The 53,035-nt window shown below is 51.3% G+C and carries 69 protein-coding genes (2 of these 69 only partly in view); 28 read left to right on the forward strand and 41 right to left on the reverse strand.

Annotation, left to right across the window (positions count from 1 at the left end):
- Positions 1-117 carry the start of an ABC transporter ATP-binding protein gene (locus KNO58_RS13340; RefSeq protein WP_214754671.1) on the reverse strand. It extends 567 nt beyond the left edge of the window, so 117 of the gene's 684 nt are visible here — the first part of the coding sequence; it begins with the start codon at positions 115-117; its stop codon lies beyond the left edge, outside the window.
- Positions 114-752: an efflux RND transporter periplasmic adaptor subunit gene (locus KNO58_RS13345; RefSeq protein ID WP_214754673.1), complete on the reverse strand. Its 639-nt coding sequence runs from the start codon at positions 750-752 to the stop codon at positions 114-116. Before KNO58_RS13345 ends, KNO58_RS13340 begins: the two co-directional genes overlap by 4 nt.
- 245 nt (positions 753-997) lie before the next feature.
- Between KNO58_RS13345 and KNO58_RS13350 the strand changes: the two genes are divergently transcribed.
- Positions 998-2,500, forward strand: a complete 1,503-nt coding sequence (locus tag KNO58_RS13350) for a phytoene desaturase family protein (RefSeq protein ID WP_214754675.1) — start codon at positions 998-1,000, stop codon at positions 2,498-2,500.
- A 253-nt stretch (positions 2,501-2,753) separates the two neighbouring features.
- On the opposite strand, the gene KNO58_RS13355 is transcribed toward KNO58_RS13350, so the two are convergent.
- From KNO58_RS13355 to KNO58_RS13375, 5 genes are read right to left on the reverse strand one after another with little or no spacing between them, the layout of a single operon-like run.
- Positions 2,754-3,146: a hypothetical protein gene (locus tag KNO58_RS13355; protein WP_214754677.1), complete on the reverse strand. Its 393-nt coding sequence runs from the start codon at positions 3,144-3,146 to the stop codon at positions 2,754-2,756.
- Positions 3,147-3,167: 21 nt separating this feature from the next.
- Positions 3,168-3,653: a hypothetical protein gene (locus KNO58_RS13360; protein WP_214754679.1), complete on the reverse strand. Its 486-nt coding sequence runs from the start codon at positions 3,651-3,653 to the stop codon at positions 3,168-3,170.
- A gap of 15 nt (positions 3,654-3,668) precedes the next feature.
- Positions 3,669-4,148: a hypothetical protein gene (locus tag KNO58_RS13365; RefSeq protein ID WP_214754681.1), complete on the reverse strand. Its 480-nt coding sequence runs from the start codon at positions 4,146-4,148 to the stop codon at positions 3,669-3,671.
- A 58-nt stretch (positions 4,149-4,206) separates the two neighbouring features.
- Positions 4,207-5,025, reverse strand: a complete 819-nt coding sequence (locus KNO58_RS13370; RefSeq protein ID WP_214754683.1) for an SMI1/KNR4 family protein — start codon at positions 5,023-5,025, stop codon at positions 4,207-4,209.
- Between the two features lie 16 nt (positions 5,026-5,041).
- On the reverse strand, positions 5,042-5,542 hold the full coding sequence (locus KNO58_RS13375) for a hypothetical protein (RefSeq protein WP_214754685.1): 501 nt from the start codon (positions 5,540-5,542) through the stop codon (positions 5,042-5,044).
- A 78-nt stretch (positions 5,543-5,620) separates the two neighbouring features.
- On the opposite strand from KNO58_RS13375, the gene KNO58_RS13380 reads away from it, so the two are divergent.
- Positions 5,621-5,824: a hypothetical protein gene (locus tag KNO58_RS13380; protein WP_214754686.1), complete on the forward strand. Its 204-nt coding sequence runs from the start codon at positions 5,621-5,623 to the stop codon at positions 5,822-5,824.
- Here KNO58_RS13380 and KNO58_RS13385 read toward each other — a convergent pair.
- The 9 genes from KNO58_RS13385 to KNO58_RS13425 all read right to left on the reverse strand — a co-directional run bounded on the left by KNO58_RS13385 (position 5,821) and on the right by KNO58_RS13425 (position 10,932).
- The gene (locus KNO58_RS13385; protein WP_214754688.1) at positions 5,821-6,294 is read right to left on the reverse strand and encodes a DMT family transporter; all 474 of its coding nucleotides are present in this window, start codon (positions 6,292-6,294) and stop codon (positions 5,821-5,823) included. The two genes, KNO58_RS13380 and KNO58_RS13385, sit on opposite strands and share 4 nt — an antisense overlap.
- A 12-nt stretch (positions 6,295-6,306) precedes the next feature.
- Positions 6,307-6,975 carry a Crp/Fnr family transcriptional regulator gene (locus KNO58_RS13390; protein WP_214754690.1) on the reverse strand — a complete coding sequence of 223 codons (669 nt, stop codon included), beginning with the start codon at positions 6,973-6,975 and terminating at the stop codon, positions 6,307-6,309.
- A 6-nt stretch (positions 6,976-6,981) separates the two neighbouring features.
- Complete coding sequence (locus tag KNO58_RS13395; RefSeq protein ID WP_214754692.1) at positions 6,982-7,407, reverse strand: DMT family transporter; 426 nt, start codon at positions 7,405-7,407, stop codon at positions 6,982-6,984.
- A gap of 15 nt (positions 7,408-7,422) precedes the next feature.
- Positions 7,423-8,361 carry a DMT family transporter gene (locus tag KNO58_RS13400; RefSeq protein ID WP_214754694.1) on the reverse strand — a complete coding sequence of 313 codons (939 nt, stop codon included), beginning with the start codon at positions 8,359-8,361 and terminating at the stop codon, positions 7,423-7,425.
- Positions 8,362-8,473: 112 nt separating this feature from the next.
- Positions 8,474-8,962 (reverse strand): hypothetical protein, encoded by a 489-nt coding sequence (locus KNO58_RS13405; RefSeq protein WP_214754695.1) that lies wholly within the window; start codon positions 8,960-8,962, stop codon positions 8,474-8,476.
- The gene (locus KNO58_RS13410) at positions 8,959-9,414 is read right to left on the reverse strand and encodes a hypothetical protein (RefSeq protein WP_214754697.1); all 456 of its coding nucleotides are present in this window, start codon (positions 9,412-9,414) and stop codon (positions 8,959-8,961) included. Before KNO58_RS13410 ends, KNO58_RS13405 begins: the two co-directional genes overlap by 4 nt.
- A gap of 81 nt (positions 9,415-9,495) precedes the next feature.
- The gene (locus tag KNO58_RS13415; protein ID WP_214754699.1) at positions 9,496-9,942 is read right to left on the reverse strand and encodes a hypothetical protein; all 447 of its coding nucleotides are present in this window, start codon (positions 9,940-9,942) and stop codon (positions 9,496-9,498) included.
- 13 nt (positions 9,943-9,955) lie between these two features.
- Positions 9,956-10,411, reverse strand: coding sequence for a hypothetical protein (locus tag KNO58_RS13420; protein ID WP_214754701.1), 456 nt, complete (start codon positions 10,409-10,411; stop codon positions 9,956-9,958).
- A 56-nt stretch (positions 10,412-10,467) separates the two neighbouring features.
- Positions 10,468-10,932, reverse strand: coding sequence for a hypothetical protein (locus KNO58_RS13425; RefSeq protein ID WP_214754703.1), 465 nt, complete (start codon positions 10,930-10,932; stop codon positions 10,468-10,470).
- 161 nt (positions 10,933-11,093) lie between these two features.
- On the opposite strand from KNO58_RS13425, the gene KNO58_RS13430 reads away from it, so the two are divergent.
- Together KNO58_RS13430 and KNO58_RS13435 are read left to right on the forward strand one after the other, a co-directional pair.
- Complete coding sequence (locus KNO58_RS13430) at positions 11,094-12,299, forward strand: MFS transporter (protein ID WP_214754705.1); 1,206 nt, start codon at positions 11,094-11,096, stop codon at positions 12,297-12,299.
- A 14-nt stretch (positions 12,300-12,313) separates the two neighbouring features.
- The gene (locus KNO58_RS13435) at positions 12,314-12,745 is read left to right on the forward strand and encodes a MarR family winged helix-turn-helix transcriptional regulator (RefSeq protein WP_251026258.1); all 432 of its coding nucleotides are present in this window, start codon (positions 12,314-12,316) and stop codon (positions 12,743-12,745) included.
- A gap of 43 nt (positions 12,746-12,788) precedes the next feature.
- On the opposite strand, the gene KNO58_RS13440 is transcribed toward KNO58_RS13435, so the two are convergent.
- Positions 12,789-13,829 carry a flavin monoamine oxidase family protein gene (locus KNO58_RS13440; protein ID WP_214754709.1) on the reverse strand — a complete coding sequence of 347 codons (1,041 nt, stop codon included), beginning with the start codon at positions 13,827-13,829 and terminating at the stop codon, positions 12,789-12,791.
- 425 nt (positions 13,830-14,254) lie between these two features.
- Here KNO58_RS13440 and KNO58_RS13445 point away from each other — a divergent pair, with 425 nt between their 5' ends.
- Together KNO58_RS13445 and KNO58_RS13450 are read left to right on the forward strand one after the other, a co-directional pair.
- Positions 14,255-14,482, forward strand: coding sequence for a hypothetical protein (locus tag KNO58_RS13445; protein WP_058765610.1), 228 nt, complete (start codon positions 14,255-14,257; stop codon positions 14,480-14,482).
- A gap of 18 nt (positions 14,483-14,500) precedes the next feature.
- The gene (locus tag KNO58_RS13450; RefSeq protein WP_214754711.1) at positions 14,501-14,779 is read left to right on the forward strand and encodes a hypothetical protein; all 279 of its coding nucleotides are present in this window, start codon (positions 14,501-14,503) and stop codon (positions 14,777-14,779) included.
- A gap of 53 nt (positions 14,780-14,832) precedes the next feature.
- Here the strand turns inward: KNO58_RS13450 and KNO58_RS13455 are convergent, their stop codons facing one another.
- A complete protein-coding gene (locus KNO58_RS13455; RefSeq protein ID WP_214754713.1) occupies positions 14,833-15,303 on the reverse strand; it encodes a hypothetical protein in 471 nt (156 codons plus the stop codon).
- 72 nt (positions 15,304-15,375) lie between these two features.
- Here KNO58_RS13455 and KNO58_RS13460 point away from each other — a divergent pair, with 72 nt between their 5' ends.
- Positions 15,376-15,807, forward strand: coding sequence for a DUF4279 domain-containing protein (locus KNO58_RS13460; protein ID WP_214754715.1), 432 nt, complete (start codon positions 15,376-15,378; stop codon positions 15,805-15,807).
- Between the two features lie 24 nt (positions 15,808-15,831).
- Here the strand turns inward: KNO58_RS13460 and KNO58_RS13465 are convergent, their stop codons facing one another.
- Positions 15,832-16,254 (reverse strand): Lrp/AsnC family transcriptional regulator, encoded by a 423-nt coding sequence (locus tag KNO58_RS13465; protein WP_214754717.1) that lies wholly within the window; start codon positions 16,252-16,254, stop codon positions 15,832-15,834.
- A gap of 146 nt (positions 16,255-16,400) precedes the next feature.
- On the opposite strand from KNO58_RS13465, the gene KNO58_RS13470 reads away from it, so the two are divergent.
- Positions 16,401-16,979: a cysteine hydrolase family protein gene (locus tag KNO58_RS13470; RefSeq protein ID WP_214754719.1), complete on the forward strand. Its 579-nt coding sequence runs from the start codon at positions 16,401-16,403 to the stop codon at positions 16,977-16,979.
- 39 nt (positions 16,980-17,018) lie between these two features.
- On the opposite strand, the gene KNO58_RS13475 is transcribed toward KNO58_RS13470, so the two are convergent.
- The 3 genes from KNO58_RS13475 to KNO58_RS13485 form a co-directional block, all read right to left on the reverse strand.
- Positions 17,019-18,215, reverse strand: a complete 1,197-nt coding sequence (locus tag KNO58_RS13475) for an MFS transporter (protein ID WP_214754721.1) — start codon at positions 18,213-18,215, stop codon at positions 17,019-17,021.
- Between the two features lie 142 nt (positions 18,216-18,357).
- Positions 18,358-18,666 carry a nucleotide pyrophosphohydrolase gene (locus KNO58_RS13480; RefSeq protein WP_214754722.1) on the reverse strand — a complete coding sequence of 103 codons (309 nt, stop codon included), beginning with the start codon at positions 18,664-18,666 and terminating at the stop codon, positions 18,358-18,360.
- Positions 18,663-20,342 (reverse strand): DUF2075 domain-containing protein, encoded by a 1,680-nt coding sequence (locus KNO58_RS13485; protein ID WP_251026259.1) that lies wholly within the window; start codon positions 20,340-20,342, stop codon positions 18,663-18,665. The genes KNO58_RS13480 and KNO58_RS13485 overlap by 4 nt, the downstream gene beginning before the upstream one ends.
- A 92-nt stretch (positions 20,343-20,434) precedes the next feature.
- Here KNO58_RS13485 and KNO58_RS15480 point away from each other — a divergent pair, with 92 nt between their 5' ends.
- From KNO58_RS15480 to KNO58_RS13500, 3 genes are all read left to right on the forward strand, one after another.
- Positions 20,435-21,421, forward strand: a complete 987-nt coding sequence (locus KNO58_RS15480; RefSeq protein ID WP_214754725.1) for a LytTR family transcriptional regulator DNA-binding domain-containing protein — start codon at positions 20,435-20,437, stop codon at positions 21,419-21,421.
- A gap of 130 nt (positions 21,422-21,551) precedes the next feature.
- Positions 21,552-22,400, forward strand: coding sequence for an ABC transporter ATP-binding protein (locus KNO58_RS13495; RefSeq protein WP_214754728.1), 849 nt, complete (start codon positions 21,552-21,554; stop codon positions 22,398-22,400).
- Entirely contained in the window at positions 22,397-23,104 is a 708-nt protein-coding gene (locus KNO58_RS13500) for an ABC transporter permease (protein ID WP_214754730.1), read from the forward strand. The genes KNO58_RS13495 and KNO58_RS13500 overlap by 4 nt, the downstream gene beginning before the upstream one ends.
- A gap of 48 nt (positions 23,105-23,152) precedes the next feature.
- Here KNO58_RS13500 and KNO58_RS13505 read toward each other — a convergent pair whose 3' ends face one another.
- From KNO58_RS13505 to groES, 3 genes are all read right to left on the reverse strand, one after another.
- Positions 23,153-23,719, reverse strand: a complete 567-nt coding sequence (locus KNO58_RS13505; protein WP_214754732.1) for a YdeI/OmpD-associated family protein — start codon at positions 23,717-23,719, stop codon at positions 23,153-23,155.
- A gap of 140 nt (positions 23,720-23,859) precedes the next feature.
- Entirely contained in the window at positions 23,860-25,500 is a 1,641-nt protein-coding gene (gene groL / locus KNO58_RS13510; RefSeq protein ID WP_058765593.1) for a chaperonin GroEL, read from the reverse strand.
- Positions 25,501-25,542: 42 nt separating this feature from the next.
- Positions 25,543-25,827, reverse strand: coding sequence for a co-chaperone GroES (gene groES, locus KNO58_RS13515; protein WP_021065365.1), 285 nt, complete (start codon positions 25,825-25,827; stop codon positions 25,543-25,545).
- Positions 25,828-26,040: 213 nt separating this feature from the next.
- Between groES and KNO58_RS13520 the strand changes: the two genes are divergently transcribed.
- Both KNO58_RS13520 and KNO58_RS13525 read left to right on the forward strand, forming a co-directional pair.
- On the forward strand, positions 26,041-26,736 hold the full coding sequence (locus KNO58_RS13520) for a CPBP family intramembrane glutamic endopeptidase (RefSeq protein ID WP_251026260.1): 696 nt from the start codon (positions 26,041-26,043) through the stop codon (positions 26,734-26,736).
- A 16-nt stretch (positions 26,737-26,752) separates the two neighbouring features.
- Entirely contained in the window at positions 26,753-26,962 is a 210-nt protein-coding gene (locus KNO58_RS13525; protein WP_021065367.1) for a YdiK family protein, read from the forward strand.
- Positions 26,963-26,993: 31 nt separating this feature from the next.
- Here the strand turns inward: KNO58_RS13525 and KNO58_RS13530 are convergent, their stop codons facing one another.
- Positions 26,994-27,377 (reverse strand): hypothetical protein, encoded by a 384-nt coding sequence (locus KNO58_RS13530; RefSeq protein WP_214754734.1) that lies wholly within the window; start codon positions 27,375-27,377, stop codon positions 26,994-26,996.
- Between the two features lie 11 nt (positions 27,378-27,388).
- Positions 27,389-29,014: an ABC transporter substrate-binding protein gene (locus KNO58_RS13535; protein ID WP_214754736.1), complete on the reverse strand. Its 1,626-nt coding sequence runs from the start codon at positions 29,012-29,014 to the stop codon at positions 27,389-27,391.
- A 103-nt stretch (positions 29,015-29,117) separates the two neighbouring features.
- Here KNO58_RS13535 and KNO58_RS13540 point away from each other — a divergent pair, with 103 nt between their 5' ends.
- Together KNO58_RS13540 and KNO58_RS13545 are read left to right on the forward strand one after the other, a co-directional pair.
- On the forward strand, positions 29,118-30,353 hold the full coding sequence (locus KNO58_RS13540) for an MDR family MFS transporter (RefSeq protein WP_214754738.1): 1,236 nt from the start codon (positions 29,118-29,120) through the stop codon (positions 30,351-30,353).
- 110 nt (positions 30,354-30,463) lie between these two features.
- A complete protein-coding gene (locus KNO58_RS13545; RefSeq protein WP_214754740.1) occupies positions 30,464-30,742 on the forward strand; it encodes a hypothetical protein in 279 nt (92 codons plus the stop codon).
- A gap of 33 nt (positions 30,743-30,775) precedes the next feature.
- Here KNO58_RS13545 and bsh read toward each other — a convergent pair whose 3' ends face one another.
- From bsh to KNO58_RS13560, 3 genes are all read right to left on the reverse strand, one after another.
- Positions 30,776-31,750 (reverse strand): choloylglycine hydrolase, encoded by a 975-nt coding sequence (bsh, locus tag KNO58_RS13550; RefSeq protein ID WP_214754742.1) that lies wholly within the window; start codon positions 31,748-31,750, stop codon positions 30,776-30,778.
- Positions 31,751-31,868: 118 nt separating this feature from the next.
- Entirely contained in the window at positions 31,869-32,273 is a 405-nt protein-coding gene (locus tag KNO58_RS13555) for a hypothetical protein (RefSeq protein ID WP_214754744.1), read from the reverse strand.
- Complete coding sequence (locus KNO58_RS13560; RefSeq protein WP_021065374.1) at positions 32,270-32,428, reverse strand: hypothetical protein; 159 nt, start codon at positions 32,426-32,428, stop codon at positions 32,270-32,272. Before KNO58_RS13560 ends, KNO58_RS13555 begins: the two co-directional genes overlap by 4 nt.
- Before the next feature lie 259 nt (positions 32,429-32,687).
- Here KNO58_RS13560 and tnpB point away from each other — a divergent pair, with 259 nt between their 5' ends.
- Together tnpB and KNO58_RS13570 are read left to right on the forward strand one after the other, a co-directional pair.
- Positions 32,688-33,860 (forward strand): IS200/IS605 family element RNA-guided endonuclease TnpB, encoded by a 1,173-nt coding sequence (gene tnpB, locus KNO58_RS13565; RefSeq protein WP_214754746.1) that lies wholly within the window; start codon positions 32,688-32,690, stop codon positions 33,858-33,860.
- A gap of 86 nt (positions 33,861-33,946) precedes the next feature.
- Positions 33,947-34,246 (forward strand): TM2 domain-containing protein, encoded by a 300-nt coding sequence (locus KNO58_RS13570; RefSeq protein WP_251026261.1) that lies wholly within the window; start codon positions 33,947-33,949, stop codon positions 34,244-34,246.
- Positions 34,247-34,286: 40 nt separating this feature from the next.
- Here the strand turns inward: KNO58_RS13570 and KNO58_RS13575 are convergent, their stop codons facing one another.
- The 5 genes from KNO58_RS13575 to KNO58_RS13595 form a co-directional block, all read right to left on the reverse strand.
- On the reverse strand, positions 34,287-34,871 hold the full coding sequence (locus tag KNO58_RS13575) for an NADPH-dependent F420 reductase (protein ID WP_214754750.1): 585 nt from the start codon (positions 34,869-34,871) through the stop codon (positions 34,287-34,289).
- Positions 34,872-34,887: 16 nt separating this feature from the next.
- Positions 34,888-35,361: a hypothetical protein gene (locus tag KNO58_RS13580; protein WP_034781420.1), complete on the reverse strand. Its 474-nt coding sequence runs from the start codon at positions 35,359-35,361 to the stop codon at positions 34,888-34,890.
- 90 nt (positions 35,362-35,451) lie between these two features.
- On the reverse strand, positions 35,452-36,264 hold the full coding sequence (locus tag KNO58_RS13585) for an ABC transporter ATP-binding protein (protein ID WP_214754752.1): 813 nt from the start codon (positions 36,262-36,264) through the stop codon (positions 35,452-35,454).
- Positions 36,261-37,307 (reverse strand): FecCD family ABC transporter permease, encoded by a 1,047-nt coding sequence (locus tag KNO58_RS13590; protein ID WP_214754754.1) that lies wholly within the window; start codon positions 37,305-37,307, stop codon positions 36,261-36,263. The genes KNO58_RS13585 and KNO58_RS13590 overlap by 4 nt, the downstream gene beginning before the upstream one ends.
- On the reverse strand, positions 37,304-38,284 hold the full coding sequence (locus KNO58_RS13595; RefSeq protein ID WP_214754756.1) for a FecCD family ABC transporter permease: 981 nt from the start codon (positions 38,282-38,284) through the stop codon (positions 37,304-37,306). The genes KNO58_RS13590 and KNO58_RS13595 overlap by 4 nt, the downstream gene beginning before the upstream one ends.
- A 125-nt stretch (positions 38,285-38,409) precedes the next feature.
- Here KNO58_RS13595 and KNO58_RS13600 point away from each other — a divergent pair, with 125 nt between their 5' ends.
- Positions 38,410-39,345, forward strand: coding sequence for an ABC transporter substrate-binding protein (locus tag KNO58_RS13600; protein WP_214754758.1), 936 nt, complete (start codon positions 38,410-38,412; stop codon positions 39,343-39,345).
- Positions 39,346-39,429: 84 nt separating this feature from the next.
- On the forward strand, positions 39,430-39,612 hold the full coding sequence (locus KNO58_RS13605) for a PspC domain-containing protein (protein ID WP_058765577.1): 183 nt from the start codon (positions 39,430-39,432) through the stop codon (positions 39,610-39,612).
- Positions 39,613-39,644: 32 nt separating this feature from the next.
- Here the strand turns inward: KNO58_RS13605 and KNO58_RS13610 are convergent, their stop codons facing one another.
- Both KNO58_RS13610 and KNO58_RS13615 read right to left on the reverse strand, forming a co-directional pair.
- Positions 39,645-40,991, reverse strand: a complete 1,347-nt coding sequence (locus KNO58_RS13610; RefSeq protein ID WP_214754760.1) for an FAD-dependent oxidoreductase — start codon at positions 40,989-40,991, stop codon at positions 39,645-39,647.
- Positions 40,992-41,183: 192 nt separating this feature from the next.
- Positions 41,184-41,477: a YesK family protein gene (locus KNO58_RS13615; RefSeq protein WP_214754762.1), complete on the reverse strand. Its 294-nt coding sequence runs from the start codon at positions 41,475-41,477 to the stop codon at positions 41,184-41,186.
- Positions 41,478-41,927: 450 nt separating this feature from the next.
- Here KNO58_RS13615 and KNO58_RS13620 point away from each other — a divergent pair, with 450 nt between their 5' ends.
- From KNO58_RS13620 to KNO58_RS13635, 4 genes are read left to right on the forward strand one after another with little or no spacing between them, the layout of a single operon-like run.
- Positions 41,928-42,767 (forward strand): SAM hydrolase/SAM-dependent halogenase family protein, encoded by an 840-nt coding sequence (locus KNO58_RS13620; RefSeq protein WP_214754764.1) that lies wholly within the window; start codon positions 41,928-41,930, stop codon positions 42,765-42,767.
- 13 nt (positions 42,768-42,780) lie between these two features.
- Positions 42,781-43,332 carry an ECF-type riboflavin transporter substrate-binding protein gene (locus KNO58_RS13625; RefSeq protein WP_214754766.1) on the forward strand — a complete coding sequence of 184 codons (552 nt, stop codon included), beginning with the start codon at positions 42,781-42,783 and terminating at the stop codon, positions 43,330-43,332.
- Between the two features lie 58 nt (positions 43,333-43,390).
- Positions 43,391-45,088, forward strand: a complete 1,698-nt coding sequence (locus KNO58_RS13630) for an ABC transporter ATP-binding protein (protein ID WP_251026262.1) — start codon at positions 43,391-43,393, stop codon at positions 45,086-45,088.
- A complete protein-coding gene (locus KNO58_RS13635; protein WP_214754770.1) occupies positions 45,079-45,903 on the forward strand; it encodes an energy-coupling factor transporter transmembrane component T family protein in 825 nt (274 codons plus the stop codon). Before KNO58_RS13630 ends, KNO58_RS13635 begins: the two co-directional genes overlap by 10 nt.
- 67 nt (positions 45,904-45,970) lie before the next feature.
- On the opposite strand, the gene tatC is transcribed toward KNO58_RS13635, so the two are convergent.
- Genes tatC through KNO58_RS13650 form a run of 3 tightly spaced genes read right to left on the reverse strand, consistent with a single transcriptional unit; the run spans position 45,971 to position 47,636 of the window.
- A complete protein-coding gene (gene tatC / locus KNO58_RS13640; protein ID WP_214754772.1) occupies positions 45,971-46,759 on the reverse strand; it encodes a twin-arginine translocase subunit TatC in 789 nt (262 codons plus the stop codon).
- Between the two features lie 2 nt (positions 46,760-46,761).
- The gene (locus tag KNO58_RS13645) at positions 46,762-46,980 is read right to left on the reverse strand and encodes a twin-arginine translocase TatA/TatE family subunit (protein ID WP_021065382.1); all 219 of its coding nucleotides are present in this window, start codon (positions 46,978-46,980) and stop codon (positions 46,762-46,764) included.
- Entirely contained in the window at positions 46,980-47,636 is a 657-nt protein-coding gene (locus tag KNO58_RS13650; protein ID WP_029596207.1) for a redox-sensing transcriptional repressor Rex, read from the reverse strand. Before KNO58_RS13650 ends, KNO58_RS13645 begins: the two co-directional genes overlap by 1 nt.
- Before the next feature lie 149 nt (positions 47,637-47,785).
- Here KNO58_RS13650 and KNO58_RS13655 point away from each other — a divergent pair, with 149 nt between their 5' ends.
- The 5 genes from KNO58_RS13655 to KNO58_RS13675 all read left to right on the forward strand — a co-directional run bounded on the left by KNO58_RS13655 (position 47,786) and on the right by KNO58_RS13675 (position 52,441).
- Positions 47,786-49,687, forward strand: coding sequence for an ABC-F family ATP-binding cassette domain-containing protein (locus KNO58_RS13655; RefSeq protein WP_214754774.1), 1,902 nt, complete (start codon positions 47,786-47,788; stop codon positions 49,685-49,687).
- Positions 49,684-50,091 (forward strand): hypothetical protein, encoded by a 408-nt coding sequence (locus KNO58_RS13660; protein ID WP_214754776.1) that lies wholly within the window; start codon positions 49,684-49,686, stop codon positions 50,089-50,091. The genes KNO58_RS13655 and KNO58_RS13660 overlap by 4 nt, the downstream gene beginning before the upstream one ends.
- Positions 50,092-50,233: 142 nt before the next feature.
- A complete protein-coding gene (locus KNO58_RS13665; RefSeq protein WP_214754778.1) occupies positions 50,234-50,896 on the forward strand; it encodes a type 1 glutamine amidotransferase domain-containing protein in 663 nt (220 codons plus the stop codon).
- 84 nt (positions 50,897-50,980) lie between these two features.
- Entirely contained in the window at positions 50,981-51,274 is a 294-nt protein-coding gene (locus KNO58_RS13670) for a putative quinol monooxygenase (protein ID WP_214754780.1), read from the forward strand.
- A gap of 3 nt (positions 51,275-51,277) precedes the next feature.
- On the forward strand, positions 51,278-52,441 hold the full coding sequence (locus KNO58_RS13675; protein WP_214754782.1) for an iron-containing alcohol dehydrogenase: 1,164 nt from the start codon (positions 51,278-51,280) through the stop codon (positions 52,439-52,441).
- A gap of 27 nt (positions 52,442-52,468) precedes the next feature.
- Here KNO58_RS13675 and KNO58_RS13680 read toward each other — a convergent pair whose 3' ends face one another.
- Positions 52,469-53,035: the 3' portion of a LysR family transcriptional regulator gene (locus tag KNO58_RS13680; protein WP_214754784.1), read on the reverse strand. The gene runs 297 nt beyond the window's last position; only the last 567 of its 864 coding nucleotides appear in the window; its start codon lies beyond the right edge, outside the window; its stop codon occupies positions 52,469-52,471.

Consider the following 53,035-nt stretch of genomic DNA (forward strand, 5'->3'; position numbering starts at 1 on the left):
AAGGATGGCGACGAACTCCCCTTCTTGAATCTCGAGGTCAATCCCACGTAAGACGGTCTGTTCATTGTCACCCGACCCGTATGTTTTCGTGAGCCTCTCTACTTCGATTAAAGTCATTGGGCACCTCCGATTCGTGGAGGCATCAAGCCGCCGCTCGCCGCTTCATCGAGCAACAAGACGCGGTCTGCGTCCAAACCATCTTTGATTTCGACACGGCTCCCGTCCGTGATGCCAAGTTCGACTTGTCGTTTGACCGGACCGTCGTCTCCTTCGACGTAGACATAGGCATCTTCCTCTTCGAACGTGATGCTGTCGAGCGAGAGCGTATCCACTTCCTCGGCGCGGGCAGCGACGACGGAGCCTTCGAGCGTCATCCCGTTCCGCATGCCGTCCATCTCAGGCAGGTCGACGTCCATCGCATACCGTGCCGATGCGCCCGGTGTCGTCATCGGTTCTGCCTCATCCGCAAGCGATTCGATGGTCGCATCCACCTCAAGGTCAAGGGCGCTCACATAAATCGTCAGCGGATCTCCTTCCTCGACTTTGCCGACATCTCGCTCATCGACGAACAACGTCCCTGTGCTTTCTTCGACGCTCGTCACTTGGCCCGCGAACGTGTACACATTCTCAATCGTCTCGACCGATACGGCTTCCGTCTTATAGTCGACCGACTGTGGCATCAACGCGACGCCTGCCCCTAACGTAATCGCTAATACCCCGATGCCGAGGCCCCATTTCCATTTCTGTTTCATCTGTGTATTCCTCCTTTTGGTGATGCCTTAAGGATAATCAGAAGATGTAAACAAAGTATAAACACGTCAGATGACGTCCTTTTGATCTAGGAATTTCGCGGTGCATTTATACATTCGAGCGCGATATGCGTGTTCATTCATCACAAAGCAGGGAATAAGAGACGTGATGGCAAACTGTTAGAGTAGACATCACGCGTTTCTACTTAACAATAAAAAATACATGGTGGAAGAAGGGCGAAACACATATGCAAAACGTGAACAAATCGGTGATTGTGATTGGCGGCGGGCTCGGCGGGATTTCCGCGGCCATCTCGCTCGCACAAAAAGGATACGACGTCTCCTTATACGAAAAGAACGACCATATCGGCGGTAAAGTGAACCGGCTCGAACAGGACGGCTTCGGCTTTGACCTCGGCCCGTCGATTTTAACGATGCCACAGATTTTTGAGAAGCTGTTCGCAGGCAGCGGCAAGCGGATGGAGGACTACGTGCCGATCAAACGGCTCGATCTCGAGTGGCGCTCGTTCTTCCCGGACGGCACCGTGCTCGATCTCTACCATGATTTGGACGTGATGGAGCGCGCCAACCCGACGTTGTCCCGAAAAGACATGTACGAGTATCGCGAGCTGTTGAAATATGCCGAGAGGATTTACAACACGACGGAGAAGGCGTACTTGAAAGAAGGGTTCGAATCGCCGCGCGAAGCGGTCGCGAAGAACGGTCTGTTCTCGACGTTGTTCGGCTTCGATTTGACGTCGACGATGTACGACGGCATCGCCAAACGGATCAGCAACCCGCATTTACGGACGATGCTGTCGTATTACGTGAAGTATGTTGGGTCGTCCCCGTACAGCGCGCCGGCCGTTCTGAACATGATGATTTACATGCAGCACGCCCAAGGCTGCTGGTACGTCGAAGGCGGGACACATAAACTGGCGGAAGGGCTGACGAAACTCGCGGAAGAGATTGGCGTCCAGCTCCATACCGGTCAAGGCGTCGTCCAGGCGCACACGCTGAACGGCCAACTGACGGCCATCGAGCTCGAGGATGGACGGCTCCGCTCGGCTGACTATTTCGTCTCCAATATGGAAGTCATCCCGTTCTATCAGAAGATGGTCGAGGCGGACGAACCGTTCGTCGATAAGCTCGTCGAGAAATATGAGCCGGCCAGTTCCGGCTTCGTGCTCCATCTCGGTGTGAACAAAGCGTATCCGGCGCTCGGTCACCACAACTTCTTCTTCTCGGAGAACTTGCATGAACAGATGGACAAGATCTTTGAGCAGCACGAACTGCCGGACGACCCGACGATTTACTTGGTGAACGTCAATAAGACCGACCCGACACAGGCACCGCCCGGGCACGAGAACATTAAAATCTTGCCGCACATCCCGTACATCCAAGACAACCCGTTCACACCAGAGGACTACGCCGCATTCGAAGAGCGCGTCCTCGATAAGCTCGAGCGCATGGGCTTGGACGGGTTGCGCGAACATACGGTGACACGCGACGTCTGGACGCCGCATGACATCGAGCGCACGTACGGCTCGGACCGGGGCGCGATTTACGGGACCGTCGCCGATAAAAAACGGAACGGCGGCTTTAAGCACAAGAAGCAGAGCGAGCTGTACGACAACCTCTATTTCGTCGGCGGTACGGTCAATCCCGGCGGCGGCATGCCGATGGTGACATTGAGCGGCCAACAAGTGAGCGACAAGATTGCGAAGCGCGACGGAGTCACGAATCGATGACCGACTCGTTTTGGGAACGACATCGTTTCAAATTCTATACGATTGGCATGGTCATCTGTGGAATCTTGGTGGGCATGTTTTCATGAAAAGAAGCATCTGACGTCGTGTCAGATGCTTCTTTTAGTTGCGTATTCTCGATTTTCCTACAATCAGCTTCAATACAACCAGGATTCCGCCTAACACGACAGCATAGGTCCCAAGCGACCAGAGCATGTCAAACACTCGCATATCCACCTTAATCTACTCACTCCATTTAAAAGTTATTTAGACTCAAGATCTCGTTCACTTCTTCGGTGTACATCGAATCGACTTCAAATACATCGGTTCCTTCCAATCCACGAGTGAAGAGCATCTTGTTATCATCTAGTACCCAGACGTTCACCGTCGCTTCCATCGTCGACTCGGACCGGTTGTTCACCGTGATGACGTAGTCGGGCAAACCTTTGACTGTTGATTCAGACAAAGGACTCGTCTCAATCAACTCAAGAAACCGTCCAATTTCTGCTTCGTCCGTGAGCGTATCGCCAGAATAGACGATGGTGCTTTCATCTGTATACGTCCCGACGACGAGTTCACGACCATTCGCATGACACGCATTCAAAAACAACAACCCGACAATTAGAAAGAAGATTAGTCTTCGTCTCATTCATCTGCACGTCCCTCCGTTTTACTTGAAACGATTATTGGACGCGTCGCGATGAGCCGTCCGCAGTTCGTGATTCGTCACGTGCTCCGAATCAATCAACTCGATTTTCCGATTCACCCACACTGACAAGAAGATGAATGGGATGAACAAGGCAATCAGCATGATTGCAAAGACGACGAGAGACCCTTCAATCGCCCAAGCGATAGCGATGAAGACCCCAAGCAAGATGACGTTCGCGAGCACGATACCGAACTCGAGGCGCACGAACTTTTGATACCGTGCCTCGTCATTGAACGTAAGAAGTAAATTCATCCGATGCCATGCCCGATACAGGCTCGGCAATTGGGTCGCCATGATGATGACGGCGAACGTCGCGAGAGTGATCTCTTGCGTGAAGATGAAGTAAAAGGCGATTCCTAAAATCGCGAACGTGAGCAAGAGCGCCGTCCGGTTTACCTTCCGGTCGTTCTCGACCATTTGTTTCAGTCGTTCATTTTTATTAACCATAGTTAGGTACTCCCATCATGATGACTTTCGTTTTTCGCGCTCGAGTTGCGCCTTACCAAGCTCCGTCGCGGTAACGTGCTCCGGGTCAATCGTTTTCAACTCACGGTCCATGCGAATCCCAAGCGCTAGGAACGTGATCAGACCCACGATAACGACGATGACGAGCGTGAGTAGCGTGATCCATCCGAGCATCGAACTCGCAATCAACAGCAAGAGAAACACGATGTTCCCGACGGCCAAGCCGAACTCGGACCGTACTTTCTGTTGGTAGCGAGTATCGTCGTTGAAGGTGAGCAACAACTTCATCCGATGCCATCCTTTATACAGCACGGGTAGCTGTCCGGCCAAGATGATCGGCAACAGCAAGAGGACGTCTGTCACCCAAAAATAGATGATGAACAGTGCGATGATTCCTATCGTCGGGTACAACATTTGTTTTTGTCGCTTTCGATCGTTCTCCATCATGCGTTCAAGTCTTACGTCATGATCAACCATCCAATCCCCCTAATCAAATCTCGTTACCTTCTTTTACGAAAGGAAACGGCAAATCGTTTCACTCAACTCGAATATCGTTATCGAGAATGTACATCGTCTCTTCGTAGCGTTGTTTACTATAGACATCGTCTTGCCTGTGGAGCGTCTCAAAAAATGCTTCGAACAGTTGTTGATCTAAGGGCTTCCGTCGAATAATGACTTCTTGAATGACGCTTGTCGCCGTCTCTCGCAACGTCTCGTCATCCATCCAGGTCAATAGCTCACGAACGAGCTCGTTCGCCTCAAGTGAATCCAATCCATTGAACCAAATAACCGCACCGTCCAGTTTTTCTTTCGGTTCTTCACTATAAAGCAGGCGTCGTGCATCGTCCAAGAGTGTTTTCCCTTGTTTCATTTCAGTGATTGGTTCTGGGAAAATTTCTGCAAACATTGCCATGTCGACCGTCGTGAGCGCTTCGCTAAATTGACTGAACGAATCGAACAAGACATCAATCTCTTCCGTATCCGTATCGATATAGGCGATCTTAGGCGTCGCGCCTTCACGGTAGTCGAATGCGAGGAAAAAGTGCCCGTCACCGGCGAACGCAATCAATCGTTCATCCTCGACACCCCATTCCGTTAATAAAGTTTTCGATTCGATCAGCCCTTTGTGACGCCCTACCCCAGCAATTGAATCAACGAGGGCGATGTCAGCTTGTCCATTCCAGGTAATCGGTAAGTCGCGATTTTCGACATATCCCCCGTTTTGGATACGAAGCGACTCAAGATAATCGTCCGGCAGCTTCACCCCGAGGCGCCCTTCCACTTCAGTCAATACGTCGTCCGTTAATGCGGGCAACCGATTCGGGTCGTCCGGTATGTCATTCCAAATGATCATTGCTCCCCTGCTTTCTTTAATCGCTATATTTCTTATCCCAACTGCGCTTCAAGCGCTCGCGTTTTGTAAAGCTAATCAAGCTATCCGCGACATGCTCGTGATCGATCCGAAGCAAGCGATAATCAAGCCATGTCTCAACCACTAACATACCTACAATCAACGTTGCCGACAGTCCGCTGAACACGGACAATGCAAAGAATCCGGATACGTGTCCAAACATCAGACCAAGCATACCCCATAACATCGCAATCGCGATGATGCCCTTCGCCTGAATCAATCGTTGGTAGGAGCGATGCTCATTGAATGTCAAAAGTGTACGTGTCTTCTGCCACGTGACAAAACTAAACGGGACAGCAGTCATGATCAAAAAGGAGAAGACTGCAAGTAGCTGCAACGACGCATTGGCGTAAATCCACCATCCCACTCCTACTCCAGCTGCGGCGGCCCATAACAAGTTAAATGCACCTTTTTTCGGGCGCTTCTGTAACTGCTCGATTCGTTCTTCTCGCGTCATCATAATTTGTTCCTCCTTGAAACCAATTCGGACCGTTTACCGTACATAGGAGTAGCATACCAATAATTAGGAGGTATTTCGATGGATATTCTCATTTTAGTCGTCCTGCTCGGTATCGCCGGATTCATCGTAACCCGTTCTTATACCATCTATCCGTCATCGTTCGGCGACCGTTCACCCGTTCAACCACGCGCCTCGCTCACGACAACATGCCCGCATTGCCAAACCGTCGTCAAACGGCAGGAACACGGGCAGACATGTCATATTTGTCGTAAATCCTTTTAACCGACTTGTTTTACTTTCTGATGGGCCGTCTCTTTCTTCCCACTCAATTGGAACAACAACACCCCACCGACAATCAACACGATGCCAAGCGCTGTCTTCCACGTGAACGGGATGGCTTCAAGCCCGAACCAGCCGAGCGTGTCCCACAGGAGCGCGAAGAGGATTTGTGACACCATGACAATCGAGATGGCGTGGCTCGGTCCAAGCTGTTGAACGCCTTGCGTCACACTCATGACGACGCCGACCCCGATGATGCCGCTGAACCAATACCACGTCTCCATCCCGGTGACCGCGAACAGACCCATTCCTTCACTGATCAGTCCGACGACTAGCGATGCCAGGAAACCAAGGGCGAGCACGAGCGTCGTCGTCGCCCACGCCCCGACCTGTTCTTTCACTTTGGCGTTGAACGTGTTCTGCACACAGACGAGCATGCCGCCCATGACCGCGAGCATCATTCCAAGTGCCATAACGTGTCCTCCTCATTCATAAATACTCTCCCCGGCGACAGCAATCAATCCGGTGCGATCAACGATTGCGATCGATCGACGATCCCGTTCAATCAAGCCCTGTTCGACGAAACGCTTGAGCGTTCGGTTGACGTGGCGATAGCTCGTCCCAATCAAATCGGCGATGTCGGTCAACTCATCGACGGTCGACCCGAGCGTCGTCTCTTCCGGTGTCATCGACAACAGATAGCTCGCGAGCCGCACATCGACCGGGTAAAACAAATTGAAACTCATCGACTGCGACTTCATCTCGAACTTCTTCGTGATCCCTTCGAGCAAATAGTGGAGCCACTTCACATCATCCTTGGCATGACGCGCGAGATCATCGAAACGGACGACGAGCATCTCGACCGGCGTGACCGCCTCGACCGTGTTCAAGAACGGCGTGCGGCGGACGTATTCGATGTCTCCAATCAAGTCGAGCGGATATTTGAACGACAAGACGAGCCGCTTCCCGGCCGCTGATGTGTGAGCCACCCGAATCTTTCCACTGACGAGAAAGTGGAGTTGCTCGGCCTTAGCGCCTTGGGTGCAAATCGCCTCCCCCGTCGCGTAACGGACGAGCTTGAGTTGAGGACGTACAGCTGATGGGAGTACCTCATCCAGCCCATACCGCTTCATGTAATGGTTAATCTGTTCCATCGCACGTCATCCTTTCAATACGAGAATCCCAACAATCATCATGACGACCCCGAGCAGTTGCGTCCGGTTCAAGTCACGGCGCAACATCCCGAAACAGCCGCGCCAGTCGATGACGAGCGCGAGGGTAAGCTGGGCAATCAAGAACAACGAAATGGTGAGGGTGACACCGAGCTCATGCACGGCCGTCATATTGCTGAACAAGATGAACGCAGCGAACGCGCCCCCTGACAGATAGAGCGGCTCGACACGGCGCATGTGAACGTACGTCCGGTCGCGAACGAGAAGCATGATCATAAGTGCGACGAGAAAACCCGTCAGTTGCGTCAACGTCGCAGCCTGCCACGTCCCGATACTCGAACTGATGCGAGCGTTAGCGACGCTCTGTAGCGTCAAAAAGAAGCCGCCACTGATGGCGAATAGTACTCCTCGCATGATGTCTCTCCTTCCTTATGACAAACGAATCAGCATGATCCCGATGACCATGACGAGTAAACTGACGAGTTGTATCCCAGTGACTGGGTTCTTGGCGGCCCCGAACCAACCGAAACGGTCGATGAGCAGGCTCCCGCACAGCAAGCCGACAATGACGATGACGACGGCGATGCCGGTCCCGACCATCGGCACAATCAACACGTTCCCACCGATGAACAGCGCCCCGATGATCCCACCGAGCCAAATCCACCACGGCTGACCACGTAACCCGTGCCATTCGACGCTCGGCCGCAAGACGAGCAAGATGAGCAGTAACGTGACCGTCCCGACAACGAACGAAACGAGGGCCCCTTTCAAAGCTGATTCGAGCACCGTGCCCAAATAGCCGTTGATGGCCGTCTGTGTCGCGCTCATCATCCCGGTCCCGATTCCGACGAGGCGCCAGGCGTTCAAATTGCTGGTTCCGGTCTGCGACGAGGCGACCAGTTTGCCGCGACGACGATTAATCCAGTCCGTGAGTGCGACCGTCCCGACGACGCCGAGCAACACGAGCAAAGCCCCGAATACACGCCACGGTGTGAGGACGTTGACGGTTGAATTGAACCAACCGAAGTGGTCAATCAAGAGTCCCATCAAAATCTGTCCGAAGATTGGCATGATGACGGTCTGGACACTACCGAGTCTTGGGAACAACAAGATGTTCCCCGTTAAAAAGATGACCCCTAACAAACCACCCGACCACATCCAAAGCGGTTCTCCTTGGAAAACGGATGATTCAATCCCGAACGACTGCCCGGTGAGCAGTAACGTAAGTGTTAAAAAAGTCGTCCCGATGGCGAACGACAGGAACGACGCGACAAATGGTGACCCGACGATGGTGCGCAGACGTGAGTTCACGCTCGTCTGCATCGGTAACAAAATCCCGATAACGAGTCCAATTACAATGGCTAACATAGTCTCTTCCTCGATTCTCTCTATATACTGTGTACGTGTTAAGCTTACTCCTCGAGCGCTCGAGCATAAAGGACCGATGTCCTGAAATGTGAAAAAAGACGAGTTCCGACTATCAGGAACTCGTCTTTTGATGTGTACGGCGCTCAGTTTTCGCTTCGTCGAACATCCGATTCGTGACGTGATGTTGATCAAATGTCAGAACGATTCGGTTGACCATGTATGGGAACAGCATACCGCCGATCACGCCACCCGACAAGATGGTCACTAGTGTCCAAATGTTAACGACGCCAGTATGATAACAAGCTAGCGCACAGAGAACGATGAGAAATGCGAACCACTGCACGACATAATCCGCATACACCCAGCGCCGATAGCGAGGATCTGGATTAAATGTCAGCAATAGTTTTGTCTTCCTCCATTCGACGCATAGTTGCGGCAAGTACAGCGCGAACACGATCAACGGTAAGTAAATCGATGTCTGATAAGAGATGAACGCGACGACGATGAGGTTGAAGAAGAGGCCCCAATAGCGCCAGTGCCACGTCGCATCGTCGTGTGCGAGCAATAAATCGATCCGTTCTTGTTTCGTCAACATCTTCATAGCAATCCACTCGCCGTTGCCAATTCAGAGCGGACCGGTTGGGCTGCATCTGCGCTTTGGACAGTTTCATTGAAGCGTTTATACAGAAGGGATAGCAGGACGGCAATCCCAATGACGAGAACCCATGTCCACCAAGGGGCCACCAGTTTATAACTCGCCACGCTACCGACGATGAAGACGTACCACCCGCCTAAAATCCGGTAGACGTTTTGCGTCGCCACTCGTGCGCCGTTTTCATCTGATAGACGAGCGAACGCCTCCCCTTCTTTCAGCAAATACACGATTGAACCGCTGGCGAACAAACCCATCAACCCTAAGCCAACCCACCAAATGTGATCCGCGAGCAACATGACAAACAATAGTCCAGGGACAGGGGCGAACAGCATGTCTCGTCGCCGCTTCCTTTGCTCACGATATCGGTTCATTTCGTCAATCCGTTGTTGTTTCGTCATACTGATTCATTCCTTTTCTACTCATTCATTCCGTTGAGGCAACGCTTCAATCCGGGCTTCTCTGTTCAACTAAATACCTACTCAGTCCTTGACGTTACTAAGTTTGATGTCGCGACGGATTGGGTGTTCCGGGTCTTCACGCGTTAATCGATTGTCGAGATTTCGTTGAATACGGTGAATTGCGAGAACGAAGCCGATTACTAAGACAGGTAAAAGCCACGTCACCCCGAGTCGTCCAGTCAAAAGGTACGTGAAAACAATGAGTAGGATCACTACAAAATCGTACACGTATTGCTTCGTGATGATTTGTTTCGCCTCGTTCTTGCTCGTCAAACTCTTCACGAAGCGGCTTTCATAACTAAGCACGGTGCCAATCAATACGAGACTGCTAGCAGCGCCCACGATGTACCAGTCGTTTCTTTGAATCGAAAACACACAAAGCAGCATTACGATCAACAAGAAACTGCGAGCCCAAGCCAACTGTTGATTCTTTTTATACATGACGTTGATGCGTTCTTGTTTGGTCATTCAGTTCCACTCCTTAAAAACTTTCTCGTTTGACGTCTCGACGTGTCGGTTGCTCAGGATCAATCAGCTTTACTTTCTCATCAAGCAGGCGTTCGACAATTACAAGCGCTAACGCCGCAAGGGAGAAGATGAAAAATGGGACCCAACTGATGGTTTCGAGCTTCAAAAGCAACGGGAAAAACAAACAGCCGAAGACAACCATCATATAGTCGAACACATATTGAATGTGGATGACCCGCTTCGCTCGAATGTGGTCTGTGAAACTGCTCATGAATCGACTTTCCCGCATGATCATCACGCCGTACGCTAACAGCGACACGACCATCAAACTTCCGTATACGAGCGATCGTGTCTCGGTTTGTAGAAAGAAGAAGAGCAATACTCCAATCGGAATCGCAAAACCGAGCCTGACGAGAAGCCATCTCCGGTTTGCGGTAACCATTTGCTTCAAACGCTGATATTTATTCATAAGCTACTCCTTTAATTGTGATGGACTCACACTCTAACCTCGTGTCTGTTTTAATCTCACCACGTGAACCTTGTGCGTTGAATCTCGCGACGAGTCGGTTGTTCCGTATCCATCCAGCTCAACTGTTGATCGAGCTTATGCTGCGTAAACAAGATGAACACGCTACCACTGACGAATAGAACAAAGGGAATCAAGCTGGTCAGGATATTGAGTCGCATCATCATCGGAAAAATCACGGCCATCATGATGACGAACAAGTAGTCAAGCCGATATTGAATGCTGACAATTCGTTTTGCTTGTTCAGACTCTGTCAGACCTTTGACAAAGTCACTCTCTCTTATAAACAACCTACCTGCAGCTCCTGTGAAAGCCAAGATTGATCCACCGGCTAAATAGGGATTACCATCTGTTTGTAAAAAATAATAGATAAGAACCCCAGTCGGCAAAGCAAACATGAGCCGTAACAACATCCACTGTCCATTCATCCGTTTCACATTATGTAGTCGTTCTTGTTTACTCATCTCATTCACCTCTTAACTAACTATACGGTTTTCAGTGAAAAAAAGTTCCGTTTTTTTACAATTATTTTCTAGTAGTCTACTCGCTTGACGAACCCGTGACTTCGCTTTATAGTTTAGTTAACTTAACTATATTAAAAGGCAGAAAGACTGAGGTTTTCTTTATGAATTTGCTACAAAATCCACGCTTTGTATTCACGTGGCTATCCGGCATGACGCTCACGCTCGGCTTCTCGATTTTCTTCTTGAGCGTGTCATGGCTCACAATCGATGTGCTGAAGCAACCCGCTCTCCTCGGGATTATTATGACTGCCGTCTCGTTGCCGCGTGTCGTAATGATGGTGTTCGGCGGTGTGTTCGCCGACCGATTCCAAAAGAGTCGGCTCTTATTTTTGACGAACCTCGGGCAAGGTGTCCTTATGGTCGCGGTCGTGGCGCTCCATCTTGCGGACGCGTATTCGGTGTTCGCCTTGATTATGATTTCTATCGTGTTCGGACTACTCGACGGCATGTCTTATCCGGCGTTGTCTTCCTTGATCCCGTCGCTCGTCAAACAAGATGAGCTGCAACGTGCCAACTCACTTTTCCAAGGAACGCTTGAGCTCATGTTCGTGTTCGGACCGTTCCTCGCCGGAGCCTTACTCACATGGGGCGGCTTTGGGCTCAGCTTCGGGACGGCGGCCGTCTTGATTTTCATCGCCGCCATCTTGATTATGCCGCGCTTGATTCGTGACTCGATTCCCCTCGCCCGTGCCATGTCGCTCAGTCATGTCATTTTTGACTTGAAAGAGGGCATCCGTTACGTCTCGAGCACACCGATTTTACGGAGCGGAACGTTGTCGATTGCCATCGTCAACTTGTTCGTCATGGGACCGCTCATCATGAGCATCCCGATTCTCGTCGGTGAACGGGGCGGCAACGCGTTTGATTTAAGTTTGATTGAAGGTGGGCTTGCTGTCGGGACGTTCGCCGCAAGTTTTCTCGTCCTGTTGTTCCGCTCAGTCCATCGTGGACGCTTCGTCTTCCGCGTCCTGTTTTTGACGATTGGCGCCTTCTTCCTCTATACGCAGGCACAGTCGATCGCGCTCCTCGCCTTGGCTGCGGCCGCGAGCGGATTCATGTTGATGCTCGTCTATTTGCCGACGGTCACGCTCATGCAAGAACATAGCGACCACGACAAGATTGGACGCGTCATGAGCATCATGGCGCTCGCCGCATCCGGGCTAGAGCCGATTGCGTTCGCTGTCCTGTCGATTTTGGTCGCCCTGGCCGTACCGATTCAAACGTTGCTCATCTCGTTTGGTATAATCGGATTTATATTAAGTATCGTGTTATACGTGCGGAGTCAGACATTCCGTGACACGCGATGAAAGGAGAACGACGATTGAACGACACACGCAAACAGCAAGTCATCGAGATGTACCGTCAAATCGACGAGCTCGACTTGTTGTTCACCAAATACTTTACCGAGTTGAACGAATTCGAACTCAGTTACCAGCAAGAACAGATGTTACTCCTGTTCAAACGCCAAGACACGTGGACGACGACCGAGATTGCCACGAAGATGAATATCTCGAAGAGTGCGGTCAGCCAAGTGCTTAAAGTGCTCGAACAGCGTGAGTTCGTAAAAAAAGAGAAGAACCCGGACAACTTGCGTGAGAGCTTCATCCGGCTAGGGCCAATCGGTATGGAATATTCGAAACAAATCGATGGCATCGAGGAACGGCTCGCCGAAGAGATGTTTTCCGTGCTCGAAGATGACGAGATGACGATGATCAATCGTTCGCTCGCGCTGATGATCAAGAAGTTCAAATGAAAAATGCGTATCGTCCCTTGCTTGGGATGATACGCATTTTTAGTTAGAGTTGCTCGACGACACGTTCCGCTGCCCGGAGCGCGCCTTCGATATGACCGCCGAACAAGGAGTCCGTCTCCGTCCCGGCGAGTGAGAGCCTTCCTTCCCATACTGGGTCGAGCGCGATCGGCTGATAAACAGGGAAATCGGTTAACGGTTCCCCGTCTTGGACCGTGGCCGTATGCGGGTCGCTCGACCAATCGACGTATAAGACGTCTCGCGGCTGTCTCGCCTCTTCCCCGAATAGTCGCACGAGTTGATCGATGACGCGACGATTCAGTTCGTCTTGGTCGAATACCGAGCGTTCGGTAGCAGACAACCGGAAGAAGCCGAATAACGCCGCAAGTCCACCCGGCTGCGAAGCATCATGGATCTCCTGCAACACGCCGGCCCACCTCATCCCTTGACCGGATCGACCATTGTCTCGCCAAAACGGGCGGTCATACACGGCGAGTACTTTCGCCTGTCCAGCCATCCAGGTCGGAGTGTTTGCCAGCTTCGACTTCGTCGTTTCAGACAGTTCTGGTTGAAAGCTGATACGTGAGACGAGTCGTGGCGGGATGGCTAAGATGACGTGTTCGAACGCTGTTGTCTGTCCGCCTTCGAGCTCGACCAATATCTCGTCTTCCGCCTGTTGAATTGAGGTGACGGTCGACTCGAGTTGAATCGTTCCGGCAGGCAAGGTTGCCGCCAGCGCCGTTGTCAAACTGGCCATGCCCCCGACGAGTCGCATCGACGGGACGGTGTGGCCTGGCGGGAGTGTGTGGCGTTCGATGACACCGAACTGCCGCTCGAGCATCAAGTCCCCGGTTGTGTGTTGAGAGAATGTCGGGAGACCGAGTCGTTCGATAAGTTGCGTGATCGTCGTCTCTGTCTCTGGCCAATACCAGGTCGGGCCGAGGTCGAAACCGTCATGGCTCAACACCCGTCCCCCGATACGGTCACGCGCCTCGAAAACGGTGACGTCATAGCCTTTATCGATGAGGAGCGACGCGGCATATAGACCGCTCACGCCGGCCCCGATAATCGCAATTGATGGATTCATGAAAAAGCTCCTTCTTTGTATGTGGTGTTCCTATTATACTGAAAAAGACGAATATACATAATTTGGGCGCACCGCTTAGGAAAGGGCGTTACGATGTGAATCGATTTTTTTATTATTTCTATTTCCCGTTCATTTGGTTGATGCGCATATTGCATCGGTTCATCAAAACAGAAGTGATGATGACAGTTGCATTATTTGTCATGGTGACCCCAGTGACGGTCATGATATTAGCTGATGTAATTCCACTGCCATTTTACTTGAAAACATTTGTTTCGTACTATGTCCCACTAGGAATGTACACACCATTTCATTATTTTGACTCGGACGTCAGACGAAGGCGGACCAAGCCTGGATACGTTCCGCTCGATGAAACCAAATCGTATTTGAAATCGTAATATCTAAGAGCCACACAAGGAGGAAACCACATGGAGGAAGTATTGTTCTCATTGCTCGAGGGAGTTATGGCACTGCTCCCGTTGCTTATCATCATTTTGTTCATTGTGACAATCGTACGATTCATGAATCGTTATGAGCAACGCGCTAACGCACAAATCGAATTTGAGAAACTAACCGCCTTGCATCAACAAGAACAGATGAATGCGTTAATCGAACGACTGGATCGAATTGAAGAGACGTTAGAGACTCGCCCGTAAATCGAAAGGAGTGTTTGAATGGATTGGACCACGATCATGTTAACTGCCTCATTGATCTTGAACGCCTTCTTGCTCAATATCATTGCGCAACAAGCAAAGGATATGAGTGCATTGAAACGAAAACAACTCCATACCGAACCAATCGTTCAAGATGCTGAGTTTCATGCGTCGATTAAAGAAAAAATCGATACGATTGGCATGATCCCGACCGTTAAATTCTTGCGTGAGACTCATGGCATGTCCCTGCTTGAAGCAAAACGACTAGTCGATCGCATTACAGGTCGATCAACATCATAAAAAGGAGTAGCGCGCTACTCCTTTTTGACTGCCTTCATTTATTTTGACTGCCTTCATTTAGGAAAGGAATCCACTTTCCCGCGCTCATACACTTTATGCGTCACGTGTTCCGGGTCAATCTTCGCAAGTTTTTGATCAATCTTAGATGACATAATCCATCCAATCCCATAGAGGCCCGCTACGACAACACTCAAACCGAACTGTTCGGGGTTTAAGAGCGTTGTCAGCATCAACAGACAATAGAGTGCAACGAGGCCCATCGCCACCCAAAACTCAAGGCGAACTAGTCGCGTATATTCAGGGGACGAGTTGAATCGCAGTAACGTGCTCGTCCGTGCCCAAATCTTAACGAGAAAGATGGAGGGGACCAAAAGTACAAACCATATCAGTTCAGCGAGCTGCCGTTCCTCGCTCATCAATAAAATGAATCCAATGGCCGTGACCAATGAAAACAAAAGCGCCGCCTGTCGGGTCGACCGCTTTCCTGAGTGATAGAGTTGTTCGAACCGTTCACGTTGGGTCATATTCATATTCCTTTCTCACGATTGCATCGTTACTATTCAAATAGACTGTCATACAAAGAAAAGAGGGTATTCATGAATCCTGCACAAACCGAAGTCCTGGTCTATTTCCAACTGCTTGCCGATGATTTCTCAATTGAAGACGTTTCACACCGGCTTGGATTAACCCCTACCGAAACATTTGAACGAGGCGATAAGAGTACCTACTCGTCTCGTCCTCGTGAATATACCTCGTGGTCACTCGGTACGGGCTATCAGCCTTCATTTGATGTGAACGATCAGCTGCAACACATCATTGCGCAACTTCGTGGCAAAGAAACAATTTTAGATGACATTTATAACGCGTACGACGACATCCGAGCGAAATTTACCATTGTAATCGTGATGGAAAACGGTCAAACACCGTCGCTTGTGTTTGATTTGAAGACGATTCAATTCGTCGATCGGATTCGTGCCGAGTTTGACATTGATCTATATGCGAATCCGTATGAAGAGGACCATTCATGACTTAAATCCGAATCACTTCCGCCTTCACTCCACCGCTTTAAACGGAACCGGCGACGACAGATTGATGAGTGACGACGGCTGGCCGTATACCATCGATTCATCGATGAACGTCTCGAGCGACCGCACATTTTCCGTCACCACTTTGACCAAATAGCTGTACTGGCCGGCGAGACGATGGCATTCCATCACGCTAGGTTGTTGCCGGCAAAACTCTCGGAACGCCTCGCACCGTGTCGTGTCATACAAAATGAAGGCCGTCACATGCTTTCCTAACGTTTCAGGATTGATTACAGCACGATACGCTGTGATGACGCCACGTTCTTCAAGTCGCTTCAATCGTTCGTTCGCAGCAGGTGTCGATAAGCCAATCTGCTTCCCGAGCTCCGTGACAGAAATCCGCGCATTCTCCTGCATCAAGCTGACGATATGTCGATCAATTTCGTCCATTTCAGTCCCCACTTTCAAATCGTAAGTTGTATCTCCAAACTTCCGTTCATTTTAAAGAATCACACACCTAACTCCGTTGATATAGTATGTAATCAACTCTTCCTCCCCGCTACACTTAACTTAACGTTAAAGAGGGGGAAACAACCATGAATCAAAACACAGTCGTACCATTATTGATTATCGACGTCCAACAAGCGTTCCACGACCCGAGTTGGGGCAATAGGAACAATCCGATGTGTGAAGACAACATCGCACGACTCATCACCACTTGGGAAGAGGCCAATCAGCCAATCATCTACGTCCAACACGTCTCACAAGTGCCCGAGTCCTTATTTTATTTCAAAAAGGATGGCCATTTGTTCCAAGACTTCATTCGTCCACGCGAACAGGACACGATTCTCACGAAGCAGGTCAACAGCGCCTTCATCGGCACGAATCTGCAAGAGATTCTCGAAGCACATCAAGCTCAATCCATTATCGTCACGGGATTAATCACCAACCACTGTGTCGAGACGACCGCCCGCATGGCCGGGAATTTCGGATTCGGACCGATTGTCGTATCCGATGCGACGGCGACGTTCGACCGTCGTTCATTGAGCGGTTCATTGATTCCGGCGAATGTCATCCATGATGTGTCCCTCGCCAATTTGAACGAGGAGTTCGCGACCATCCAAACGACGGATGAGGTCATCACGATGATTCAGACGAAAGCAGTACAGGCCTAGTAACGGGCTGTACTGCTTTTCCATTTGTCATCTGACGCTCTATTCTTTACTCGTTACTGACACCTGCTTTAAAAACGGATCGACAACGAAGTATAAACCTGCGAGTAGCAATGTAATTGCACCAATGACGTAAAGGAATAGGTGCGATACAAAATCAGCTAACGTCCCACCAAGTAAATAACCAAAAGGTGCTAAAACACCTTGCACCGCATATATAACGGTGAGCGTTCTTCCAAGGTACGATGCTTCAATCTGACGTTGCAACAGTGTTTGAAATTGAATACCCATCATCCCAATTGCAATCCACGAAATAGCAAAAAAGAACAACACTAGTTTTAAATTCGTCGTCAACCAAATAGAAGAAATCAACCAAGTCATTCCTCCAACGCTCGTCGCTCCAATAAATATCAATCGCAATCGGTGTTCTCCTAACCTCATCGATATGGCACTACCAATCAGCGTCCCGATAGAGATAGCTGTTAACCAACTCCCGTACAAAAATTCAGTTGGCGCCAGAATCGGCAACAAACCTAATGAAATTGTGATGAGCAGATTCAGTAATGTGAAGACGAGAATAAAGCGTCGAAGAAATCCGAGATTCCAAAAATATCGAAATCCTTCTTTCAACTCTTGGTAATAACCAGATTGCCGATTCTCTTTATTTGATTCCCAAACAACCTCATCAATCCGCAACGCAAGTCCAATCCCTGCACATAACAGTAAATAGAGAAAAGCATTACTCGTGTATACAAGGCCGACACCGATAAACGTCAAGACAATCCCGGCCAATGCGTTACATACAACATCTAAACTGTGATACGTAAAGGCAAAAAGTGAGTTTACTTTTTGAAGATCCTTTTGCTTCACAAGAACCGGAACAAGTGCGTGCTCGGTCGGATAACTCAACTCGCTCGCTAAAGTCGCAATGAACAATAATGTAATGACTCCGCCGACTGTCAAATGATCAATCATATAAAGCGTCGCCAATAGCATCAATATGGTTGCTTGAACTCCCATCGAAATGAGAAGTAACACCTTTTTAGAATAACGATCAATCAACGGCCCATATAAAAATTGAAAAGCCACCGGTATCATGGCTACAAAGCCAACCAATCCAATCCAAAATGTCGAGTCCGTATTTTCTTTAACAAACCAAATTGAAGCTAAAAAGTAAAAGCTATCTGCAAAATTCGCTACAATTCGAACCACCAATAATACGTATATATTTCGATTCATTATTTCCGCTCCTTTTCCAATGAATTTTCGTAAAGAAATATTCATTGAGAAGAGGCGGTGGGCGAATGAGGGGTTATATGTCGTTTAAGTAATGATACATGTTAGTCTCCTTTCGTTTTTTGTAATCCAGCTAATAAAATACTTATGATTGCGGACTCGGATACTTCACCGCATTTTTCTCGAGCTTCTCTTCAATCGCTTGCGACACATCAATCCCTGCCGCATGGGCGAACGTGAGCGCGTAGATGAGAACATCCGCGAGCTCTTCTTTCATCTCGACATGTTTCGTCTCGAGCGCTTCTTCGCTTGATACCCATTGGAACAACTCCAACAGTTCGCTCGCCTCAAGCGATAACGACAACGCCAAGTCTTTCGGGTTATGGTGGAACGCCCAATCGCGCTCGTCTCGGAATTCGATTACTTTATCCATCAATCGTTGTACTTCGTTCATATCTGTACCTTCTCTCTTTGAATGTGTAATAGCTTGTCTCGTAATGCTTGATTGCTCGCATACAAATAAAGCCCTCGGACGCCTCGCTTCATCAACACATTGATGGAGTTCAATACAATCTGTTCTTTCGCCAACTCGACATCTTTGACGCCGTCAATTCCCGCATACGCACCAGTGTCTTTATAAAGATTCGTGTCGATCACCAAGCAATCCTTCGTCTCATCGTACGTTACTGAAGGACCTAACACGACACCGACGTAGTTCAAGTCAAAGCCTTGAATCGTGTAAATCGATCCGGCCTCGGCAATCGTCTCAGATTTTTCGGCCCACGTCGTCTTACCGCCCGTCGTATTCCACGGCATCTTGTACGACCCGTTCGACCCATAGACGTAATACGTTTCCCCATTTTTTTTATGAAGGTAATCGAACGTCGACACAACTCGACTGAGCCCATGTTTCTTGTCTTGTTCGATAATCATTAGGTGCATCTCTTCCAACGTTTCAAACACGCGTAAATCATAGTCTTTAGAAGCTGGGAATGCTTGTATCTGCTTAGCTTTGAAGGCGTTGATCCAATCGATGACATCCTCATCCGCCTGCATCCGAAACTGATTCGTCAGTTTATATGTTTTCAAACACTTCGCTTTTTCTTTAAACTCATCCAACTTGCTTTGATCCCACCGACTCTTCAGCTTTAACACTTGGTCTTGGTCAAAGATGACAATGACAACCTTGGCGATCTTCATCAATTCTTCGAGATGATTCTCTGCCCGGAAATTGTTGTATGCATCTGACTTCGTCAATAGAAGGTGCGCCTCGTCGACCAAGATGATATCGACTTTCCTATCTTTTAACTTGTTAAGGAGCGGCGTCGGTTTGACGAAGTTGACAGCCTTCAAGTGTTTGACTTGTTTGGCAATCCCTTTATACGTCTTCAGCATTTCCTCATGATTGACGACCAGATAGTTCTCCGTCTGATGCAGATTCGAACCCGCCTCGTTCGTCCGCGCTTGAATCGTATTGAAGATAGAACTGAGCACGACACTCTTGCCGACACCGGCCTCTCCTTCAATGACATACAAGTCTCCATATGTATCTTCGGGCTTGGACTTCGCAATCCTTGTCTCACAGAACTCAAGCACACGCTCTTTTAAATCCATCTGTTCAACGGATAGTTCTTTGAACGGCGACAATTTGAAGATGTCTTTGTTCTCGATGGCGTGCAGGTCGTTTTCGACGAGCCCATTCTTATGTAGCACACCCCATAACTCAGGAAACAGCTCATTGTCGTAGAACGATTTATTGTAATAGTTGTGTGTGAAGTCGCTTGCCGTCTTGCTTTTGTTTTGTAAGGTGTACTTCTCGTCCCCTAAAAAGTAGTTAATCAATTTCGTCTCAAGATGGAACGTCGCCGACCGATTGAACGTCTCATGCTTTACGAGATTGATTTGGTCCACATTCTTCCGGTCTGCTTGTTTCAGCTTCAGATGTTGTTTCATGCGCTTTTGAAAGTGTACCGTTTCCCCGATATATGCTTCCTTCTCTCCGTTCAAAATATAAATCACCGGATAGTTCAAGTAATCAGCTGCCCGATCAATCTCATCTATACTCGTTTTATCAAAATCTAACGGAATGACCTCAATCATCTTCACCGACACACCCTTATCTAATTTCAAATTATCTCCAGTTTAGCATAGCCTTATTCCAATTCGTTACTCAAGTCTTCTATGAATCAATGGTATAATCCCACTAAAAAGGGAGGGATTCGGTGCTTACGTTCAACAACGTCTCTGTTCGCCAACAAGACACGCTCATCCTTGAACATATCTCGTTCACCATCAATCCGGGTGAAGTCGCAGCCATCCACTGCGGTGTCACTTCCCGGGAAATATTGTTCGCATTATTGACGGACTCGCACGCGAACTACTCCGGGACCATCGATACACAAAATTACACGCTTTCGGTCTTCTCCATCCGTGACGGCTTATATGACCGCTTGACGGTAGAGGAATATTTGCGTTTCACGCATACGCTCTACGAATCGACGGAATCGCTGGATACAGTCCTGCAAACCGTTCAACTCACCCCATATCGGAACAAACGATTGAACCGACTCAGCTTGTCGCTCGTCCGGCGCGTCCAATACGCAGCGCTGTTGCTACATAATCGCGACATCTACGTCCTCGAAGAACCGGATCAAAACGTCGATCAAGAGACACGGCACTTGTTCGCGACCGTCTTGATGCAACTGAAGCAACAACAAAAAGCTATCCTGCTTCTGACGAGCAATATGGAGAGCGCCCTGTTCGTCACGTCGACCGTCTATCGCATCGACCACCGACACTTGCGCCTACTCGATGTGGAGCCCGATGAACCGGAGGCGAACGAAGACGTCACGCCAGAGGTGATGCACGTCCGCTTCGAGAAGATTCCGACGAAAGTGAACGAGAAAATCGTCTTGCTCGATCCGCCGGAAATCGACTACATCGAAAGCCAGGACGGACAATCCGTGTTGCACAGTCAGTCTGAACAATTCCCGAGCGTCTTCACGATGAACGAGCTCGAGACGCGTCTGACGCCGTACGGCTTTTTCCGCTGTCATCGATCGTACATCGTCAACCTTCAACGGGTGCGCGAAGTCATCACGTACACGAAGAACAGTTTCAGCCTCGTGCTCGATGATTCGGCGAAGACAACCATTCCACTCTCGAAGACAAAAATGGCCGAATTGAAGACGATGATTGGGCTAAAATAAGCTCCATTCACCGCCCGATTCGCTCCACTCAGTCCTCAAGAAGCGCCATTTATGGCCATTCTAATGCACCCGCCTCTTCCTCTCGATATGATGTAACCAGGAAATACGACATCAACAAGGAGGAACGAGAATGGACTCAATCATTCAAGTGAACGGATTAAAAAAGCTATTCGGCAATGAAGAGGCGTTACGCGACGTGACGTTTTCTGTCGGCAAGGGAGAAGTGTTCGGCTTCCTCGGACCAAGTGGATCTGGGAAGACGACGACCATCAAAATCTTGACGTCCCAACTCGCGCAGACGTCAGGAGACGCCACCGTGTTCGGTGTCCCAGTCTCAGAGTTGAAACAAGAACAGTATCGGAAACGGATTGGTGTGTTGACCGATAACAGCGGCCTATACACGCGCCTCTCCATCGAAGAGAACTTACAACTTTACTGCGACCTATACGACGAACCACGCACACGCATCGATGATGTGCTCCAGACGGTAAACTTGGCCGCGGAACGCAAAAAACGCATCTCCGCTTTATCACGCGGGATGCTGCAACGGGTGACACTGGCCCGGGCGTTATTACATGAACCGGAACTGTTGTTTTTAGATGAGCCGACATCCGCACTCGATCCGGTCAATTCGCGCCACATCTATAAAGGCATCGAACGGTTGAAGGCAAAAGGGACGACCATCTTCTTGACGACTCACGACATGAATGAGGCCGAGGAATTGTGCGACCGCGTCGCCTTCTTACATCAAGGAGAGATTCAATTGCTCGACGCTCCGAAACGATTGCGCCGGAAATATGCGAATGGCTCGATGCGCGTCGAACTGCACGACGGGGAAACGGTTGAATTGAAGCAAGGAAAAGATGGGGCGGACTGGCTTCATGAGCAGATGCGTGATCAAAACATCGCGGCCATTCATTCGAACGAACCGACGCTCGGGGATGTCTTTATCGAAGTAACGGGGAGGAAATTATCATGACATTTTCAATGAAACGGGCACTCGCCATTTTCCAGAAAGACTATAAAGACTTGTCGCGGAACTTATTCGTCTCCTCGACGCTAATCATGCCGCTGTTCTTCGCCGTCTTCTATTCACAGCTCGGCGGAGGAGGCATCGACGTGACTTACTTTGTCATCAATATCACGTTCAGCCTCGTTGCGACGTTCGTCCAGTGTGCCTTAATCGCCGAAGAGAAAGAGAAGAACACACTCCGTGGGCTGATGTTATCGCCGGCGAGCACGCTCGACATCCTGCTCGGAAAGAGTGCACTCACGTTCGTGACGACGCTCATCATCATCGCGGCGTGTGCCTTTATCATGGGATACAGTCCTGCGAACCTACTCGTCATCTCACTCGCATTAATCGTCTCGACGTTCTTTTATATCGGGATTGGGACGATTCTCGGATTGATGACGAAGACGGTCATGGAAGCTTCGCTCATCGTCATGCCGGCGTTTTTCTTCTTCTCGTTCTCACCGATGTTGTTGGTATACGAGGACCGTTTCTCTATCATCGGTTTACTCGAGTATTTGCCGAACATCGTCTTGATCGACCTCGCGCATCAAATCGAGGCCGGTGCTGGACTCGGCTCTACATGGGTGGAACTTTTGATTCTGTCCGCCTGGGCGCTCGTCGTGTTCGTCGGAAGTATTGTGATGTATAACCGAAAACAAACGGATTGATTGAAACCGGGTGTCGCTTTGACTTTAAAGGCGGCACCCTTTTTTCCATTACTCGATCAAGCGTCCATCATCATTCCATTGCCCGTACATCTCATTGGCTTTCGTTTTCTCAATCAGTTTATCGAGTCGTCTCAAATACGTCTCTCGGTCTTCGCGGACACTTTGAATCGTATCAATCCGAATGCGACGATATAATTCAGGAAAGTCCATGAACTGTTTGAATACTTGCGCGTCTTCCTGCAGGCGCATCATGACTTCTTGATCAATCACAAACGACTCACTGCTCATGTCGGGCAGAACACGTAATCCACGGTCATCCATCAAATCAAGTCGCTGTAATCGACGAACGCGTTCTTTATTCAGTTCGGTCCAGTTGCTCCGTTTTCGTCTCGGTGAGAAGCGCTGTGCCAATTCTCCGTCAGCCGTCTTTTTCGCAATCCCATCAATCCATCCAAAGCATAACGCTTCTTCGACGGCATCTAAGTAGAGTAATCCGTCCTCTCTATTTTTCCGACTCAGAATCACCCAACAAAACGACTGTTCATCTGAATTCCTCTCTAGCCATTTCCGAAACTCGTCTCGGTGCTCAAATCGTAGAACTTGCTCAATTTCCATACACATACCTCCTTTCTATTTTTTATCGAAACAATCAATTAAACTTTTCTTTATTATCCTTTAAACTAAGCATTTATATATAGTGTAAATAAAAAACGCCAAACCCTTATTAAAGGTTTGACGTTTTAAGAGCGTATGACTTACATCATGCCGCCCATTCCACCCATGCCGCCCATGTCAGGCATGCCGCCGCCAGCGCCTGCTGGTTCTGGTTTGTCTGCGATGACCGCTTCCGTTGTGAGGAACATGGCTGAGACAGATGCTGCGTTTTGAAGCGCTGAGCGCGTCACTTTCGCCGGGTCGACGATTCCGTGTGCAATCATGTCGACATACTCGCCAGTTGCGGCGTTGTAGCCGATGCCGACCGACTCGTTCTTGAGTTTCTCGACGATGACCGAGCCTTCTTCGCCTGCGTTTTCCGCGATTTGACGGACCGGTGCTTCGAGGGCACGGAGGACGAGTTTGACACCTGTCGCTTCATCCGCTGTCACTTCTGCAAGTAACGCACGAACGGCTGGGATGACGTTGATGAAGGCTGTACCCCCACCTGCGACAATCCCTTCTTCGACGGCTGCGCGTGTCGCGTTGAGCGCGTCTTCGATACGGAGCTTACGTTCTTTAAGCTCTGTCTCTGTCGCTGCGCCAACTTTGACGACGGCTACGCCGCCAGCGAGTTTCGCGAGACGCTCTTGGAGTTTCTCACGATCGAAGTCAGATGACGTCTCTTCGATTTGGTTGCGAATCGTTTGAACGCGTGCTTTAATCGTTGCTTCGTCTCCAGCACCTTCAACGATTGTTGTCGTGTCTTTCGTGACGACGACTTTCGATGCGCGTCCGAGCTGTTGAAGCGTTGCCGACTTGAGCTCGAGGCCGAGGTCTTCGGTGATGACTTGGCCGCCTGTGAGCGTCGCGAGGTCTTCGAGCATCGCTTTACGACGATCGCCGAATCCTGGTGCCTTGACTGCGACCGCATTGAACGTACCACGAAGCTTGTTCAAGACGAGTGTCGCGAGCGCATCGCCTTCGATGTCTTCTGCGACGATGAGGATTGGTTTCCCTTGTTGCACGACTTGCTCGAGCACTGGGATGATCTCTTGGATGTTCGAGATTTTCTTATCTGTGATCAAGATGAACGGGTTGTCGAGCACCGCTTCCATCTTGTCTGAGTCTGAGATCATGTATGGTGACAAGTAACCACGGTCGAACTGCATGCCTTCGACGACGTCTAGTTCTGTCGTGAAACCGCGTGATTCTTCAATCGTGATGACGCCGTCGTTGCCGACGCGCTCCATCGCTTCTGCGATCAACTCGCCGACTTCTTCGTCCGCTGCCGAGATGGCCGCGACTTGGGCGATCGCTTCTTTCGACTCGATCGGTTTCGAGATGAGCTTGAGCTCTTCGAGTGAACGACGAACCGCTTTGTCGATTCCTTTACGGAGGATCATCGGGTTCGCGCCCGCTGTCACGTTTTTGAGACCTTCACGAATCATCGCTTGAGCGAGGACTGTCGCCGTTGTCGTACCGTCCCCTGCGACTTCGTTCGTCTTCGAGGCGACTTCAGCAACGAGCTTCGCGCCCATGTTTTCGAAGTGGTCTTCGAGTTCGATTTCTTTCGCGATCGTCACACCGTCATTTGTGATGAGCGGTGAGCCGAATTTCTTCTCGAGGACGACGTTGCGTCCTTTCGGTCCGATTGTGACTTTTACCGCGTCAGCGAGTGCGTCGACACCGCGAAGCATCGCGTGACGTGCGTCTTCTGAGAATTTGATTTCTTTTGCCATTGTTCATTTCCCCCTAGAAAAGTTTTTGAAGAATGGTGAGTCTTAGCCTACGATTGCGAGAATGTCGCTCTCTCGAACGATTAAGTATTCTTTGCCTTCATGCTTCACTTCGGTACCCGCGTACTTCGAGTAGATGACCAAATCATTTTCTTTGACGTCGAGCGCGATCCGCTCACCTTGGTCCGTGACGCGGCCTGTACCGACTGCGAGGACGCGTCCTTGTTGCGGCTTCTCTTTCGCCGTGTCAGGAAGCACGATGCCTCCGATCGTCTTTTCTTCTTTCTCCACGACTTCGATGATGACGCGATCGCCTAGTGGTTTTAACATAGAAAAAACCTCCTCCGAATATGAATGATGTATCGTTGAATCGTAAGTTTTAGCACTCGTCAAAAAGGAGTGCTAACATTGATTAGTGTAGTATGAGACGCCTGAAAATGCAAGCGGGAACATCGAAAAAATGCTCCCACTCGCGGTCAAGAGACCTTATTTGATACAATGGTTAAAAGGAACGTTGACTCTTAGGAATAAGGACGTGTTCAATTGGCTACACTAAACTCAAACCAATCGATAAATACCCGTTTTTCGATGGCGCCTAACATTCGGCTCCGGCATATCATCCCGATTCTGCTGTATGCGTTTGTTCAATTCTTTCCAGTATTGATTAGCGGAGTGCGTCCAGAATGGATCACACCGACCGCAACCGGGCTTTGGTTCGCCATCGGGTTCAGCTTGACGATCATCATCTCCGTCTTCTTGCTCTGGCCCGACTTGAAGCTATATAAGCAGCAAGGCATCCAATCAAATTTGAACGACACGGTCAAATGGATCGGGCTCGGGATTCTCATGCAATACGGGCTCGTCATCGTCGCCAACTTGATTGAGACAGCGATCTCAGGTGACGTCATGGGGTCACAGAACACCGAGCAAATCGCGGATATCGTCCGTCTCGTCCCAGTCATGACGCTCTCGGTCGTCTTGCTCGGACCGATCATGGAAGAGATTCTGTTCCGTCATATCTTATTCGGTAACTTGAGCGCCCGCTTCGGGTTCTGGATCGCGTTCGCGGTCAGCTCGCTCTTATTCGCGCTCATCCACGGGGACAACAAGATTCTCGTTTACGTGGCGATGAGCTTCGCCTTCACGGTCGCTTATGCCAAGACGCGTCGTTTGATCGTGCCGATCGCGATTCACGCGTTTAACAACGCGCTCGTCATGGTCGTATTATTCTTAATGTAGAAATGAGGTGGCATTGATGCCGCGACACTTAAAAGTTATGTTTTTGTTCAGTCTCTCATTCGGGATTCTGTTCACTGTCCTCGCCTACTACTCGGTGCAAGAGTACGGCTTCAGCTTCTGGACGTACTTCATCATCGCCGTAGCCGCGTATGACTTCTTCAAGGTATATCAGATTTTAACGCTCGCCCGAAAAGCGAAAAAAGAAAAGACCGATAAATCGGCATAACGAAAAGACCAAGCTGAGCGCTTGGTCTTTTTTAGTGTCGAATCACGTTGGACGCATCGTTCAGTTCGATGTGATCAGCACCCCGAATCAATAGACCGCGAAGCGTCAACAGACTGCCGAGCACGATATGAATCGTCTCGAGCAACGGCACGCGCGGCTCATCGAAGAAAAACACACCGACGGTAAACAAGATCATTAGTGCGACAAAGACGAATGTCACCAGCTTCGCATTGACCGAGGCCCGAATCGAAGCTGCTTGATCAGGATTCATGGTAGTCAACTTCTGCTCGTAGTAGGAAGACACCGTAAACCCTAGACCTGTCAACGCCGCCCACACATACTCCCCGTTCCACAGCCCTAGCCCGAATAAGGTCGGCCAGACCATCACTAATACGATGTACCATTTTTTACTCATACAACCTCTCCTTACGATGGAATCCATAATTTCGCAAAATCAAAATACCCAAAGATGTCGATACAGACATCCTTTAACTCGACCGGGAACGGGATCGTCCGCTCCTCGTTATAGAGCGGAATAAAATAAGACCCTTCTTTCAACTCCCGCTCGATTTGCTGATGGAGCGGCAACCAGTCCTCGAACGGTAGCTCATCGTATTGACGGACCCGTTCCGTCATCCCGTCAATGTGACGCAACAACTCACGCGGTGGCGAATAGTCGCTCGTCAAAAATTGCTCGAAACCGAGCGAGATATTGCGCTCATAAATCTCGCCATGGACGATCAAATCGACCCGATCGAAATACGTCGTGTCATGAATCGTATCCTTGAAACTGACCGGCACCCATTCATATGAAATCCCGTGCCGCGTCAACATATCGGCGATCCACATCGACACCGTCGACGTGAAGTCCGTCTGTTTGATGCGAATCGGACGGTCGAACGTCACTGCTGGTCCTTCTGGAATTTCATACGTCTCGCTCGCATCCCCGAGGAAGCCACGGTCGTTCGGGATTTTCCGATCGTCGAGTGATCCCACATCTGGACGAATCTCTGCAATCAGACGGTGGATGTAATGTCGCGCCTCATCCCGCTCGAACACCCCGCCCGGCTGACTGTTCAAAAATACGAGATTGAAACCCGATGGCGTCGAGATATAGCCCGTCTCTCCGGAGTCTCGCGACGAGATACGGTATGTCGGGTCGTAGCCGTCTGGCACCTGTAAAAATTCAACGCGGTCGAGCAGCGCCCGGACGCCAAAGTAGTTCTCGAACGCCGCAAGCACCGTTTTCTCAGCATCATGCCGCTCCAGCAGGAACGGCCCCGTCCCAATCGTGTCTTTGGCGATGCTCGTATGAATCATCGAGAGCCGCGGCACGAACGAATTGCGGCGCCGATCGAGCGTCACATCGACCTGATATGGACCGTTTGACGACACGCGTCGGACGTGACGATATGTATGACGATAAGCCGGAGACTGGAAGAGCGCCCGCAAGCTTTTTGTCACGTCTTTACTCGTCATGAGCGAGCCGTCGTGAAACCGGACACTCTTACGAAGGAACAAGATGAGCGTGTCCCCGCGCCATTCGTAGTGATGGGCCAGTTCGCCCGTCACTTGCCCGGATTCATCGATTGTGAACAGGCGGTTGAATACGTTTTGAACGAGGTGGGCGCTATGGATGTCGGCCGCCTCGAGCGGGTGCGTCGTCAGAAAGTTGCGCCGCCGTGGAATGATGAGGGCGTCACTCGATGTCTGGACGTAGCCGAACTTCTTTTCGAGCTGACGCATGAAGCGTCCGGTCTGCGCCGGTGACCAGTCCCATTCGAGCTGGTTCGTCACGGCCTCAATCGACTCGGTCTCCATCCGCTTCAATAACTGTTCGGCCAACTCGCTCTCCACATGACGCAACCAGACGAGCTGACTGACGTTGCCACGTCCGAGCCCGCTCGTATAGGTGAGCCAGCCTTCCTCTTGCCAGCGAAGCAAGTGCCGTCTCGTTTGTTTGGCACTTAAATGGATGGCGTCCGCCATGTCCGCAATCGTGTAATGCCCGTCCCGACATTGCTTCCACAAACTAAATAAGTAGGCATCCATGCCCATTCCCCCTCACCAAAAGTGGACATCATCCCCTCGATTCGTCCATTTTCAAGTTCTGTTGTCTTGTTTATGATACAGGTACAGAATGGAAGGTGACAATATGAAATGGAAAGAAATACCTCGCCCAATTAAAGTTCGACTCATTACATCGTTTTTCAATCGCTCCGTCTCATTCGCCATCATGCCGTTCATGGCGCTCTTGTTCGTCAAAGCGTTCAACGAGTTAATCGCCGGCGTCTTTTTAATCACGCTCGTATGCCTCGGCTATGTCATAGGGTTGTTGGGCGGCTATCTCGCCGACCGCTTCTCCCGCAAACAGTTGCTCGTCCTCACGTCGAGCATAACGGCCGGCATGTTCCTCACGATGACGCTCTGTCTCATGATGGATCAGATGATCGTGTTCATGGTCGCGTATACGATCTTCACGGTGACGAGCAACCTCGGACGTCCTGCCATGAGTGCCATCATCATCGATGCGACGACGCCGGAGAACCGGAAAGCCGTCTATGCCCTCGACTACTGGTTAATCAACTTATCGATTGCAATCGGAACAGCCATCGGCGGTTGGCTCTACGTCAGCAATCAGCTGTTACTGTTTTGGATTTTGACCGTGACGTCGTCGACGCTTCCAATCGCCTATGCGATTTTCCTCGAAGACACGAAGCGGACGTGGACGTCGCAACGACTCACACTCGTCTTCGTCGATATCTTCCAAAGCTATCAAATCGCTTGGCGCGATCGTCCGTTCGTCAAAGTCGTCTTCGGCTCGATGTGCATCCTCGCCGCCGAGTTTTCGATGGGGAGCTACGTCGCCGTCCGGCTCGCCGACTCGTTCGAGCCGATGTCCATCAACGATTGGGCAATCAACGGGGTGCGGATGTTCAGCCTCATCCAAATCGAGAACACGCTGATCGTCGTCGCATTGACGTTCATGATTCAACGTCTCGCTTCTCGATTCTCCAACAAACAGGCGTTGCTCGGCGGGTTGTTGCTGTACATGATCGGCTATGCCGTCATCACGAGCGCGAACTCGATGACGCTCTTGCTCGGGTTCATGCTTCTCGCCACGTTTGGTGAGTTATTGTATTCACCCGTTTTGAACACGGAGAAAGCGAACATGATGCCCGAAGACCAACGCGGCGCCTACTCGGCGTTCGCCGGGACATCGTTCGCCGGTGCCGACTTCATGTCGCGCTCGACAATTCTCATCGGCGCACTCCTCTCTCCGTTCATGATGAGCGTCTATATCGGCTTGGTCGTCTGTGTCGGCTGCTTCTTAGTGTATACAGGCATCTATGTGAAAGAAACGTTGGCCTTGAATCAAAAAGCTTCTTAAGTCAAAACGGTCTCTCACATGTGAGGGACCGTTTGTGTAGGCTCATTTTTGAAAAAGATATCAATCTAAGTTATATTTGATAGGTTAACTATCAAATAAGGAGAGATACGATGAAGAAAGTAGTTCTCGCGCTGGTCGCTTCCCTGTTTCTCGTCGCCTGCTCAAATCAAGGCGACCTGTCTACATACGAAGAGTATAGCGTGCTCGAAGATACGATTGATGTCGCGAAGTATGAACCGAGAATCGAGACGGACAACGACGGCAACCGCGTCATCTTATTCTATGAAGGTGAACGTGTGGCCTATAAGAGCGTCTATGTAAAGGACGAGCGTCACCTGAAAGTCATCAGCACGGACGATGAGGCCCCGCTCTATAACGCTACACTGTAAAACACAGCCCCCTTCGCGCGAAGGGGGCTGTTCTCAATTCTCATAATGAATTTGTTGTTGATGTTGCAGACGATACGTGATCAATCGCTCGCTGTCTAACGGTTCATGGAACAGTGACACAGCCGTGACTTGGTTGTTGCCATACGTCCGGTAATAATAGATACCGTCGTCAACGTTGCAACATGAGGAATAAATCGTATACTCGTACGTCCCGTCCGCCGCCTCGTTCAAGCCCCGCGTTTGTATCACCGTATCCAACAGTTTGAAAAATTGACCGACCCCTGACACCTCGGTCGATTCGCAGACCGAGTTAAATGTAGCGAACGTTGCCCGGACGAAACGTGACGTCGACGATAAATCACCAGGTAAGCCTTGCCCGCCTAATCCGAGACAATAGGCATCGAGATTCAATGTCGGTGCGAACGTATTGGCCGGCAGTTTCGTCGATACGTGCCGATAATCATTCAGATTGAACAGCTGGTACTCGAACGACGGATTGTTCGTCAAGACGCCGACTGGATTGTCGTATACACGCAAACCGTCCGCCATCGGCTCGACGACAATCGAAGTATCTCTGTCGGCGATGATCCAGTGCAGCGGGTGAAGCGGAAGCGCATCGCTGAAGTTGAGATTGATCAGATGAATCGTCGCCAGTCGCTCTTTCGCTTCCTCGACGGTCGCACACTGGCCGAGGATCCACGGGATGAACTCGAACGGGGAGACGTTGTCTCGTCCGTCGACTTCCGGCTTGAACACGGCATTCCCTGGGAAGTTCAACCCAGCCATGCTGAGCCCTTTTTCATTCGTCGCTTCGTAATAGAGCGGGTAGTCTTCCACGACGGTCGCCATCCCGATCATCGCGTAATGGTTAACGTTCTCGCCCATCCGTCTGAAGTGAAACGGATAGTGTCGGGGGGTGATCGTCACTTGCTCGTGATAGGACACGTTCAGGTCTAAGTTTCTGCCGAAGTAGTGGGCGTGCGGAGCGTACGTGATTGCTGTACACATAACAAAACTCCTTCCGTTCCAATGCAGACAATAACAGCACTCTTTGGTCTATTCACGTTATCGTCTGACATCAACCATAATAAAAAACGATGAGGCGTGTGCCACATCGTTCTTCATATTAATTCAGTTCGGTCTCGACCGTTGTGTCCGGCATGAAAAACCAAAGTCCAATCCCTTTTAATCCGAGTACGAACGCAAACCCATAATACATGAGGGCTTCAAGCGAGTAGGTCAACGTATCCATGAAGAACGAGACGAAGAGTCCAATCATCAAGGCAACGACGACACCTCGTAATGTCAGTTCACTTGATTCACGTCCGATGGCACGAAATGCTTCCTCACCAAGTGTCGCCGCGATGTCACGGCGCCAAGCATAAAACAGAGTCGCAGCCAGCGCCAACGTCATATCTGGCACGTTACCACCTAAGACATCCATGATGGTGAGCCCGAGCATAATGAACATCCCGAGTTTAAATGCATCTTCATTTGTATAGCTCACTCGAGATTTCAAGAACTTGTTCATAGGACGATGAACCCCACCGTCAATAGACCATATACGAAACCGAGCACGATCACACTGATGGCAATAGATTTATATTGCGGATACTTATGTAAGACGACCGCTCCGGCGATCACGTGAATAAACGCGACGATGAACGTCACAATCGCAAAACCCATTCGGTTGTTCCTCGCTTCCAAAAAAAATAATAGAAAATCATGGGAATTCATCCGTTTCCCGATACAAAAAACACTGCATTCATTATATCAATTTTTGGAAAGAAGGCACATCACATCATGAATTATTCACGTACCGATTTATCGAAATTAGACGAGAATACTCCCACTTCTAAACGTGGCGGGCGAAGTCCGAGTGAAGGTTGGCGATGAATCGCCAGCCTCTTTTTTGGGTATAAATACCTAGAGGGGGGTGAACACCATGTTGAAGCATAAAGCGTATAGATTCCGGATATATCCGACAACGGAGCAGGAAATCCTGATCGCCAAGACGATCGGTTGTTCACGCTTCGTCTTCAACCACTTCTTGGCGAAGTGGGAAGAAACCTACAAGGCGACAGGAAAAGGACTGTCCTACGGCTCCTGTTCAAAAGATATACCTGTACTCAAGCAAGAGCTTGATTGGTTGAAGGAAGTCGATAGCACTTCTGTGCAAAATAGCGTCAAACATCTGGCCGAGGCATATGAACACTTCTTCAAGAAACAGAACGAACGGCCACGGTTCAAGTCGAAGCGGAACCCTGTCCAATCCTACACGGCGAACATCCAAGGCAAGTCCCAACTTCCTGAGGTGTCGATTGTCGGCAACAAGCTCAAGCTCCCAAAGTTGAAGTGGGTCCGGTTCGCCAACTCAAGGGTTGTGGAGGGTCGCATCCTCAGCGCGACAATCCGACGGAACGCGACGGGCAAATACTTTGTCTCTCTCTGCGTCGAGCAGGAGATCGACGAACTGCCAAATACCGGCTCAACCGTCGGCGTCGACGTCGGACTGAAGCATTTCGCCGTCCTGTCCGACGGCACGGTGTACCAAAACGACCGCTACTTCCATTCGCTCGAGAAGAGACTGGCGCGCGAGCAGCGCAAGCTCTCTCGTCGTCAGCTCATCGCCCTGAACAAGAACATCAAGCTGTCCGAGGCGAAGAACTACCAGAAGCAGAAACGCAAGGTCGCCCGTATCCATGAGAAGATTTCCAACAAGCGTACCGACTTCCTGCACAAGGTGTCGACCGAGATCGTCAAAAACCACGACGTCATCGGCATCGAGACCTTGCAGGTGAAAGACATGCAGCAGGACCGCAAGTTGAGCAAGTCCATCTCCGATGTCGGTTGGTCGGCGTTCTTCCGTATGCTCGAGTACAAGGCGGACTGGTACGGCAAGACCGTCGTGAAGGTCGGGAAAACGTTCGCCTCGAGCCAACTCTGTTCGAGTTGTGGTCACCGACACAAAGACGTGAAGCATCTCAGTCTGCGTGAGTGGACATGCCCGGGTTGCGGGACCCACCACGACCGCGATGTAAACGCAGGACTGAACTTGAAACGAGAGGCCGAGCACATCCTGGCCTCTTCAACCGTCGGGACGACGGGGTTAGCCTGATCAGGTTCCGGTCATCAGACCGGATGACCCAGGAATCCTCCACCTCCAAACGAAGCGTAGGTGGAGGTAGTTCAACGACAGAGGAAATGCTCCTCGTCAACAGTGAAGTCGAGAAAAAGAAACGCAGTCTCGTCGTCGCGTACTTGCTTTGGTTCTTCCTCGGCGCGTTAGGCGCACACCGCTTCTATTTCAAGAAAACAGGGACTGGCATCGCCATGCTCTTGATGGTCGTTTTGACGATTGGTTTCGGTGCTATCATCACAGGCATTTGGGCGCTCGTCGACGCGTTCCTCATGCCAGGCTGGCAACAACGCGAAGTCGAAGCAATCGAGCGCGAAACGATTGAATCGTTGAAGACTCGCTCTGAGCGTCAAGCTGCTTTTTAACGACCAAGACGGTCACGCCAATGCGTGACCGTCTTTTCTATTAGAAGCTATTCTCTTTCAAGTAGAACGCGAAGTTCCGGTGCTTCCGTTCTTTCGTCGCGTAATGAATCCATAACCACGCGAGCGACTCGAGCTCTCGCGCCAGTTTCAAGTGACGGAGCGTATGGGCGTCGAAGCCGATCTTCGAGGCGAGGTCTTGGACGGCCCGGACCGACTCTTGCTCATCTCCGGCGATGAACATCATCGACATGTTCGGATTCTCCAAGTTCTCGACGCCGGTCTGATTGAACGCCTTGACGATGCGGACGTGCGGCGCCAGTTCCTGCAGATGCTCGGCTCCCGATTTCCCTTCCGGACGCTCAATCGAATCAAACTCTTTGGCAATCGGATTCGTCACGTCGATGACAATTTTATCATCCAAGTCCCGAAGCGATTGAATCAAATCGATTGCCGCCGCGAATGGCGTCGTCAATAAAAGAATCTGTGCGTTTGACGCCACTTCTTGGAGCGACATCGTCCCCTCGCGCTCCGAGCGCGTCCCGTACAACACTTCATAGCCAACGTCCTCGAACTTGCGCCCGAGCGTCCGTCCGACTTTCCCTGCTCCTAAAATACCAATCTTCATATAGTCCGACTCCCCTTCACAGTTCTTCGTCTGTCCGTGTCACCGTGCCACCCAGTTCAGCCGCGAGTCCATCGAGCACCGAGTGATCGAACTCTTCCCCGATTGCCATCACCCCGGTCTGCCCGGGCTCGATATTGCCGACCGTCCGTTTGAACGTCTCTTGAATGCTCTGGACGTGTTTCAAATCTTTCGTTCCTCCGATGAGTCCTCCCGTGAGCGTACCGAATAGAATTCCGAACGGTCCGCCGAGAATCCCGACGGCCATCCCGATCAAAGCACCCTTCGTCGACTTGTTCGTCGGTGTCAGTTGGACGGCGTCTTCGAACGAGAAGGCCCCGTTGTCCTCACGCTTGATGACGACGAGTTGTTCGAACCCGACGAGCCCTTCGGCGTGATACTTTTTCAACTTGCTGAACGCTTGATACGAGATGGACTCCTCTGGAAACGTGAATGTGACGATATGGTACGGTTGTTTTTCCTTCTTGGCCATATTGGCTCCTCCTTTGACAGGACAAGGTGACACATCAGCTTTCTCTTACCCCTTCCCCGGCTTCAGGCGAAAAAAAACCTAGTCCGAGGACTAGGTCGTGGGTGGCCGTTTCTCATTCAACTCGTAATGCGAATACGGGATGCAGAGCGGCGTGCCGTAGAGCGGGTCTTCTGTCACGACGACTTTCAAACCGAAGACGTCCTGCATGAACGCCTCGTCGACGACATCGTTCGGACTGCCCTGCCGATAGACGTTCCCACCGGCGAGCGCAATGACATGGTCTGCGTAGCGACAGGCAAGATGCAAGTCGTGGAGCACCATGATGATCGTCTTCCCCTCTAATCGGTTCAACCGATACATCAAGTCGAGGATTTCGATTTGATGCGACATGTCGAGGTACGTCGTCGGCTCGTCGAGGAGAATCGTCTCCGACTCTTGGGCCAAGGCGAGCGCGATCCAGACGCGTTGCTTCTGCCCACCTGATAAGTTGCTGACGAGGGTGTCCCGAAGCGAGACCGTGTCCGTGAAGGCGAGCGCCCTCTCGACGGCCCGTTCGTCATCTTCCGAGTAGCGCTTGAAGAACGTCTGATACGGATAACGGCCGAAACGAACGAGCTGTTCGACGGTCAATCCGTCCGGCGCGACGTTCACTTGCGGCATGAACGCCATGAGTCGGGCCGCCTCTTTCGCCCGATATGTCTCAAGCGGCTTATCGCGGAAGGCGACCGTCCCGCATAACGCGTCCCGTTGTCGGGCGAGCGTCGACAAGAGCGTCGACTTGCCGCATCCGTTCGCACCCAATAGCACGGTGATTTTGCCGTGAGGAATCGAGAACGTTAAGTCGTCGAGCACAATATTCTGTTCATAGCCGATGGCGACCTTGTGTAAATCAAATGTATTCATCTCATGCTTCCTTTCATCATCCGGCGAAGTAAATAGAAGAAGTACGGCGCACCGATCACGGCCGTCATGACACCGGTTCGCAGTTCATACGGATAAAAGATTGTTCGGGCGAGCACGTCCGCCAAGACGACAATCGTCGCCCCGACGAGTAACGTTGCCCAAATGTACGGTAACTTCAAACCTTGGCGGGCGATGTGCGGGGCCATCAGTCCGACGAAGCCAATCGCTCCGACGAAAGCGACCCCGATTCCGGCAAGAAGACACGATAAAAGCAAAGTCCCACGCTGTGTCCCGCGGACCGGCACGCCGATGCTCGTCGCGACAGCCTCGCTAATGTGGAGCGGGCGGACGTGACGTTCAATCAAAAAGGCAGCGAGCAAGAACAGAATCGCGAGCGGCACCATAATTTTCAATTGATTCCATGTCGCCGCATAGACGGTGCCGGTGAGCCATTGTTGGATATCGTTCTTCCGATACACATTCGATGCGAGCATCATGAACTGGACAATCCCTTGCGAGAAGATGCTGATCCCGATCCCAATCAACGCGAGTCGGACCGGCGGGACGCCCCGTTTCAATAGATAAAACAAGAATGCACCGACCGTGAGCGCGCCAGCAAATGAGGCAAACGGGATATAGGCGAGCGGGACGGACAGTTGATTCGTCCGCTCATCGGTGAAGACGGTGAAGAACGTCGCCGTCGCCACCCCGGCCCCGCCGACGATGCCAAAAATCTCCGGCGAGGCGAGTTCGTTCTTGATAGTGAGCTGCAACAAGTGTCCACTGACTGCGAGACATGCCCCGGCCGTGATGGCCATCAGGACGCGTGGCATCCGAAACTCGAACACGACGAGCTCGGCGAACGCGTCACCCGAACCGAGGAAGAGCGCCCCGAGCGACCATGGGGTCAAAAACGTGTCGCCGATGGCGAGTCCCAAATAGAAGGCGACGAACAGGCCGGTAAGGAGCGCGACCGCTAGCACGATCTCCCGCTTCCGGAGCGTGAACGAGAACGGACCTTTTCGAAAACTGTATGATTTCATGATTTAAAGACTCCTTGTCTGGCGCTGACGAGATAGATGAAGAAGGCGCCCCCGATGACGGCGAGCACGACGCCGACCGTCACTTCCCGCGGGAACAAGACGAGCCGTCCGAAGATGTCGGCTGATAGGAGCAACACACTCCCGAGAAGCGCACTCCCCGCGAGTCGGGCGAAGAACGCCGTGCCGAACAGATAGCGTGCGAGATGCGGGGCCAACAAACCGACGAAGGCGATTGGTCCTGCGAGCGCGACCCCGAACGCCGACAAGACGACGGCGAGCGTGACGGCGACGAACTTGATGACCCCGACGTTTTGACCGAGCGACCGGGCGACCTGATCACCGAGCGACAGCGTCTCAAGCTCTTTACTGATGAGGAGGACACAAAGGCTCGCGACAACCATCCATGGCAATAACGTCGTGACGAGTTCGAGCGAGCGGCCTGCGACCGATCCCGTCAACCAGAACAACACTTCATCGAGCGCGCCTTCCTCGTACGCAATAATCGACTGCGTGAACGAGCTGAACAGCGCCGCAAGTGACGCCCCGGCCAGTGTCATGTACATGACGTTGCCCCCATTCGCGCTGAGGAGATAGACGATGACACCGGCGATAAAGGCTCCAACGAGCGCGGCCGATGTGAACGAGGCGATGCTACTGAAGCCGAACAGCGTCACGAGAACGATGGCCAGGCTCGCACCCGCATTGACCGCCAAAATGTCCGGTGACGCGAGCGGATTGCGGGTCACGAGTTGGAACAGCAACCCGGCGAGTCCGAGCACGCTACCGACGAGAAGCGCGACGACGGTGCGCGGGATACGGTTATCTTCCAGCGCAATCATCGCTTGTGACGACATATCGCTTCCGAGCGCGAGCACGTCTTGATGGCTGACCGGGATGACCCCGACCCGTAGACTGATATAACTCAAGATAGGTAACGCGATGATCAAGGCGAATAGTTTGATCCATGGTTTCATCATTCACTCACTTCTTTCCTCTCCTACCATAGCAAAATCTCGCTGTCAGAAAAAGGGGTTGACAGTGAGAATCATTATCATTTATAGTCAGGGAGGAAATCTTACAAATCAGAGGAGACTTTATACATATGAAAAAGTTTGTGTTAGCACTACTCACGCTCTGCCTCACGGTCGTCCTCGCTGCTTGCGGCGGGTCGGACGAGACGAGCAACTCGAACGAGTCAGCAGAAACAGAGACGCGGACGGTCGAGCACGCCATGGGCACGGCTGAAGTACCGGTCGAACCAAAACGTGTCGTCGTCTTGACGAACGAAGGGACCGAAGCGCTCATCGCCCTAGGCGTCAAACAAGTCGGTGCCGTCAAGTCATGGAACGGTGACCCGTGGTACCCACACATCGAGTCAGAGATGACAGATGTGACTGAAGTCGGTACGGAGAGCGAGGTCAACCTCGAGGCAATCGCGAAACTTGAGCCGGATCTCATCATCGGGACGAAGCTCCGCCAAGAGAACATCTATGACAAGTTGAACGCCATCGCACCGACGGTCATGTCGGAGACGCTCAAAGGCGACTGGCAAGAAAACTTCACACTCTATGCGAACGCCCTCAACCTTGAAGACAAAGGGAACGACGTCTTGGCTGATTACGAGCAGCACGTCGAAGACACGAAAGCCGAGCTCGGCGACGCCGTGAACAAAGAGCTTTCGGTCGTACGTTTCCTTCCTGGTGCGTCTCGTATCTACTTCACGGACAGCTTCTCAGGCGTCATCTTAGGCGATGTCGGCATCAAACGCCCGGCGTCACAAGACCGTACCGAATTCGCTGAAGAAATCACGATGGAACGCATCCCAGAGATGGACGGCGACCATATCGTCTACTTCACATACGGTGGAGCAGATGGATCGAAGACAGCCGAAGAGTGGCAGTCGAACCAGCTTTGGAAAGACCTCGCCGCCGTCAAGGCAGGCGAAGTGACCGAAGTGAGCGACGACACGTGGAACACATCAGGCGGCGTCTTGTCAGCCAACGAAGTGCTCGACGAACTCGTCACCATCTTGAAATAAGCGAAAGCGCGCCAAATCGGCGCGCTTTTTATTGTCGTCATATGGTAAAATTTTCATATCATAGTTGAGATAGGAGCCACGCTCATGCAACGTCCGCTTCGAAAATCTGCCACGAACCGCTCACTCTCCGGTGTCTGTGGAGGCATCGCCGAGTACTTCGACCTGTCCCCGCTCGGTGTACGTCTACTCTTTTTAATCGTACCGGGGAACGTCCTCATCTACATGATTCTCGCCAACTCGATGAAGGACGCTCCACGCTATCTATAAAAAAACTCGGAAGCCGCGGCTCCCGAGTTTTTTTATGCGTTGACTTTATCTTTCATCGCCGCGAGCGCCCCACTGTTGATGAAGTGCCATGGCTTGTTGTAGTGCGGTTGGAAGAAGAAGTCGACATAGGCGAGTTCTTCGACCGTCATCTCGTTTTGGATGGCGAGCGACAACGTGTTGACCGCTTGCGTCATGTCCGCTTTTGAGAGGACTTGTCCACCGACGACGCGATGCGTGCCGACTTCATAGACGAGTTTGAACTGAACCGGTTCAGCAGTCGGCATGAACTCCGGACGGTACGCATCCTCGATCACGACGCTCTCGACGTCAAGACCGAACATTCCGGCCGCTTCTTCCGTGAGACCTGACGAGGCGATGTTCCAATCGTAGAGGCGAAGACCTGACGTTCCTTGCGTCCCTTGATAACGGACACGCGGTGCAATCAAGTTCTCAGCGACGAGCGTTCCCATGCGGACGGCGTTCGTCGCGAGCGGGATATAGGCATGTGTGCGCGCCGGGTTGTAATAGACGGCACAGCTGTCACCAGCCGCGAAGACGTCCGGGTTGCTCGTGCGCATATATTCGTCGACGATGATGGCGCAGTTTCCGAGCATGTCGACTTGGCCTTGAAGAAGTCCCGTGTTTGGGCGGAAACCGACACAGAGAATGACGAGGTCGGCCTCGAACTCACCTTTATCGGTCACGACGTGCGTGACGTTCCCATCTGTACCACGGAACGCTTCGACCGTCTGGCCGAGCTCGAGGTCGATCCCTCGTGACGTCATGTCCGCTTCGAGTTGATCCGTGAACGATTTGTCGAGGTACTTGTTCAAGATGCGGTCGGCGCTATCGATGAACGTGACGTGTTTGCCGTACACTTCGAACGCTTCGACGAGCTCGACGCCGATGTAACCGGCACCGATGACGGCGATGTTCGTCGCATCTTTCGCACGCTCGATAATGCGCTGGGCGTGGCCATAGTTTTTGCAGAGCTCAATCCCAGTCATCTCGATGCCCGGAAGCGTCGGGACAATCGGCCATGAACCAGTCGTGACAATCAAACGGTCGAACGTGTCATACACGTCTTCCCCTGTCTCGAGGTTTTTCGCATGGACCGTCTTCGCTTCCGTATCGATGTTCAACACGTCATGCTTCATGCGCATCGTTGCACCGAGTTCTTCGAGCTCGGTCGGTGACGAGTAGAACAATTCTTCTGCGCGTTTGACGACACCGCCGACGTGAAGGGCAATCCCACACGAGAGGAAGCTGACGTTGTCATTGCGCTCATAGACCGTGATATCGAGATTGTCGTGCTTGGCGAGTAATCCTTTGACAGCTGCTGTCCCTGCGTGTGTACATCCGATGACTGCGATTTTCATATGGTTGTCTCTCCTTTGAGTGTTAGGCAAGTTAGTGTTTGTGATAAATATCACATTTACTTTCTGAACTTAGTGTACTATTTCACAAGAAGGTTTGACAATCCATTTGCTCACTTTTTCACGTAATTTTGTCTAAAGTTTGAACGGCTCGTGTGACGACAAAAAAACCGCTCCATAACGGAAGCGGTTGGTTCATGAATGTGTCGTGCGTCTTGCTTTAAACCAATGGTAAGTGACGACACTGATATAGGTAAGGAGACCAATCACGTACAGACTAAAGCCAATCAAACTCCACCCCATCCCGTCCCAACCGCGGACGAAGACGAGGCCGATGAGGAACACCACGTACCCCATCACGACCAGCGTCAACGAAAAGACGAGTCTTCGCCTGAACCGCGATTTTAAAAAGTTCAGTCCGGCAATCAGTAACATCGTCGTCATCGCACCGACGATAATGAGCGCGTCCCCGTAGTACTCCCAAGCCATCGCTTCTCCTCCTTTATCCGATATGATGCTGAATATCCTTGTCAGTTCTAGTTTAGCACGTCACTTGTCGCAAAAATAAAAAACGCTTGCATCCTACTTCAACTGGTTGTAAGATTAGTTTAAATTTTCAGACTAATTGTATAGCATGCGCGGATAGGAAGAGATAGTGACCGAGATTGTATAGAGAGCTTCTGATGCTGGAAATGAAGCGAATCTCCCACTTGAAGATGGTCCTGGAGCAGTCGACAGAACGCGGGCAATCGCTCGTCAGTAGAAGCGACCGGTATGAAGGATACCGTTAGCATTCCATGGAGTCTTGCACTCCTTGAGGTGGTTTGATGCGAGTCAGACCATGAACGAAGGTGGTACCACGTGATCAGACATCACGTCCTGAGCAATTAGGGCGTGGTGTCTTTTTTGTGGGCGCATGTCCGGAAGGAGGAGACGAAGATGACAGAAGCATTGGTGTTGCAATCTGATTTTGGTGTGAGTGATGGGGCGGTCAGTGCGATGTACGGCGTAGCCCATAGCATTAATCCTAGCATTCGTATTTTTGATTTGACGCACGACATCCCACCGTTCCACATTTGGGAAGCCTCGTATCGGCTCGTCCAAACCGTACCCTATTGGACGGGACAGACCGTATTCGTGTCGGTCGTCGACCCTGGCGTCGGATCGAACCGAAAGAGCGTCGTCGCACGCACGCATGCCAACCAATATGTCATCACCCCGGATAACGGGACGTTGACACACCTATGCCAAGCCGGATTGATTGCCGAAGTGCGTCAATTGGATGATCACAAACACCGCCTGCCGCACATGGGCGAGTCGTACACGTTCCACGGCCGAGACATCTTCGCGTTTACCGGGGCGCGTCTCTCGAGCCACGCCATCACGTTTGAGGATGTCGGTCCGCTGCTTCCACTTGAGGAGATTGTTCTGCTCGACCGGACACCGGCACAACGCCAAGGCGACCACACCATCGGTATCGTTGAGATTCTCGACATTCGTTTCGGAAATGTATGGACGAACATTCCCGTCTCCCTCGTCCGGGAAGCCGGCATCGACATCGGTAGCCGTGTGACTGTCACGGTCGACCATCGCGGCCGCACCATCTACGAGCAGTCTCTGCTGTTCGGCCGGTCGTTCGCCGATGTCCCAATCGGTTCGGGTGTCGTCTATATCAACTCGCTCGATCAAGTCGCCATCGCCCTCAACCAAGGCTCATTCGCGCATGCATACGAAATCGGCATCGGTAACGACTGGCGAATTTGTCTGAAAACCAAATAAGGAGGAATATTTCATGAACACATTTACAACGAAACAAATCGTGGCGACCGGCGTCGGCGCAGCCGTCTTTATCATCTTAAGCCGATTCGCGGCCATCCCGACCGGTGTACCGAACACATCGATTGAAACGTCTTACGCTTTTCTAGCCTTTATGGCCATCTTATTCGGACCTGTCACGGCTGGCTTGATTGGATTGATTGGACATGCCTTAAAAGACGCAATTCTTTATGGCTCACCTTGGTGGAGCTGGGTCATCGTCTCCGGCTTCGTCGGATTCGGGATTGGACTCGTGGCGCGTCGCATCAATATCGAGGCAGGCGGCCTCACGACGAAAGGCATCTTGCTCTTTAACGCGACGCAGGCCATCGTGCAAGCGATCGGTTGGATTTTAATCGCACCGGTCCTTGATATTTTGATTTATGCGGAGCCGGCGAACAAAGTATTCGTCCAAGGCGCGGTTGCGGCCACGTCGAACATTTTGACGGTCGGAGTGATTGGCACGTTGCTCCTCGTCGCTTATGCCAACACACGTAGTAAAGCAGGAAGTCTCAAACGAGAAGCATGATTAAACGAGCTGCCATGATATGAATCATGGTCAGCTCCTTTTGCTTGGAGGGCTCGACATGACCATTCAGTTCAACCGTTTTTCATTTACGTATCGCAGTCAATCCGAACCGACACTGCGCGACATCAATTTGACGATCGAAGAAGGAGAGCGCGTCTTGATCGTCGGACCATCGGGATCGGGCAAGAGTACACTCGCCCAATGCATCAACGGCCTCATCCCGTTCTCCTACCCTGGGACGTGGGAAGGAGACGTGCTCATCAACGGCATCGACGCGCGGACGCTCTCCCTCTTTGACCGTTCCGCGTTGATTGGAACCGTCCTGCAAGACCCAGACACCCAATTCATCGGCTTGTCTGTCGGTGAAGATATCGCGTTCGCCTTAGAAAACAAACAAATCGCTCGTCCTGAGATGCACGACACCGTCGAACGTGTCGCCCGTCTGACCGACGTCGCCCACCTGCTCACCCATCGACTGAACGATTTATCCGGCGGGCAACGACAACGGGCCGCCTTAGGGGGTGTTCTCGTCGAAGATGCCAATATCTTGTTGTTTGATGAGCCACTTGCCAATCTCGACCCGCTCGCCGGAAGCGAGGCGATGGCACTGTTGGATCGCTTACAACGTGAGACGAAACGGACACTTGTCGTCGTCGAACACCGAATCGAAGATGTGTTGTCCGTCCCATTCGATCGAATGATCGTCGTCGTCGACGGTGAGATTGTCGCCGATGGGCATCCCGACGACGTGTTGAGCGACGGTAGCCTCACCCGTGCCTTTTTACGGGAACCGCTCTATTTGAGTGCGGCACGTTGGGCAGACATATCAATCCGGCCAGACGACAAACCGAGCCAGCCAGAAGCCTTTCTGGACCGGTTCGAGCGGCAACCGATCGTATCAAGACTGACCACTCAGACGCTACCCGTCCCTTCTGAGGCGTCTCCTTCACTCGAACTCGATCACGTCAGCTTCCGCTATCAGACAGACGAGACCGTATTAGAAGAGGTATCGATGCGCTGTGAGATCGGTACGTTGACGACACTTGTCGGCCAAAATGGCGCCGGCAAGTCGACGCTCGCCAAAGTATTGAGCGGATATCAACGAGTCACGAGCGGACAGATTCGTTTGAACGGGACAGACGTGACGAAACAGTCGATCGCCGAGCGGGCCACACGAATCGGGTTCGTCCTGCAAAATCCAAATCATATGATTTCGAAACAGACCGTACGCGAAGAAGTCCGGTACGGGATGCAGGCACTCGCGTTAGATGCGGACGAAGAAGAGCGCCGGCTCGAGGAGACGCTTCGACGTTGCGGGTTATATCCGTTTCGCAATTGGCCGATTCAAGCGCTGAGCTTCGGTCAGAAGAAGCGTGTGACCATCGCTTCGATTCTCGTCCGCCAACCTGACGTATTGATTCTCGACGAACCGACGGCGGGACAGGATTATCGGCATTACTCCGAGATGATGGACTTTTTAGAGCGCTTAAAACAGGACGGGATGACCTTGCTCATCATCACACACGATATGCATCTCGTTCTCGAGTATAGCGACCAAGTCTGCTTGCTTCAGGCCGGCCGGATTCGTTATGCGGGCGAGCCGTTTGCCCTCTTCGCCCAAGAGTCGTTGTTGCGTCATGCCCATCTCAAACAAACGTCCCTCTTCACCGTGGCGCAGCATCTCGACATCGAGGTCCAGCCGTTCCTTCATTCGGTGATTCAAGCCGAACGAAAGGAGCGCTCGCAATGGGAGTAGAAATGCTTGGTTATATCGAGAGACCTTCACCCGTCCATCGTCTGACAGGGACGACCAAACTCATCGGTTTTCTTTTGTGGACGACGGCAACGATGTTCACGTACGATACGCGCGTCCTGCTTCTGTTAGGGCTCGCGAGCATCGGACTGTTCCTCGTGTCTCGCATCCGGTTTCGCGAAGTCCGATTCGTTCTCGTGTTCACCGCCTTGTTCGTCCTGATTAACGCCTTTGCCGTCTATCTGTTCGAACCCGAGCAAGGTGTGGTCATATATGGGACACGTCACGTCCTGTGGGAAGGCATCGGCCGTTTCACGTTGACGGCAGAGCAACTGTTTTATTTGTTCAATCTCATCTTGAAATACAGTGTCATCGTGCCGGTCGCCGTCTTGTTTCTCGTGACGACCCATCCGACCGAGTTCGCGTCATCGTTGAATCGAATCGGCGTACCGTATAAAGTGGCGTTCGCGGTCTCGCTCGCGTTGCGTTATATTCCGGACGTCCAACAAGATTTTCGCACCATCGCGGACGCACAAGAAGCGCGCGGCGTCACCGTCACCCACGGTCCACTTTTGAAACGAGCGAAGCATAGCTTGAATATCCTGCTCCCGCTACTGTTCACGAGTCTCGAGCGAATCGAGACGGTCAGTAACGCCATGGACTTGCGTGGCTTCGGCGCCGAGCGGAAACGGACCTGGTACAATCAGCGCCCGATGACGCGTGCCGATTACTTGGCAATCGGCCTTGTCTTGTTGCTGACGATTTTCTCGTTCAGTGTGACATTTTATGATGGCAGCCGTTTTTATAATCCATTTTAATCGAAAAAGGCACGGTCGCCCTGTATCGGGAGATCCGTGCCTTCTTGTGTATGCGAGGTCGCCCCGCTTACTTCTCATTCATTTGTTTCATCAAATCGACTTGCTCTTTCACCATCGCCTCTTTCTCACGACGGAGCACGCCCCGATACGTGATGCGTGAAATCGATAAACTGATCTCATACAAGAAGAAGAGCGGCAGTGACACCATGAGGTGCGACGTCAAATCCGGCGGCGTGATGAACGCGGCGACGACGAACAAGGCGAAGTAGGCGTACTTCCGGATTTTTGAGAGGAAGTACGGTGTCACGACACCGATGCGCGTCAAGAACATCGTCACGACCGGCAACTGGAACAACAATCCGAACGGGATGGTCAGTTGCAGCAAGAACGTGAAGTAGTTCGACGCCCCGATGATTTGCGTCAGACCGAGGTCTTGCCCGAGGTCCGTCGAAATATCGAGGACGAGCGGGAACAACCAATAGTAGGCGAATGCGAGACCAATCAGGAACAAGATGAAGATGATTGGGATATACGCGAGCGTCGCTTTCCGCTCGTTCGGGTGCAGACCAGGTGCGACGAACGCCCACAGTTGATACAGTAGAAACGGACCGGACGCGACGAGCCCGATGACGAGCGCCAAGTTCAAGTAAATCATGAGCGGGTCCGCGACCCCAAAGGCGTTCAGCTCGAGCCCTCGTTCGACGAGGTCCGCCTGCAGATAGGCGAGCACATATTTGACACTCGGCAAAGCGATGAGAAAGAAAGCAAAGACGACAAATGCCGACAGCATCAGTCGTCTCCGCAGCTCTGTCAAGTGATCGGACAGTGCCCGTTCTTGATCAGGTTGATGATTCATGATTACTGCTCTTTCTTCTCAAGTTCTTTCTTATCTTTCTCATCATGTTCGTTCATCATGCCGTTCGTGGCATTTTTGAACTCTCGGAGCGTTTGACCAGCGGCGCGTCCGAATTCAGGCAATTTCTTCGGCCCGAAGATGATGAGCGCGACGATGGCGATAATGAAGATACTTGCTCCCCCAGGAATACCGACGACGAGCAACGATGATAGTAATTCCATTATTGATGGACCCCCTCAGCAGATGGATAGTGTTGCATAAAGTAAATGAGCGACTGGAGTTCGATCGACAAGTCGATGTGATGGACGCGGACCGTGTCCGGCACAGTAAGTCTGGCCGGTGTGAAGTTCAAGATGCCTTTAATACCGAAGCGGACCAAGTCGTCCGCGACCGGTTGCGCATAGGCAGACGGCACCGTGAGAATGGCGACGTCAATCTTGTTCTGTTTCATGATCTGTTCCATCTCATCGACGTGATGAATCGGGACACCGGACATCGTCGTGCCGACTTTTGTCTCGTCTGCGTCGAACCCGACGACGATATGTGTGTTATTGTTTTTAAGGAAGTTATAGTTGACGAAAGCTGTCCCAAGATGACCAACCCCGACTAAGGCGACGTTCGTAATCTCGTCCTGATTCAGTGTCTTACGGAAAAAGTCTAACAGATACTGTACGTTATAGCCATATCCCTTTTTCCCGAGCGCACCGAAGTACGAAAAATCGCGACGGATCGTGGCCGAATCGACCTTGACCGCCTCGCTCAGTTCAGCAGAAGAGACACGCTGTTTTCCTGATGAATGTAGGCTTTGGATAAACCGATAGTATAGTGGCAACCGTTTGGCTGTCGCTTGCGGAATCTTTGGTTCGTTTTGACTCAACGGAAAGAGCCTCCTTTTTACGACGCGTTTCAAACGAATCTAATTTCATACACCTTGATTGTAAACGAATTCACATGACCACTCAATGAATATACCTGAAATGGGGAAGAAATAAAGTATACTAAATAGAGAGAAAGGGGTTTTTTCACTTGATCCTACTGCAAGTCAATAACTTATCGAAATCATTCGGCGTCGAGCCGATTTTAGAGAACGTCAAACTCGAAATTCAAGAAGGCGAACGCGTCGCCCTTGTCGGCCGCAACGGTGCCGGCAAGTCGACATTGCTCAAAGTCATCGCCGGGGAATACAACTACGACTCGGGCGACATCATGAAGCCGAAAGATGTCACCATCGGCTATCTCGCCCAAGACTCAGGGTTAGAGTCGAACGAGACGATGTGGAACGAAATGCTCACCGTCTTCACCGATTTAATCGAACAAGAGAAGACGCTGCGCCGTATGGAGCAAGACATGGGTTCTGAGCGCATCTTAAACGACCCGGCCGCCTATGAGCGCCTCTTGTCGTCTTACGATGAAGAACAGCATACGTTCAAAGACCGTGGCGGCTATCAATATGAGGCGACGATCCGCTCTGTCCTTCACGGAATGCGGTTCTATCCGGACGACTTCGAACGCCGCATCGATACGCTCTCCGGCGGACAGCGGACACGTCTCGCTCTCGCCAAGATGCTGCTCCAAAGTCCAGACCTGCTCATCTTGGATGAGCCGACGAACCACTTGGACATCGAGACACTCGGCTGGCTCGAGAAGTATTTGAGCGGCTATAAAGGCGCCGTCCTCATCGTCTCCCACGACCGCTACTTCCTCGACCGCGTCGTATCGGTCGTCTATGAGCTGTCCCGCCACCGCAGCCGTCGCTTCGTCGGCAACTACACGAAGTACCTTGAACAGAAGGCTGCCATTTACGAGCAAGAGAAGAAGCAGTTCGAGTCGCAACAAGAAGAGATCGCCAAGATGCAGGACTTCATCCAGCGTAACATCGCCCGGGCGACGACGACGAAGCGGGCCCAGAGCGTCCGCAAACGTCTCGAGAAAGTCGACCGGATGGAAGCGCCGGACGGTGATGAGCGCAGTGCCGTCCTCTCGTTCTCAATCAAACGTCAAAGCGGGAACGACGTATTGAGTGCGAGCGATCTTGCCATCGGCTATGAAGAACCGATCGCCCAACAGCTCCGCTTCCAATTGCAGCGCGGCGAATCGGTCGCCCTCGTCGGCCCGAACGGAGTCGGCAAATCAACGCTCCTGAAAGTGTTGACGAAACAACAGCCGCCCCTTACCGGTGACATCCGCTACGGCACCGGCGTCGAAATCGGCTACTACGACCAGGAACAACAAAACTTGTCGGACGCCAACCGTGTCATCGACGAGATTTGGAACGACTGGCCGCTCATGCGCGAACAAGAAGTGCGGAGCCTGCTTGGACAGTTCCTGTTCAGCGGTGACGACGTCATGAAACGTGTCCATGAATTGTCGGGTGGGGAACGGGCCCGCTTGACGCTCGCGAAACTAAAGCTCGAGCAACCGAACTTGCTCATCTTGGATGAGCCGACGAACCACTTGGATCTCGACTCGAAGATGATTCTCGAGAACGCCCTCGTCGACTATCCGGGCACAATCCTATTCGTGTCGCACGACCGCTACTTCATCGACCGGCTCGCGACGCGCGTCTTAGAAATCACGCCAAACGGCATCGACGAGTATCTCGGCGATTATTCATATTACGTCGAGAAGAAAGAAGAACTCGAAGACCTGGCCCGACTCGCCCGCGAAGAGACGAAACAAGTCATCGTCAAGAAGCAGCGCGCCGACAAGGAACAGCAACGCGAGGAACGCCGGATGAAACAACGAATCGAAGAAATCGAGCTCACCATCGAACAACACGAGGCGCGTCTCGAGGAAATCGAGCAGCTGTTGTGTGAACCGGACGTCTTCAACGACTTCGCCCGGGCTCAAGAACTTTCGACCGAGTCCGACGCGACGAAAGAATCAATCACGGCACTGTACGCAGAATGGGAGGAGCTCCATTCATGATGCGATTCCGTGCGATGCGAATCGAATGGATGCACGCTTTCCTGACCGGTCTCGCCTATATCGTGCCGACGGGGACGGAATTCGTATCCGAACTGATTCGCGGGGAGCCGACGGTCGTCCCGTCGTTCCTGTTTTATTTCTTGCCGGTCGTCATCGGCTTCATCATCCAGACGTGGAGCGGGATTGTCATCAGCTTGTTGAGCGGCCTGCTCATGAGCACGCTGTTCATCCGCCTCGTCGTCTGGCCGGTCGATGTGACCGTGCACAGCTTTTACACCCCAGGCTCGGTGTGGGGACACTTCTATCAGTCGACGCTCCTCATGTGGGTGCTCGCCTTGGTCGTCTTCATCGTGAGCCGTATTAACACATGGCATCGCGAAACATATCGGATTAAGAACCACTGACATCACCTGACTCATCAGGTGATGTTTTTTCTATAAATTTATTTATCGATATTCTCTTATTTATTAATTTGTTTTTCGTTCGGATGCACGTTATTCTAATCTCGTGCAGCACAACAGGTTAAATTTAAAGGAGGAACTCACAATGAGTAAACACGTCTTAATGGTCGTCACGAACGCCAATGAAATGAAGGAAGGTCATGCGACAGGTCTTTGGTTATCTGAATTCGGGGAAGCATATGTCGAATTTAAAGAAGCTGGGTATACCATCACAGTCGCGAGTCCGAACGGTGGCGAAGCACCAATTGATGCACGTAGCTTAGAAGGTGAGGTACCGGAAGCGATTCAAGCAACGGCACCGCTTCTCAAAGATACGATTGACTTGAAAACAATCACAGACTTCAGCTCGTTCGATGCCATCTTCTTGCCAGGTGGACATGGGACGATGTTCGACCTCCCACATAGCGATGCTTTGAACCATGCGCTCCGTACGTTGTTTGAAGCAAACAAAACGGTCGCAGCAGTCTGCCACGGACCAGCTGGACTCGTCAATGCGACACTATCGGACGGTACACCGCTCGTCAACGGAAAAACGATCGCGACGTTCACGGACGAAGAAGAGCGTGCGACGGGACTAGATGTATACATGCCGTTCATGCTCGAAACACGTCTTCGTGAGCTCGGTGCGAACATCGTACTTGCTGACAACTTCACAGAGAACGTTCAAGTCGACGGTAACTTGGTGACAGGGCAAAACCCACAATCGACAGTCGCTGTCGCAAAAGCCGTTATCAGCACATTAAACTAATCCATTCTTTCTCGTTGCCAATCGATGAAAGAAGATGACCCGCCTGTTCGAACAGGCGGGTTTTATGTCCTAGGAGGAACCAAAATGATCATCATTTTAGCTCAGATTCAAGCGAAACCCGGTCTCGGGTCTGCGCTCGAGACACATTTACGCCAAGTCGTCGCCCCATCACGCGCCGAGGCAGGTTGCGTCTTGTATACGTTACATCGTGTCGAAGGCAATCCGGACGCGTTCGTCTTTTATGAACAGTGGGCAGACAAGGCCGCACTCGATGCACATATCGCCTCAGCCCACTATCAAACGTATCGCGAACAAGCAGCATCCCTTCTTGCTAGTCGCGATGTTCAATACTTAGAAGAAATCAAGGAGGTTGAATGACCAATGGAACGTTTTCAATATCACAATCCGACCAAACTGTTATTCGGGAAAGGACAACTCGAATCGCTCCGTACCGAAATCCCCCAATACGGGGACCGCGTGCTTCTCTTATATGGTGGAGGAAGTATTAAAGCAAACGGTCTCTACGATGAAGTGACCGCTCTCTTGTCAGATTTAGGAGCACACGTCGTCGAACTTTCGGGTGTCGAACCGAATCCACGGCTGACGACGGTTCAAAAAGGGATTCATTTAGTCCATGAACATGAAATCGATTTAATTCTAGCTGTCGGTGGAGGTAGTGTCATCGACTGCGCGAAAGGGATCGCAGCCGGTGCAAAATATGACGGGAATCCGTGGGACATCGTGACACGACAAGTTCCAGTCAAAGATGCGTTACCAATCGGGACAGTGCTGACACTTGCAGCGACCGGATCGGAAATGAACGGTGGTGCCGTCATCACGAACTGGGAGGCCCAAGATAAACGCTCTTTCGGTTCGCCGCTCACTTACCCAAAATTCAGCGTGCTCGACCCGACATACACGTTAAGTGTTCCAGCAAACCAAACGGTCTATGGAATCGTCGATATCATGTCGCACGTACTTGAACAGTATTTTCACGCTTCTGAGAACGCGCTGCTCCAGGAGCGGTTCGGTGAGTCGATTTTACGTACAATGATCGAGATTGCACCTCGTCTCGTTCAAAACTTGCATGATTTTGGGGCCCGTGAAACGATGCTGTTGAACGGAACATTCGCCTTGAACGGTACGTTATCGATGGGGGTGAAGACGGACTGGGCAACTCATATGATTGAACATGCAGTCTCTGCCGTCTATGATATCCCACACGGTGGCGGACTTGCCATCCTCTTCCCGGAATGGCTTCGTTACGTCAGTAAGACACGTCCCGAGCGCATTATTCAACTCGGGGAACGGGTCTTTGGAATTGAAGTGAACGACAAGTCAGATGACATGCTCGTCGAAGAGACCATTCAAGCGCTACAAGACTTCTGGACATCAATCGGTGCCCCGTCACGCCTAAGCGATTATGAGATTGATGAGACGCATCTCGAATTAATGGCAAAACGGGCAATGGTGGCTGAACAGATTGGTCAGTACGTTCCGCTTCATCAGCAAGACGTAGTTGCTATCTTAAAAAACGCATTATAAAAAGTAGGGCCCATAAGGGGTCCTACTTTATGTTTCATCCTTTAGTGCTTTTATGACTTGATTGATGATTGGGTCATGTTTTGACTCGGTCCGATGCGCCAAATAGAGGACGTTCGTCGCAAAACGGTCCGGGGCGACGACTTGTATCGTCCCACGTTCGAGCGCGTGCCGAATCAGATAGTTCGGCAAGACGCTGATGCCGCTTTTTGTCTCAACGGCTGTCAAAATCGCGTCGACGTTCGGTAAGACCATCTCAGGACGAATGTCAGGGCGCTCACCGAATTGGGTTTGGTAATAACGACGAATAATTGGCAATTCCAGCCCGTAGCTAATCCATGGCTGTCGATCCATCCATTCTTTCAAATCGTCTGTTGGCACCGTCCAATCACTCGGTGCGACAAGCAAAAATGTCTCATCCGCAATCGGGACGTATTGGATTCCTGGTTCATCCATCCGTTTTGTGGCGATGACGAAATCGAGCTCGCCATCCGCGAGCCGCTTGATGAGTTGGTCGACCATCCCAAAATCGGCGATATATTGTGCTACGTCGAGCGGTAACATGGGGATGACCTCATGTGTAACAAATTCGGTCGG

This window comes from Exiguobacterium sp. J17977 (genome assembly GCF_018616375.1).
In the GTDB taxonomy this organism is placed as follows: domain Bacteria; phylum Bacillota; class Bacilli; order Exiguobacteriales; family Exiguobacteriaceae; genus Exiguobacterium; species Exiguobacterium mexicanum.

Bases quoted from the DNA above. Each gene is read 5' to 3' on its own strand.
- KNO58_RS13345 (WP_214754673.1), bottom strand. From the start codon at position 752: ATGAAACAGAAATGGAAATGGGGCCTCGGCATCGGGGTATTAGCGATT.
- KNO58_RS13350 (WP_214754675.1), top strand. From the start codon at position 998: ATGCAAAACGTGAACAAATCGGTGATTGTGATTGGCGGCGGGCTCGGC.
- KNO58_RS13355 (WP_214754677.1), bottom strand. From the start codon at position 3,146: ATGAGACGAAGACTAATCTTCTTTCTAATTGTCGGGTTGTTGTTTTTG.
- KNO58_RS13360 (WP_214754679.1), bottom strand. From the start codon at position 3,653: ATGGTTAATAAAAATGAACGACTGAAACAAATGGTCGAGAACGACCGG.
- KNO58_RS13365 (WP_214754681.1), bottom strand. From the start codon at position 4,148: ATGGTTGATCATGACGTAAGACTTGAACGCATGATGGAGAACGATCGA.
- KNO58_RS13370 (WP_214754683.1), bottom strand. From the start codon at position 5,025: ATGATCATTTGGAATGACATACCGGACGACCCGAATCGGTTGCCCGCA.
- KNO58_RS13375 (WP_214754685.1), bottom strand. From the start codon at position 5,542: ATGATGACGCGAGAAGAACGAATCGAGCAGTTACAGAAGCGCCCGAAA.
- KNO58_RS13380 (WP_214754686.1), top strand. From the start codon at position 5,621: ATGGATATTCTCATTTTAGTCGTCCTGCTCGGTATCGCCGGATTCATC.
- KNO58_RS13385 (WP_214754688.1), bottom strand. From the start codon at position 6,294: ATGGCACTTGGAATGATGCTCGCGGTCATGGGCGGCATGCTCGTCTGT.
- KNO58_RS13390 (WP_214754690.1), bottom strand. From the start codon at position 6,975: ATGGAACAGATTAACCATTACATGAAGCGGTATGGGCTGGATGAGGTA.
- KNO58_RS13395 (WP_214754692.1), bottom strand. From the start codon at position 7,407: ATGCGAGGAGTACTATTCGCCATCAGTGGCGGCTTCTTTTTGACGCTA.
- KNO58_RS13400 (WP_214754694.1), bottom strand. From the start codon at position 8,361: ATGTTAGCCATTGTAATTGGACTCGTTATCGGGATTTTGTTACCGATG.
- KNO58_RS13405 (WP_214754695.1), bottom strand. From the start codon at position 8,962: ATGAAGATGTTGACGAAACAAGAACGGATCGATTTATTGCTCGCACAC.
- KNO58_RS13410 (WP_214754697.1), bottom strand. From the start codon at position 9,414: ATGACGAAACAACAACGGATTGACGAAATGAACCGATATCGTGAGCAA.
- KNO58_RS13415 (WP_214754699.1), bottom strand. From the start codon at position 9,942: ATGACCAAACAAGAACGCATCAACGTCATGTATAAAAAGAATCAACAG.
- KNO58_RS13420 (WP_214754701.1), bottom strand. From the start codon at position 10,411: ATGAATAAATATCAGCGTTTGAAGCAAATGGTTACCGCAAACCGGAGA.
- KNO58_RS13425 (WP_214754703.1), bottom strand. From the start codon at position 10,932: ATGAGTAAACAAGAACGACTACATAATGTGAAACGGATGAATGGACAG.
- KNO58_RS13430 (WP_214754705.1), top strand. From the start codon at position 11,094: ATGAATTTGCTACAAAATCCACGCTTTGTATTCACGTGGCTATCCGGC.
- KNO58_RS13440 (WP_214754709.1), bottom strand. From the start codon at position 13,829: ATGAATCCATCAATTGCGATTATCGGGGCCGGCGTGAGCGGTCTATAT.
- KNO58_RS13445 (WP_058765610.1), top strand. From the start codon at position 14,255: ATGGAGGAAGTATTGTTCTCATTGCTCGAGGGAGTTATGGCACTGCTC.
- KNO58_RS13450 (WP_214754711.1), top strand. From the start codon at position 14,501: ATGGATTGGACCACGATCATGTTAACTGCCTCATTGATCTTGAACGCC.
- KNO58_RS13455 (WP_214754713.1), bottom strand. From the start codon at position 15,303: ATGACCCAACGTGAACGGTTCGAACAACTCTATCACTCAGGAAAGCGG.
- KNO58_RS13460 (WP_214754715.1), top strand. From the start codon at position 15,376: ATGAATCCTGCACAAACCGAAGTCCTGGTCTATTTCCAACTGCTTGCC.
- KNO58_RS13465 (WP_214754717.1), bottom strand. From the start codon at position 16,254: ATGGACGAAATTGATCGACATATCGTCAGCTTGATGCAGGAGAATGCG.
- KNO58_RS13470 (WP_214754719.1), top strand. From the start codon at position 16,401: ATGAATCAAAACACAGTCGTACCATTATTGATTATCGACGTCCAACAA.
- KNO58_RS13475 (WP_214754721.1), bottom strand. From the start codon at position 18,215: ATGAATCGAAATATATACGTATTATTGGTGGTTCGAATTGTAGCGAAT.
- KNO58_RS13480 (WP_214754722.1), bottom strand. From the start codon at position 18,666: ATGAACGAAGTACAACGATTGATGGATAAAGTAATCGAATTCCGAGAC.
- KNO58_RS13495 (WP_214754728.1), top strand. From the start codon at position 21,552: ATGGACTCAATCATTCAAGTGAACGGATTAAAAAAGCTATTCGGCAAT.
- KNO58_RS13500 (WP_214754730.1), top strand. From the start codon at position 22,397: ATGACATTTTCAATGAAACGGGCACTCGCCATTTTCCAGAAAGACTAT.
- KNO58_RS13505 (WP_214754732.1), bottom strand. From the start codon at position 23,719: ATGGAAATTGAGCAAGTTCTACGATTTGAGCACCGAGACGAGTTTCGG.
- groL (WP_058765593.1), bottom strand. From the start codon at position 25,500: ATGGCAAAAGAAATCAAATTCTCAGAAGACGCACGTCACGCGATGCTT.
- groES (WP_021065365.1), bottom strand. From the start codon at position 25,827: ATGTTAAAACCACTAGGCGATCGCGTCATCATCGAAGTCGTGGAGAAA.
- KNO58_RS13525 (WP_021065367.1), top strand. From the start codon at position 26,753: ATGCCGCGACACTTAAAAGTTATGTTTTTGTTCAGTCTCTCATTCGGG.
- KNO58_RS13530 (WP_214754734.1), bottom strand. From the start codon at position 27,377: ATGAGTAAAAAATGGTACATCGTATTAGTGATGGTCTGGCCGACCTTA.
- KNO58_RS13535 (WP_214754736.1), bottom strand. From the start codon at position 29,014: ATGGATGCCTACTTATTTAGTTTGTGGAAGCAATGTCGGGACGGGCAT.
- KNO58_RS13540 (WP_214754738.1), top strand. From the start codon at position 29,118: ATGAAATGGAAAGAAATACCTCGCCCAATTAAAGTTCGACTCATTACA.
- KNO58_RS13545 (WP_214754740.1), top strand. From the start codon at position 30,464: ATGAAGAAAGTAGTTCTCGCGCTGGTCGCTTCCCTGTTTCTCGTCGCC.
- bsh (WP_214754742.1), bottom strand. From the start codon at position 31,750: ATGTGTACAGCAATCACGTACGCTCCGCACGCCCACTACTTCGGCAGA.
- KNO58_RS13555 (WP_214754744.1), bottom strand. From the start codon at position 32,273: ATGAACAAGTTCTTGAAATCTCGAGTGAGCTATACAAATGAAGATGCA.
- KNO58_RS13560 (WP_021065374.1), bottom strand. From the start codon at position 32,428: ATGGGTTTTGCGATTGTGACGTTCATCGTCGCGTTTATTCACGTGATC.
- tnpB (WP_214754746.1), top strand. From the start codon at position 32,688: ATGTTGAAGCATAAAGCGTATAGATTCCGGATATATCCGACAACGGAG.
- KNO58_RS13570 (WP_251026261.1), top strand. From the start codon at position 33,947: ATGCTCCTCGTCAACAGTGAAGTCGAGAAAAAGAAACGCAGTCTCGTC.
- KNO58_RS13575 (WP_214754750.1), bottom strand. From the start codon at position 34,871: ATGAAGATTGGTATTTTAGGAGCAGGGAAAGTCGGACGGACGCTCGGG.
- KNO58_RS13580 (WP_034781420.1), bottom strand. From the start codon at position 35,361: ATGGCCAAGAAGGAAAAACAACCGTACCATATCGTCACATTCACGTTT.
- KNO58_RS13585 (WP_214754752.1), bottom strand. From the start codon at position 36,264: ATGAATACATTTGATTTACACAAGGTCGCCATCGGCTATGAACAGAAT.
- KNO58_RS13590 (WP_214754754.1), bottom strand. From the start codon at position 37,307: ATGAAATCATACAGTTTTCGAAAAGGTCCGTTCTCGTTCACGCTCCGG.
- KNO58_RS13595 (WP_214754756.1), bottom strand. From the start codon at position 38,284: ATGATGAAACCATGGATCAAACTATTCGCCTTGATCATCGCGTTACCT.
- KNO58_RS13600 (WP_214754758.1), top strand. From the start codon at position 38,410: ATGAAAAAGTTTGTGTTAGCACTACTCACGCTCTGCCTCACGGTCGTC.
- KNO58_RS13605 (WP_058765577.1), top strand. From the start codon at position 39,430: ATGCAACGTCCGCTTCGAAAATCTGCCACGAACCGCTCACTCTCCGGT.
- KNO58_RS13610 (WP_214754760.1), bottom strand. From the start codon at position 40,991: ATGAAAATCGCAGTCATCGGATGTACACACGCAGGGACAGCAGCTGTC.
- KNO58_RS13615 (WP_214754762.1), bottom strand. From the start codon at position 41,477: ATGGCTTGGGAGTACTACGGGGACGCGCTCATTATCGTCGGTGCGATG.
- KNO58_RS13620 (WP_214754764.1), top strand. From the start codon at position 41,928: ATGACAGAAGCATTGGTGTTGCAATCTGATTTTGGTGTGAGTGATGGG.
- KNO58_RS13625 (WP_214754766.1), top strand. From the start codon at position 42,781: ATGAACACATTTACAACGAAACAAATCGTGGCGACCGGCGTCGGCGCA.
- KNO58_RS13630 (WP_251026262.1), top strand. From the start codon at position 43,391: ATGACCATTCAGTTCAACCGTTTTTCATTTACGTATCGCAGTCAATCC.
- KNO58_RS13635 (WP_214754770.1), top strand. From the start codon at position 45,079: ATGGGAGTAGAAATGCTTGGTTATATCGAGAGACCTTCACCCGTCCAT.
- tatC (WP_214754772.1), bottom strand. From the start codon at position 46,759: ATGAATCATCAACCTGATCAAGAACGGGCACTGTCCGATCACTTGACA.
- KNO58_RS13645 (WP_021065382.1), bottom strand. From the start codon at position 46,980: ATGGAATTACTATCATCGTTGCTCGTCGTCGGTATTCCTGGGGGAGCA.
- KNO58_RS13660 (WP_214754776.1), top strand. From the start codon at position 49,684: ATGATGCGATTCCGTGCGATGCGAATCGAATGGATGCACGCTTTCCTG.
- KNO58_RS13665 (WP_214754778.1), top strand. From the start codon at position 50,234: ATGAGTAAACACGTCTTAATGGTCGTCACGAACGCCAATGAAATGAAG.
- KNO58_RS13670 (WP_214754780.1), top strand. From the start codon at position 50,981: ATGATCATCATTTTAGCTCAGATTCAAGCGAAACCCGGTCTCGGGTCT.
- KNO58_RS13675 (WP_214754782.1), top strand. From the start codon at position 51,278: ATGGAACGTTTTCAATATCACAATCCGACCAAACTGTTATTCGGGAAA.